This window comes from Kitasatospora sp. NPDC023120, from assembly GCF_055560835.1.
Genome location: NZ_JBVHHY010000031.1, coordinates 1 through 56,208, shown reverse-complemented (window position 1 = coordinate 56,208; position 56,208 = coordinate 1). Strand labels below are relative to the sequence as shown.

Below are 56,208 nucleotides of genomic sequence, written 5' to 3'. Positions count from 1 at the left end.
CGCCCTGGCCCTGGAAACCAGGGACGCCCGCGACCTGACCGCCGAAGGACTGCGGCCCGCCGAAGGACTGCGGACCGCCGGGCTGTCCCTGGCCGAAGCCGCCCGGGCCGCCGGCCGGCTGCGCGCCGAAAGACTGCGGGCCGGCCTGGCCGCCGATGAAGGTGTTCTGGCCGCCGAAGCTCTGGCCGCCGGTGGGCTGGTAGCCACCGCTGGCGGTCTGGGTGAAGGCCGGCACGCCGGGCTGCGGTCGCTGGTACGGCTGGGGGGCGCCGTAACCGGGGACCGACGGCTGCGGGGTGGCGGCGTACGCCGGCGCGGGCTGCGCGGGGATGTACGCCGTGGCGGGGCCGGCGGAGGGGCCGCTGCTCGGGCCGGGGCCCAGGGCGAGGCGGGCGGGCGGCAGCGCGGGGAGGTTGCTGCCGGCACTCTCGTACCCGTTGCCGTACCGGTTCTCGTAGGACTGGCCGAGGCCGGATCCGTAACCGGACGACAGTGCAGGCGGCAGGGCGGCCGGCACGTTGATGGGTGCGATCTGGGGGACGCCGCGCTCAGCCACGAGGCTGTCGTAAATCGGCGTGCCGGAGGAGAAGGACGGAGAGGGGTAGCCGACTCCGTCGTAGGAGCGGGGCGAGGTCATGGGGCATACGGTAAGCCCACAATGCGCCTGCTGAGGAGAGCGGGAGGGGGAGCAGTTCGAGTGTTTACACAGTCTTCGCTCGCACAAAGGTTTCGAAAGTGGGAAGAACGGACAAACCGGAGACTGGTTCCGGACAACCTTGGCGCCCCGTCAGTGATCGAACAGCGGCCGGACGGCGTGGTGGGACGGCCCTGCGGTGACCGGCCGGTGGGCGGTCCGGGGCCCCACGGAGAAACTTTTGCGGACAGGGCGTGCGCCAGCGCATTCAAGCCCCCGCCGAGGCTGCGGCGGGGGCTCGTGAATGTTTCGGGAATAAAGATCACGTCATCGCAATGATCGCCTGGTCCGGGGCCTGCCGGCGGGTGCCCGACCCGGTGGCAGGTGGCCGGCCGCCGCAGGGCACGGCTCCGCGGCTCGGCGGGGCGAGTTCGCGGCGTCAGTGCGACTGCAGCGCCTGGGTCTGCGCGGGCAGGCCCGGCTTGCCGATCTCCGAGGTGCAGAACGAACAGCGGCTCGCGGCGGCCGGGATCGAGCTCAGACACTCCGGGCAGTCCACCTTCGCGGCCGGCGCGGGCTTGGCCGATTCGAAGCGCGCCTGCAGCTTGCCGACCGGCACCACCACGGCGAAATAGATGACGGCGGCGGTCAGCACGAAGCCGATCACCGCGTTGACGAACAGGCCGTACGGGAACCGGGTTCCGGCCACTTCGAAGGTCTTCTGGGTGAAGTCGCCGACGGCGCCGGACGCGACGCCGACCAGCGGGGTGAGGAAGGCGCTGACGAACCCGGTGACGACGGCGGTGAAGGCCGCGCCGATCACGATGCCGACCGCGAGGTCCACCACGTTTCCGCGCAGCAGGAAGCTGCGGAATCCCTTGAACACCGGGTGACTCCAAATCCGTACGGGATGGGGGAGATGGGGCGGCACGGCGGCGCCCCGGCCGGACATCCTGCCGAGCGCCCGGGCCGAGGTCCAACCGCGTTCACCCGATCCGCGTAACCGCCGCGCGGCCGTGCGGCGACGGGCCGGGCGGCGCGGGGGCGCTCCGCGTACCGGCCTATCGGGGGTCGGCGGGGTGGATAACTCGACGGTGTGACAGGGAACTTGATGGGCAGCTTGACGCGGATCCGGTGCGTGGCCCCGACGTGGATCCCGGTGCGCACCCCGACGGGCAGCCTGACGGCGAGCCCGGCGTGGACCGGACGCCGGGGCGCGACGGGGCGACCGGAGCGCGACGGGGCGACCGGAGCGCGGCGGGGGGTGAGACGGGGCGCACGGTGGTCGCAACCGGCGCACGACGGCGGGTCGCTGGCGCACATCGGGTGTACAGGCGCGGGCGGATGGGCCACCATCAGGTTGCGCGAAGGGGCTGTCCCGGGCGGAGCGCTGTGCCAAGGTCGGTCTATGTCCGACCATATGTCGGCCGATCCGGCCGGAACCCGTCCGCGTGTCCTGCACCTGATCAGTGATTTGCGCCGCGGCGGCGCCCAGAACTTCGCCCGTGACCTCCACCGGGAACTGGGCCGCCGGGGCCAGTCCTCCGCACTGTGCGCCCTCGCCCCGCACCCGGCCGCCCACCCCGGTGGCGCGGAGGCCGATCCGGGCGACTGTCCCGACGCCTCCGGACTGCGCACCGCCGCGGTCCTCGGCCCCGGTCCGCTGCGCCCGAGCACCCTGCGGGCCCTGCGCTCCGCGGCCCGCGTCGCCGATGTCGTGCTCGCCCACGGCTCCGACACCCTGGCCGCCTGCGCCCTCGCCCTGGCCGGCACCCGCACCCCGTTCGTCTACGTGTCGGTCGGCCACCCGCGCTACTGGACCGCCAACCGGCTGCGCCGGACCCGCGGCGCCGCCCTGATGCACCGCGCCGCCGCCGTCACCACGCTCACCGACGAGGCCCGCGCCGTCCTCGAGGCGCAGTTCGCGCTGCCCGTCGGCAAGGTGCACGTGATCCCCAACTCCCGTGCGGCAGAAAGCTATCCGCCCGCCGACGGCCGGGACGACCGGCGCGCCGCCCGGCACGCTCTGGGCCTGCCGGCGGACGTCCTGCTGGTCGCCTGGATCGGCGCGATAGCGCCCGAGAAGCGGCTCGACCTCGCCCTCGACGTGCTCGACCGCCTGCCGGACGTCCGGCTCGCCGTCGCCGGGGACGGCCCGCTGCGCGAGGCGCTGGCCCGCCACCCGGCCGCGGCCCGCGCCCACTTCCTCGGCCCCCTGCCCGACCCGGCCCCGCTCTACCGCGCCGCCGACGCGCTGCTGCTCACCAGCGACAGCGAGGGCGTCCCCGGCGCGCTGATCGAAGCGGCCCTGGCTGGCGTGCCCGCTGTCGCCACCGACGTCGGCTGGGTGCGCGAGGTCGTCCGGGACGGCGCCACCGGCGCACTCGTCGCCCCCGGGGACCCGCTCGCCCTCGCCGAGGCGCTGGGCAAGGTCCTGGCGGTCAACCGCGCGGACCTTGGCGCCGCAGCCCGGGCGCACGCGCTGGAGCACTTCGAACTGGGCGCGGTGGTGGACGCCTGGCAGCAGCTGGTGGCCGAGGTGTGGACGGCGGGTGGAGCAGGCGCGGCGGGTGGGACAGCCGCGGTGGGTGGGGCGGGTACGGAGCCGACCGGCTGACGCGGGACGGTCCGGGACGTCGGTCCGGCTACGCCGTTCGGGCGAATCCCGGCAAGCCGCCGCGCACCGACTCGTCGGTAACAAGCCGCCACCAGCACACTGCCCGCTGTGAACTCCAAGTCGCTGCTGCGGTCCACCGCCCTACTCGCCGTCGCCGCCGGGATCGCCGCGTCCCCCGTCCACGCCGGTGCCGCGATCCACCAACCCCCCTCCGAGGGATCCAAGTTCGTCGAGCTCGACCACCCGCAACCGGTGCGCGAGAGTGCCCGGACGGAGGCGATCGAGTTCTTCTGGTACGACTGCGACCACTCCCAGTCGTTCGAACAGCCCCTGCAGGCCTGGGCCGAGAAGCACCGTGCGGACGTCGAGCTGCGCCGTGTCCCGGCGATCTGGCCGGGCAGCCCGGAGGAGAAAGTGCAGCGCGGCCACGCGCGCATGTACTACACGCTGGAGCGCCTCGGCCTGGTCGAGCGCCTGCAGACCAGCGTCTTCCGCGCAATCCACAACGAGGACGTCGACCTCACCACCGAGGCCGCCTCCACCGACTGGGCCGCCCGCCACGGCGTCGACGCCCAACTCTTCGGCCAGGCCTACCGTTCCGCCGAGGTTCGCCAGTCGGTCGACGATGCCGCCGCCGCGTTCGTCCGCTACGGCATCAACGAGCTGCCGACGGTCGTCGTCCAGGGCGAGTACCGGACCTCGCCGAGCAAGGCCGGCGGCGTCGAGGCGATGCCCGCGGTGCTCGACCGCCTGGTGCAGCAGGAGCAGCTGAAGAAGGACTGACCCCATCGCCGGATCGGTGGCGACGGATCGGCTCGCTCATGCGGAGCCCCGGACCATGAGTCCCGCTCATGCGCGTTCGCCCATGAGCGGGACTCATGTGCCTTCGCATGAGCCGGACTCATGACGCTCCTCGCCATGAGCCGGACTCATGTAGCCCTCGCCCATGAGTCGGGCTCATGCGTCTCCCGTCCATGAGTCTCACTCATAACCCCTTGCCTAACCGGTTAGATACTGTTTAATGGTTAGCATGAGCGAGCTGACGATCCCGCACATCCACCACCGCCACGTCGACGTCGACGGGCTGCGCGTCTTCTACCGCGAAACCGGCCCGGCCGACGCACCCGTCCTCCTGCTGCTGCACGGCTTCCCCTCCGCCTCGCACCAGTACGCCCGGCTGCTCGACGCGCTCGGTACCCGCTACCGCCTGATAGCCCCCGATTACCCTGGCTTCGGGCACAGCGACGGCCCCGCCCCCGACGCCTTCACCTACCGCTTCGACACCCTCGCCGACGTGGTCGAAGGCTTCTGCCTCGCCCTCGGCCTGGACCGCTTCGCGCTCTACGTCTTCGACTTCGGCGCCCCGGTCGGCCTGCGCCTCGCCACCCGACGTCCGGAGTGGATCACCGGCCTCGTGGTCCAGAACGGCAATGCCTACGAGGAGGGGCTCTCCGACCAGGCGAGGGAGTTCATCGCCAACCGGCGCGGTGTCCCGGGCGCCGCGGAGGCCGCCCGCTCGATCCTCACCCTGGAGGTCACCCGCAGCCAGTACGAGGGCGGCACCGGCGACCCGAGCCTGGTCGCCCCCGACGGCTGGACCCTCGACCAGCACTTCCTCGACCTGCCCGGCCGCAAGGACATCCAGGTCGAACTGGCCCTCGACTACTTCTCCAACGTCGAGCTCTACCCCGCCTGGCAGGCCTGGCTGCGCGCCGAGCAGCCGCCCGCGCTCATCCTCTGGGGACGCAACGACCCCTTCTTCACCGAGGCCGGTGCCCGCGCCTACCTGCGTGACCTGCCCGGGGCAGAGCTGCACGTGTTCGACACCGGGCACTTCGCACTGGAGGAGAAGCTGCCCGAAATCGCCCCGCTGATCGACGACTTCCTCGCGCGCACGCAGAAGTAACCGGTCGTCCACCGGTGTTCAAGCGGAGCCCTGTTCGGTGGCAGCCCTGTTCGGTCGCAGGGCTGTTCGGTCGCGGGGCTGTTCGGCGACGGCGGTGCTCAGTCGCGGCGCAGCAGGTACGTGACGAAGCCGAGCGTCCCCCGGTAGCCGTGCAGCCACTCCGCGCGGTGCCGGTCCGCGGCCTCCTGGGCGGCGAGCGCGTCCGGGTGGTCCGGGTGGTCCAGTGCCCACTCGGCCAGCGATCCCGTCCAGGTGAACTCGTAGTCGTCCCACTCGGGTTCCGTGCTGACGTACCCGGACACCGGCGTCCACCCGTCCGCGAGGACCCGGTCCGTGGTCGTCGCCAGATCCGCGTACGCGTCCCGCGTCGCGCCCAGCCCGTCCAGTGCGGCCCGGGAGGGCTCGCGCTGCCAGAACCCGTCGCCGACCAGCAACCGGCCGCCCGCGGCGAGGAGTTCGCGGGCCGCCGCGAGCGTCGGCAGCAGCCCGCCGAAGGCGTGGGTGGCGCCGACGCACAGCACCAGGTCGAAGGGTTCCTTCGCGGTGAACTCCCGTGCGTCCCGGTGGTGCAGGCCGATCCGGCGCACGACGCCGAGGGCGGTCGCGGTCTCCCTGGCGCGGGTCAGGGCCCCTGCGTCCAGGTCCACTCCCACCGCCTGCCAGCTCGGGCGTGCGGCCAGGACCCGGAGCAGCCAGGCGCCCTCGCCGCAGCCGAGGTCCAGCACCCGGCCTTCCTCCTGCCCGGCCGTCGCGCGGTCCAGCAGACGGGCCACCGACTCGTCCGCCAGCGGCGCCGCGATCGGGTGGTGGGCATGGGCAAGGCGGGAGATCTGCTGACGGTCCATCCGAGCAGTATGGAGCCGATCGGCCCGCGGCGCCGGTGGATTCCCCGGCGCCGCGCTCATGTGACGGGGAAGGGAAGACCAACTGCTCGCGGGCGTGGACGGGGGTCACGCCCGCGAGTAGGTCCGGCCCTTCCACGCCGCGCCCCGGCCACGCCAGTGCTGCACTGCCGAGTCGACCGTCATCAGCAGGTACATCCCCGCCGTGAACGGCAGCAGCAGCGCCGCCGGGGCCGGCTGGCCGTAGTACCGGATCATCGGCAGGTACGTGCCCGCCATCAGCGCCCACGCCGCCCCGCCGGTCGCCGCCACCGCCGGGGCCCCCGCGACCAGCCCCGCCACCGTCGCCACCGGCGGCACCAGGTACACCAGCGCCAGCCCCAGCACCGTCCCGAGGAGCAGCAGCGGCGAGTGCCCGAGCTGGGCGTACGCGCTGCGCGACACCATCCGCCACAGCTGCTCCAGCCGCGGGTACGGGCGGACGCTGTCCACCTCCCCGGCGAGGCCGAGCCAGGTACGGCCGCCGGTCGACTTCACCGCGCGGGCCAGCGACACGTCGTCGATCACCGCACCCCGGATCGCGGCCACCCCGCCGGCCCGCTCCAGCGCCTCGCGCCGCACCAGCGAGCAGCCGCCCGCCGCGGCCGCCGTCCGGGCCCCGGGGCGGTTGCTCCGGCGGAACGGGTACAGCTGGGCGAAGAAGTACACGAAGGCCGGCACGATCAGGCGCTCCCAGCCCGTCTCCACCCGCAGCCGGGCCATCTGCGACACCAGGTCCAGGCCGTTGCTCTCGGCCGCCGACACCAGCTCGGCGAGCGAGTCCGGGCCGTGCGCGATGTCCGCGTCCGTCAGCAGCAGGTACTCGACGTCCGGACCGGCCAGCTCCACCCCGTGCCACAGGGCCCACAGCTTGCCCGTCCAGCCGGGCGGCAGCGGGGGAGGGGTGGTGACGGTCAGCTCCAGTCCGTCGATGGTCCGCAGCTCCGCCGCCAGCACGCCGGTGCCGTCCGAGCTGTGGTCGTCCACCAGGATCACCCGCGCCCGCCCCGGGTACTTCTGCGCCAGCAGCGTCGGCAGGCTCACCGGCAGCACCGCCGCCTCGTCCCGGGCCGGCACCACGATCGCCGCCTGCGGCCAGCGGGCCGGTGGACGACGCGGCGGCAGCCGGACGTCGGTACGCCAGAACGAGCCGTGGCAGCACGCCAGCCAGAGCCAGACCAGCAGGGAGAACGCGGTGATCCACAGCAGGACGGTCACCCCGGCAGTCTGCCGCAGAACGGGGTCGACCGGGCGGATCGACTAAAGTCTTGACCCGTGAAGATCGCACTGATGGACTCCGGAATCGGCCTGCTGGCCGCCGCTGCCGCCGTTCGGAAGCTGCGCCCGGACGCGGACCTGGTGCTGTCCTCCAACCCGGCCTCGATGCCCTGGGGGCCGCGGACGCCGGAAGAGATCACCGAGCTGGCCCTCGGCTGCTGCCGGGCCGCCGCCGAGCTCGACCCCGACGCGCTGGTGATCGCCTGCAACACGGCCTCCGTCCACGCGCTCGCCGCCCTGCGTGCCGAGTTCGAGCCCGGGCTGCCGGTGATCGGCACCGTCCCGGCCATCAAGCCGGCCGCCGCGCTGGGCGGCCGGGTCGCCATCTGGGCCACCCCGGCCACCACCGGCAGCTCCTACCAGCGCGGGCTGATCCGCGAGTTCGGCGGGACGGCGGAGGTCACGGAGGTCGCCTGTCCGGGCCTGGCCGACGCCGTCGAGCACGGCGACGACGCCGCCATCACGGCCGCCATCGACGATGCCGCCGCCCGTACGCCCGCGGGCACCGACGTCCTCGTGCTCGGCTGCACCCACTACGAGCTCGTCGAGGACCGCATCCGCGCCGCCGTCGCCCCGACCGCCTCCCCGGCGCTCGTCCTGCACGGCTCCGCCGGCGCCGTCGCCGCCCAGGCCCTCCGCCGCGTCAGCGACCCCACCCGCACGGGCGGCGGCACCCTCACCGTCCTCCACGCCGGCGCCCCCGCTGTCCTCCCCCCGGCTGCCGCCCTCTACCCGCAGGGCAACGTCCTGGCCACCCTCATCGGCTGACCCGGCAGCACACCGCATCCATCTGGACCTCCCTCCGCAGTGGGGGAGGTCCAGTCGTATTCGGGGCGAAGAAGTCGGGTTCCACTGCCGCATTCGGCTATGCGATGTCGAAATCCGGGAAGTCCGACTTTCTCGCATCGACGACGGGGAAATTGCCGAGGGGTGCTGCGCGGGAAGTCGACCGGGTCGACTTCCTGTGCTTGGGCGGCGTGAGCGGCGATCGCCACGGCTTGCGGACCGAGCCATTCTACCCGCGTAGACATCTCCTGGCGTGGCCGGTTGTCCAGCACGCAAAGTCGGCCAGGTCGACTTCTCGCGCGGTGAAGCCCTGGCGGTGGCTTGGTGGGCGATGTGATCGCCGGGTGGCGCCATGTGGAAAGCCGGTTGATTTCGCCTCGCACCGACCAGCAAGGTTTCTACTCGCGTAGAGCGTCTCGCCGTGCACGAAAAGTCGGCTCGGTCGACTTCTCGCGCAGCGCTACTCGCATAGATTTTCCGCCAACGGGAGATTGCCGAGAAGGCGTTGTTGCTGCCTCCTGGGCAATGGGCGCGTGGGAAGTCGGGCAGGCCGACTTCCCACGCGCGGTGGGTCAGGCGACGGCTTGGCGGCGCCAGCGGCGGTAGGCGGGTTCCAGGCCGGAGAGGATCGTGTCGAAGCGGCGGGTGCTGGTGGTGGAGTCGACCTGGAGGCGGCTGATCTGGAGGGGGTGGGAGGGGAGGCGGGGGCCCAGGCGGTGGTCGGAGAGGAAGCCGAGGCGGTAGCCGAGTTCCTGCAGGACGGTTTCGGCACGGGGGTCGTGCCCGCCGTCCGGGTAGGCGAAGGCCGTCGGGGGCTCGCCGAGCCAGTGGGTGAGGGCCTCGTGGGCGCCGGTGATCTCGGCGCGGACGGTGTCGTCGTCGCAGCGCCCGAGGCACGGGTGCCCCTGGGTGTGGTTGCCGATGGCCACGCCCCCGTCCCGGAGGGCGAGCAGGTCGGCGGGGGAGAGCTGTTCCTGGCTGGGTGGTCGGCGGTCGGCGCTGACGCGCAGCTCGTGCAGGCTGCGCCGGCGGTCCGGGTCGGGCATGGCCTTGAGCCGGCGGAGCAGCTGGGACGGGTGGCGACAGTCGAGCGAGCGTGCCCGGCCCCCGTGTCGGGCCAGGAAGTCGGCCTCGTGCCACCAGAACGGCCGCTCGGTGCCGATGAGCTCCGAGATGACGAAGGCGGTGGCCGGAATGCCGCGGGCGTCGAGGGCGGGCAGGGCGTGGGTGAGGACGCTCCGGTCGGCGTCGTCGAAGGTGACCAGGACGCTCCGGGGCGGCAGTGGCCGCCGCTCGGTCACGGCCTGGAGGACGGCGGTGAGCGAGACGGGGGTGGCGAGCCGCTGGAGCCGGTCGAGCTGGGCGCCGAACGACCGGTGGTCGGTCACCCCGTGGTACGCGAGCACGGCGAGGCGCTGGGCGGCCCGGGCCCGGAACAGCGGCTGGACGGGGGCGAACCGCAGCCATTCGCCCCGCGCGTCCTGCTGTTCCGCCTCGACGGGGAGATGGCGACGGCCCCTGCCGTGCCGGCTCCCGTCGCGCCGGTCCACCGCGCACCCGGCGGGCGGCGGTAGCGCGCGCACGCCGAGCGCGGGCCTGGCGCGGGCCATGGAGATCGATGTTGTGGACTGGGACTGCGGCACGGTTCCCCCTCGTTCGCCGAGCGGCGTGGCGGTACCGCCGGAGGATGGAGCCCGGCCTCCGACTCCAGGGGTCGGCGGCTCCGCCCCTGGATTTTCCTGTTCTCGGTGGGGGGTTCTCACCCGTCCCCCGAACGGCTCCTGGATCACTCAATGCCATTGAGACCGTTGCACCACGGGGATGGTTGTACCGGGGGGACGAGGATTTTTCGTGGACTGATTGTGGAGCCGGAATGCGCATCCGGCACTCGCGGACGGCCCCTGGGCGAGGCCCCGGCACACCCCTCGGTGACCCCCATCTTCCGGTTGCGCAGCGTGTCCGATCCTTGACTCCCTGCGGGCTGCCCGCCGCCTCGGCCCGGGGTACCTTGGGCTCATGGCAGATGCGGACCGTGACCCCTTCCACTTGCACGGCGCCTCCCGGATGGCCCGCGCGTGCAGAGGCGGAGCCCTGGTGACCCACCGGATTCCGCTGGCCGTGGTGGGCCTGGCCTGCCTCGCGGCAGGCATCGTCGTTGCGGTGATCGTTCCGGACAGTGATGGCCCGGCCTGGGCGATGGCGGTGGCGGGCTGCCTGGCGGCCGGCGTCCTGCTGCTCGGCCGGATCGCCTTCGGCCGCTTCCGCGATCGGCGGCGCACCGCGCTCTGACGGCGGCCTGAAGTGGCAGCCGGAAGCGTGGCGGGAAGCCGCGGTCGGAAGTCGCGACAGGAAGTCATGAACGTGACAAAAATTGGCTCGGATCGGTTCGTGATGCGGCGGCTGCCCGTACGTCGATCACGTTCGGCATTCCAATACGGCAGATCGATCGAAATTGGTCAGATCGACCGAATGTCGTCCTGTTGGACAATCCCTGGTCTCCTTCTTTCACCATTCCCGAACAATCGCCTCGGCGCGCCCTTACTGTGAATGCGTTCTTCCGGCTCGAAACGCCGTGGAGGGGAGCGATGAGCGGCAGACCGGACAGTGCCATGTCCGCCTCATGAAGCGCGGTGGCGACCTCGCCGTCGCCGCTCTGGCGGCGATCGTGGCGCTACCGCTTGCCCTGCTGATCGCCGTCCTGCTGCGCTGCACCGCCGGCGGCCCGGTGCTCCAGCGGCAGACCCGGACCGGGCGGCGCGGTCGCGAGTTCCGGATCCTGCGCTTCCGGACCGGGGGGAACGGCCGGCTCGGCGCCCTGCTGCGCCGTACCGGGCTGGAGGAACTGCCGCGGCTCTGGAACGTCGTCCGCGGCGAGATGGGGGTGATCGGCCCCCGACCGGACCGGCCCGACCAGGTGGACCGGTACTCCTGTCGCGAGCGCGCCCGGCTCGCCGTGCGCCCGGGGCTGACCGGCTGGGCCCAGCTCCACGGCCACGGCACCGAACTCGACCTCTGGTACGTCGAGCACCGTTCGCTCCGGCTGGACCTGCACATCCTCGTCCGCACCGTCCTGGCCCTGCTGAGCCCCACCGCCGACCGGCTGCGCCCCACCGGGGACCAGCCGGTCTGAGCCGGGCGGGAGCCACCCGTGCCGTGCGGCCGAGCCAGGGCGATCGGGCCTGGTCGGTCGGTCGGTCGGGCGGGTCGGGCGGGTCGGCAGGCGGGTCGGCCGGGAAGTGCCCGGCTAGGCTGCGCCCCATGGCAATTCCCCCCTTCCTCGCCGAACTCCGCTCCTTCGTGGGCCACCGCCCGCTCTGGCTGAGCGCCGTCGTCGCCGTCGTGCTGGACGACGACGACCGGGTGCTGCTCGCCCGCCGGGCCGACGACGGCCGCTGGGCGCCGATAGGCGGCATCCTCGACCCCGGTGAGCAGCCCGCCGACGGTGTGGTGCGCGAGTGCCGGGAGGAGACCGGCGTGGTGGCCGTGCCCGAGCTGCTCGCCTCGGTCACCGTCTCGCCGCAGGTGACGTACCCGAACGGCGATGTGACGCAGTACCTGGTGCTGACCTTCCGCTGCCGGGCGGTCGGCGGGGAGGCGCGGGTGAACGACGACGAGTCGCTGGAGGTCGGCTGGTTCGCGCTGGACGAGCTGCCGCCGATGATCGAGTCCGAGCACGAGCGGCTGCGCCACGCGCTCGAGTGTGAGGGCCCGGCCGTCTTCACCTGGCAGGGCAAGGAACGCCCCTGACCGCACGGCCTGCGCGCCCCCGGCCCCCGGCCCCGTCACGGGATCAGCCCTTGTGCTGCCGGTAAGCCTCCTCCGCCGCGTCCAGCACCGCCGCCAGGTCGCCGCCCGCGGTGGCGGTCGCGGCGGCGGCCACCGCGCCCTCGACGAACGGGGCGTTGGCGAACCGGACGGGGAACGGCAGGCCGTGCTCGTCGGCCTCGGACAGCAGGGCGCGGACGGTGGTGACGGCGCCGCCCAGGTCGGCGAGCACCACGACGCCGTGGCCCTGGTCCACCCGGCGGGTCGCGGCGGCCACCAGGACGGCGCTGATGCCCGGTCCGTTCGACGGGTCACCGCCGGTCGCGGAGACGGGGGCGGGGGAGTCGGATCCGGTCAACGCGAGCGCGAGGTTGCGTACGGCGGTGGCCAGTTCCTGGCTGTGTGAGACCAGGACGATCCCGACCCGGCCGTGCGTGGGGGGCCGGCCGGGCGTCGGCCGGGGCAGCGACGTGGGCGAGGGCGGCGTACGGGGCGCCGGGGGATGGGCCGAGGGGGCGTCGGAGATGGGGATGACGTCGGCGCGGGTGCCGTCCCGGCGGCTCATCGGCTGCTCCCTTGGGCGGGTCGGTGGGTGGGCGGTTGGTGGGGCGGTGGGCGGGTGCGGGCGGGGTCGTCCGGAGGTGCGGTCCGGCCCATGGGGCCGCGGAGCGCCGCGTCGGCCCGGGAGGGGCGCCTCCCGGGCCCGGGAGGCGCCCTGGCAGCACTCTGGCAGCTGCCCGACGCCCCCGCCGGTCGGGACACGCCTCGACCTTCTCCAGGGCGCCTCGAGCGGTCCTCCGGCGGTGCCCGTCCCCGGGCGGGGGAGTCCTCGTCAACCCGCTGACCGGGCACGGGCGGTGTGGCTAGGCTGGGCCTGGAACGCCGTCGGGAGGAGATCGGTCAGTGGCAGTCAACAGCGGGACGGACACGCAGGCCGGCGCGCAGCCGGAGCTGGCGCCGAGCGGGAAGCCCAGGGTGGACTTCACCGGTGCGGAGTGGCTGTGCAGCAGCCAGGGGGTCGGGGACGTCCAGATCGCTTTCGTGGACGGGTACATCGGGATGCGGGACGGCCGCCAGGAGGACGGGCCGGTCCTGGTCTTCACGCCGGCGGAGTGGCGGGCCTTCGTGCTCGGCGCCCGGGACGGCGAGTTCGACCTCACCTGAGGATCGCGCCCGAGAAGTTCACCCAGCCACTGCGGAGCGGACTCCGGATCACCGACCGGGGCCCGCTCCGCAGGCGGTTTACCGGTCGGAACATCACAACTGATGATCTATTGAGCGTACCCCGTCAGAATTTCTGTTGACTGTTAGACAAACGCAGCTCAGAGTATGAGCACAGGCAGACGCCGTGCCCACCGCCCCCACGCGGCCAGACACGGCGCCTGCTGTGCGGCCCGGCAGTGCTGCCAGGCCATCCTCCCAGTCATCCCCTGCGCACCGGGGTGCGTCGGCCGGTCCCGGCCCACGAGGGGCCGGCAGTCGCCGGGAGGTTGGCGCCGAATCCGAGAGCGACTCGGAGGACGGCACCGATGCTCGGGACCCGCACGCCCCCACGCGGCGGCGTCCCGAGCAGATCCACGGGAGCGACGGGCCGGGGCCCCGCGGATCTGGCTCTTGATGCTTGGAACTGTTGGCTTGTGTGTTCGTGCTGTATGCGATGACGATTGACGAAGCTGGGTGCTCGGCAGTTCGGCACGACAAGTGCACAGTGAGGGATACGCGTGTAGGGCCGCGTTGCGACATGCCGTCCCCCCGGAGGGTGAAACCCAGAACGGCTGTCGTGCTGAACCGAACGTAGCCCGGACGGTTGCTCAGAGTCAACATTGGTCTCTGAGCGTCGATCTCCCGCCCGCCCCCCGTCGGTGTCCCACCCACCTCGCGAACGCGGTGTGCCGGACACGTACGATGTTCCCATGTCTTTTCTCCGCCGTCGCTCCGGACAGCCCGCCGGCCCGGACTTCGACGTGCTCGCGATGGACCCGGGCGACTGGCCCGGCGACTTCGGTGCGGCCATGATGACCGGCCCGGACGGCTCCTGCCAGGGGATTTTCCTGCGCTACGACCTGTTCGGCGGCAGAGGCCCGGCGATGTTCATCGGCAACCTCCCCGAGGGCTCGCCCGCCCGGGAGACCGGCGACAACGTGCCCTTCGAGGTGCGGCAGCTGCTCGCGGCGCTGGAGAACGACGAGCCGGTCGAGTTCGTCTCGGCCGAGGACTTCCCGGTCATGCTCGGGGACGACCTGCTGATCGTGAAGAAGGTCAAGGTCAGCGAGGAGCGCGTGTTCTGCTCCCAGTTCGGCCGCAGCGACGGCGTCCTGGTCACCATCGCGTCCTGGGACCGGCCGATTTCGGACGACCTGTATCAGCTGTTGAAGCCACTTCCGGCGGACATGTTCCAACAGGGCTGAACCCGGTCGGCCTGAATCCGTCAGGCCTGAATCCGTCAGGCCTGAATCCGACGGGCGCGGACCCGAGGGATCCGGTTCCGGACGTGTGGACCGGTTCCCGCCCGCGGGCCGGACGCTGCTTGACGGTATCGATCAACGGTTCGTACAGTCGCGAACATGCCGTGCCGTCTCCCGCTGTTGACCCGTCGCAGGCATCTGGACCTGCGGCGCACCGCCAGCGCGGCGTGTCCGGGTAGCTGAGGGGGATCCGTCCCCCGGCGGCGGGGGGTCGTCCGAGTCCGGTCGGCGCCGAATCCCGGGGGCGGGCCGTGAACCGATCTCCGGAGCCGCCAGTCGGTACCGCGCGCCCGTGCGGCGTGCCGCCCGCATCCGTCGAGCCCACGCTGCCGCCCGGAGGCACAGCATCATGACGACCCGCGCCGCCAACCGTTCGTCCGTCGACCGATCGTCCGAGGAACGATCGTCCGCCGGCCGGTCCCGGGCCGCCTCGCCGCCGCCGTCGACTTCCGGCCAGACCGGTTCCGGCCACCCGACGTCCGAGCGCGAGGCGGTCGAGGCCGCGCTGGCCGGGCTTCCCCGGGTGGTCGACCTGCTCGCCGCCCGTGCCGAGGAGCACGACCGCGACGCGACCTTCCCGTACCAGGGCATCGAGGCGGTCCACGAGGCCGGTCTGCTCACCCTCACCGTCTCCCGGAAGTACGGCGGACCGGGCGGAACGCTCGCCGACACCGTCCGGGTGCTGTCCCAACTCGGGCGCGGGGACGCCTCGGTGGCCGTGGTCGCCGCGTTCACCCTGCTCCGGCACGCCGAGCAGGCCCGCCGCGCGGACTGGCCGACGGCCGGATACCGGCGGCTGCTCACCGAGTCCCGGCGCGGTCCCGCGCTGGTCAACACGCTGCGGGCGGAGCCCGGCGCGCAGCCGGGCGGACTGCCGGAGACGGTCGCCCGGCGGGACGGCGACGGCTGGCTGCTGACCGGCCGGAAGACGTACTGCACCGGTGCCGAGGCACTGGCCTGGATGGCGGTGACCGCGCGGACCGACGAGGAGGACCCGAGGATCGGGACCTTCCTCGTCCGCGGCGACAGCGAGGGCCTCGAGATCGACCCGACCTGGGACCAGCTAGGCCTGCGGGCCAGCGCCAGCCACGACGTGGTGCTCGATCGGGTCCGGGTGCCGGCCGACCTCGCGCTCGGCCTCGGCACCCGCGAGCCGAAGCCGAAGACCGACGACGGCGAGGCCGAACTCTCCCGCGCCTGGCACGATCTGGCCCTCTCGGCGGTGGCGATCGGCGTCGCCCGGGCCGCCGAGTCCTGGCTGGTCCGCTTCCTCAACCAGCGCACTCCGGCCAACCTGACCGAGCCGCTCGGCACCCTGCCCCGGTACCGCTGCGCCCTCGGCGAGATCGAGGCCCAGCTGATCGGCGCCGAGGAACTGCTCGAGGGCCTGGCGCCCCGGGTGGACCGGGGCGAGCCGGACGCCGTCGCCCGGACCGGACCGGCCCACCTGCTGGCGACCCGGGCCGCGACGGCGGCGGTCCAGCAGGCCGTCGCGCTCACCGGCAACCCCGGCCTGAGCCGGCGTCACCCGCTGGAGCGCTACCTGCGGGACGTGCTCAGCAGCCGGGTGCACCTGGCGCCGGACGAGACCGTCCTGGAGGCCGCCGGCCGGGCCGCCCTGGAGCGTGGCGCCCGGCCGTGACAGCAGTCGGCCATGACGGCGCCCGGCCATGACAGCCGGGCGCCGTCACGGCCGAGCGGGTGGTCCGGGCCCGTGAACCGCCGGCCCGGACCGGGTGGTTCAGCGCGTCCCAACCGCGGCCCGGACCGCACGGCGGGCCAGTGCGGCGTCGTCGTAGAGCCGACGGATCATGATCCGCTGCTCCTCGCCGGCGCCCGGCACGTCGTACAGCCGGATCTCCCGCATCAGCACCAGCACCAGGTTCACCAGGAACGCGTCCCGGGCCAGTGTGCCGCCGCTCTGGGCGAGTTGGCTGATCTGCCGGCGCGCCGCGGTGTCCCCGGAGAGCACGCTCCACAGCACCGCCAGGTCGTAGCCGGGCAGGTACCAGCCGGCCTGCTCCCAGTCGACCAGCACCGGGCCGGACGGCGCCAGCAGCATGTTGCTGAGCAGGGCGTCGCCGTGACAGAGCTGCATCGGGGTGTTCCCGAGGCCGTGCAGCAGGCCGCGCAGGTCGCCGGCGTCCCGGTCGGTGAGCTGGCCCACCGAGTGGTAGCGGGCGATCTCCAACTGGTAGTCCAGGCGCGGCTGGAACACGTCGGTCGGCGGCCGCCACAGGTTCAGCGTCCGGACGGTGTTGAGCAGCGCCCGCACCTCGCCCGGGGTGGGCGCGTTGACCGGGTGGCGCTCCCGGGCCGCCGGGCGGCCGGGCACGCGCTCCATGACCAGCACGCAGCGGTCGTGGTCGGCCGCGACCAGCCGGGGCAGCCGCACCGGCGGGCGGTGCCGGACGAACGCCCGGTAGACCGCGACCTCGTGGTGGAAGTCGGCCACCAGCTGCTCGAAGTACTCACTCCGCACCGCCTGCGGCGCCAGGCACTTGGCGACCACCGGAGCCCGCCCGATGGTGCCCGCCACCAGGATGTGGCGGCTGCCCTCGCGCAGGACCTGGCGCGGGGTGAACGCGGGACATATCCGCGAGACGCTCGCCAGCGCGGCCCGGACCGACGGGGTCTGCAGCGCCGCCGGGTCGATCCGCTCCGGCCCGACGGGCTGGCCGGGCCGCCGGGCGCGGAGCACCTGGCCGTCGGCCTGCCGCGCGAGCGGGATCCGGCCGCCGACCGGCGGGGCGGTCTCGGGCCCGCGCAGCCCCAGCGCGGTACGGCCGGAGGGGACCGGCGCCGTACGGCCGGCCGGGACGACCCGGGTGTCCGTGGCCCGGCCCTCGACGCCGCGCGGAGCCGCCGGACGGCTCGCCGGGGGCACCTGCTTGGGGCCGGGCCGGCCGGCGGCTGCGGTGGGGGGGCGCAGCGCGGTGCGGGTCGTGGTGGGCGTGGGGGTCGTCGCTGAGGAGTACATGGGCTGAGGGTGGTCCCTTCCGGTCCGTCGGCGGGTGCGGCCCCGCGGGGGCGGGGGAGGGCCGGTGCCGTGTGCTTCCTGGCGTGACGGCGGCCCTGCGGGTGGTGCGGTGCGGTGCGGTGGTGCGGTGCTGCCTGCGCTTCCCGCGCCGCCGCGGTGCGGCGGGCGGTGCGGCGGGTGGTGCGCGGGCGCCGGGCACGGACGCGGGGTCGGGAACCCCTGTTCGGCGGTGCTCCGACCGTCCGCACCCTGGGGAATGCGGTCGGCCGGACTGCCGTGGCCGTGCCCGGCGCTCCCGCGCCACCCGGCCGCGCCACCCCCTCGGGTGAGGACCGGGAGCGTCCCGTGACACCGTCGGGGGACTGCCCCGACGCCGGTGGGACGCCGCCCGACCCGGGGGGCGAGGTGGCGCACCCCTACAACACACCCGTCGGGCACTGGCTTAGTAGTCTGGCGGGCCCTGGCGAACCGTGGCGAATGCTCGCCTGGCACTTGCCGGAGCCTCTAGCCTCGGAGGAGCCGAGGAACCTGGGGGCTTCATTGAGCAGGGGACCCAACACCCGACTCGCCGATCTGTTCGTCCTGACCGGATGGTCCAAGGGCGAGCTCGCGCGGCTGGTCAACCGTCGTGGTGCCGCGATGGGACAGATGCAACTGTCCACCGACACCTCGAGGGTACGGCGTTGGATCGAGCAGGGGGAGATCCCGCGCGATCCGGTGCCGAGGGTGCTGGCAGCCGTGTTCACGGAGCGGCTCGGCCGTGTCGTCACCACTGAGGACCTCGGTCTGGAACGACACCGGCCCACCAGGTCCGGAGCGGAGCCGTCCGCAGCAGTGCCATGGTCGCCGGATCGAACAGCCGCGGTCCTCACCGAGTTCACGGGAATGGACCTCATGCTGAACCGACGTGGATTGGTGGGCGCCGGAGCCGCGCTCACGGCCGGGGCGGTCATCGCCGACTCGCTGAAGGGCTGGCTGGGCGGGGACGCGGTCGCGTACGCGGCCGCCGTCCCCGGGCCGCGCCAGGTGGTCACCGGGAGCGGGGCGCGCCCGGTGGTGGACGTGTACGACGCGGGCCCGGTCGGGCTCGACGAGGTGGAGTCGCTGGAGCGCTCGGTGCAGGTGTTCCGGGCCTGGGACGCGGCCCGCGGTGGCGGGTTGCAGCGCAAGGCGGTGGTCGGTCAACTCAACGAGGTAGGCGGGCTGTTGACGCACCGCCACCCGCAGGTGGTGGAGCAGCGGTTGTGGTTGGTCGCGGCCAACCTCGCGGTGCTGGCGGGCTGGATGTCGCACGACGTGGGCCTGGAGCCCACCGCCCAGCGGTACTTCATGATCGCGGCGGAGGCGGCGAAGGAGGCCGGCGACCGGCCGCGGGCCGGCGAGGCGATCTCCCGAGCCGCGCGGCAGATGGTCCACCTGGGCCGGGCCGACGACGCGCTCGACCTGATGTCGGCGGCCAAGGCGGCCGGTGGACGGCCGGCGCCCAGAACGCGCGCCATGCTGAACACCGTCGAGGCCTGGGCGCACGCCTCGATCGGGCACTCCCAGGACACCTACCGGCTGCTCGGCGAGGCCGAAGACCTGTTCGCCGAGGAGTCGCCGGAGCCGCCGCCGTCCTGGATGCAGGTGTTCGACGAAGCCGAACTGCGTGGCATGCAGGCCCTGGTACTGCGCACGCTGGCCGAGCACGACCCGGCGGCGGCCCCCAAGGCCCGCAAGCGCGCCGAACAGGTGATCACCCTGCGGGAGGGCACCGGGCAGTTGCGCTCGGCGCTGTTCGACCGGATCACCCTGGCCTCGGTGCACCTGATCACGGGCGAGCCGGACGCGGCGGAGCTGCAGGCCAAGATGGTGATGAACCTGATCGGTCAGAACTCCTCGCACCGGACCTGGGACCGACTGCGCGAGATGTACCGGCTGACGGCGGCGTACCGGGGGCTGCCGGTGGTGGACGAGCTGCGGGCCGAGCTGGGGCGGGAGTTGCGGGCGGCGGACGCCAAGAACCGGCCGCGGCTGACCTGAAGGGGCTCGAAGGCGCCGCGGTGCGGTGATGCGCGGTCCGGCGGCGCCTTGGCTCAGCCGCGTGGTGGCTCGGCGCGGTCCGGCGGCGCCTTGGCTCAGCCGCGTGGTGGCTCGGCTCGGCCCCGGGGTGCCGTGGCTCAGTCCGTCGGTGCCGGACGGAGCAGCATGCGCAGCGCGGTGACGGTGCCGTCGATGCCGAGGACGGGTTCGCCCGCGCACTCGACTCCGGCGTGCCGTCCGCCGGGCCGGCGGATCCGCAGGGTGCCGACGGAGACGCGGCCGTGCACCAAGGCGTCGGTCATCATCCGGCGCAGCAGCGGCCGGTCCGCCTCGGGGAGGCGGTCGGGCAGCCGGTCGAGGCTGAGCGGGCCGTGGTCCGGGTCGCAGCCGAGGAGGAGGTAGGTCTCCGCGTTCCAGCGGACGCCGTCGGTCAGCAGGTCCCACTCGGCGGTGCCGAGGACGCCGTCGCCGTCCAGGACGTCATCGCCGTCCGGGACCCCGTCGCCGGCCAGGGCGGTGTCGCCGTCGAGGGCACCGTCGTCCTTGCCGCCGTCACCGCGGTAGGGGCCGGACGGCTCCCGCGCCGTGCCGTCCACTCTGCCGTCCGTTCCGCAGTCGGCGTCGCCGCCGGTGCCGCCGTCGTCCGTCCCGTTCGCGCCCGCCGGGGCGCCGTCCACCGTGGCGGTGCCCGGTGGGCGGGCGGCGCCTAAGGGCATGTTCATGACGGGTCCATTGCTCGGGTTCGGCCCGCTTTGTGCGGGTCGCTCGGGTAGTGAGAAGACTGTCGCACAGCGTCCTCACCCCCGTGGGCGATTTGGACAGATCGCAGGCAAAATTCCTCTGGCATATGCCACTGTGGCAGCGGGCTCCGTCGCCCTGTGTGCGGACGGGTGCGTGAGGCGGTAACCTTCGGTGATTCCGGCGCCCGGGCGCCCACCGCAGTACCGACCAGAGACCCCGGCGACGGAAATCCCGTTGCCACTACGACCGCCGCAACGGATGCTGACCTCATGTTCGAGCCAGTGATAGCACCCAGTGCCAGCCTCCTAGGCCTCCTGCAGCGAGGCCGTGGTGACGGGCAGCTCCATGCGCTGGCCGCCGACCGTGCCGAGGCCATCGCCGCGCTGGAGGAGTGCGTCACCAGGGATCCGCGAGCCGACTGGCAGGTCGAGAGCCGCTCCCTCTACTACGCCCGCCTCTACATGGAGCTCGAGGCGTCCCTCGACGGCATCGAGGACCACCTCCACTCCGCCGAGGACCTCGTCACCGACGACGAGAGCCGCACCGGCCTCGCCCTCTCCGTCCTGGGCCACCTCGCCGCGTACGGCCGGCGCGACGCGCTGCTGTTGCTGCGCGAGTACGCCGCCACCGGCGCCAACTGGGCCTGGGCCCTCGACGAGCTCGCCCTGCGCGACGACGACCGCGGCCTGCTGCTGCTCGGCACCGCCGTGCTGGACCACTTCGCGCCGGGCCCCGAGGGCGACGCTGAGCTGCGCGAGTTCATCCGCAACGCGTACGAGCCGCGGCCGTGGCGGCTGTGGGCGGCCTACCACCCGAGAGTGGCGGCCGCCGCCGAGCAGTCACCCTTCGACCTCTGGCAACGCCAGATCAACCGCAGCGGGGTCACCCCCGGCTGGTCCACCGCCGACGTGCTGGCCTGGGCCGACCAGGGCGACCTGGGCGGTGTCGGCGTCGGTGCCTTCCTCGGTCGGCCCGACGCCCGCCCGGAGCCCGCGCCCGACACCGGCTCGTCGGAAGGCCCCGACGCGGTGGACCGCCGCGCCGCCGCGGCCGCCCGCTGCCTGACCGCCGTCGTCCGGCCCGAGGACCGTCCGGTGCTGCTGGAAGCCGCCCGCAACGGCCTGCCCGGCGCCCGCCGCGCGGCCCTGCGCCACCTGGTCGACCAACGGGATCCGGCCGCCGTCGAGCTGATCGAGGCCGCCGCCGCCGACGTGGACGACCGGGTCGTCCGGGCCGCCCTGGAGCTGCTCGGCCGGATGCGTGGTCCCGAGGTGCTGGCGCAGGCCCGTCGCTGGGCCGACCCGGCCAGCGGGGGCGCGGACAGTGCGCTCGGCGAGGCCGCCGTCCGGCTCCTCGCCGACGCCGGCGAGCCGCAGGACGCGCCGCTGGTGGTCGCCGGACTGCGCCGCTGGGTCTCCGTGCGCGGGGTCGGCGGTACCGGGCTCGGGTCGCTGGTGGACGGTGCGGGGCGGCTGGCCGCCGCCGACGCCGTACCGGTCCTGCGCCACATCTACGGGGAGGCCGCCTCCTCCGAGCTGCGCGGTCGCGCCGCCCGGGCGCTCGCCGCCACCGACGTGCACTTTCCCGAGGGGCCGGCCGTCGAGTGCCTCTGGGACTGCGAGGAGTCCACGCGTGAGCTCGCCGCGCGCCATGTCGCCACCACGGGCGACGCGCGCGTGCTGGAACGGCTGCGCAGGCTCGCCGCCGACCCGGCCGAGGAGGCCGAGGTCCACGCCGCCGTACGCGGCCGATTGACCGCCGCCCGGGAGTTCGGGCGTTAGAGGGCTGGCTGCCCTCCGCGAAGCTGCGCGGGCCGGGACACCGTCGGGTGTCCCGGCCCACTGCTTTCCGGATCCGCGACCGGGTTCCGAGCACGCTCCTGGAGCGCGGTCCTCGAGAGCCCTCCTGGTCCGCGGTTCTGGAACGTGGTTCTACTTCACCGAGCCCGCGTCCGGGGTCAGGACGCCGCCGGCCACCAGTCCGATGATCAGGACGCCGAGCAGCACCCGGTAGACCACGAACGGCAGGAAGCTGTGGCTCGAGATGTACTTGAGGAACCAGGCGATCGCCGCGTAGCCGACCGCGAAGGCGATCAGGGTGGCCAGGATGGTCGGCCCCCAGGCCGGCGCCGGGCCCTCGCCGATCTTGAACAGCTCCAGCGTCCCTGACGCCAGCACGGCCGGGATCGCCAGCAGGAACGAGTAGCGGGCCGCCGCCTCCCGGCTGTAGCCGAGCAGCAGGCCCGCGCTGATCGTGCCGCCGGAGCGGGAGACGCCCGGGATCAGTGCCAGGGCCTGGGCGAAGCCGTAGATGCCCGCGTGCGGCAGCGTGAGGTCGCTGATCGGACGGGCGTGGCGGACGGCGCGGGTGCGGTCGGCGAAGGCCAGGATCAGGCCGAAGACGATCAGCGTGGTGCCGATGATGCGCAGGTCGCGCAGATGGGTCTCGATGGTGTCCTGGAACAGCTTGCCGAGGATCCCGATCGGCAGCGTGCCGATGATCACGAACCAGCCCATCCGGGCGTCCGGGTCCGAGCGTAGCGCCGGGCGGACCAGCGACCGGGCCCAGGTCGTCACGATCGAGGCGATGTCCCGGCGGAAGTAGATCAGCACCGCCGTCTCGGTGCCGAGCTGGGTCACGGCCGTGAAGGCCGCGCCCGGGTCGTCCCAGCCCAGCAGCGCGGAGAAGACCCGCAGATGGGCGCTGGAGGAGATCGGCAGGAACTCGGTGAGCCCCTGGATCAGGCCGAGGACGGCCCCGTGGAACCAGTTGATCACCGGGCACCCGCCGGGGGTATCCGTCGGGCGGTGGGCAGGGGCGGCATGGGCGGCATGGGCGGGTCCTCGCGGGTCGGAACGGGCGTGCGGACGACCGCGACCCGCCCGGCCCGCAGGCCGCGCACGGGCCCGGCGCGCGGCCGATGGTACGGGGTGAAAGTGACAGTTCTTTGTTCACCCTTTGTCCGGCCTTTGCGTGCGGGCCCGTTCGGGTCGCCCGCGGCGGGGGTCGGTCCCGGTCAGCGGGCCCTGTGCGGCCGGTCCGCGGGCCTGGCCCGGACCCAGGTGCGGTCCTCCGTCAGGTACCGCTCGACCGTCAGGCCGGCGTCGGCCAGGGCCTGCTCGAAGGCCTCGGTACCGAGCGGGCGGGACAGGAAGGTCTGCGTCCAGACGCCGTCCGGGAACTCGTACTCGCAGCGGACGGAGTTCACGCCGTCGCCGACCGGCGTGGCGGAGACCAGCCGGGACCACGCGCCGGGGCCGATCGCGGTCTCGCGCGGCACGTTCAGGTGCCAGTCCTCGCCCTCACGCTGCACCAGCACGCAGCCGTCCTCCGCGACGTGGCGGCGACAGGTCTCCAGCAATTTCTGACGGACCGTCACATCACCGGCGTGCACCAGGAAGGAGGCGAGCACGACGACGTCGAAGCGCTCGCCGAGGTCCAGCTCCTCGATCGGGCTGCGCACCGTGCGGACGTCCTCGCGGACCCGGGCCAGCATCTCGGCGGACTCGTCCACGGCCGTCACGGTGAAGCCGCGGTCGGTCAGCGGGTGCGTCATCCGGCCGACGCCGCAGCCCAGTTCGAGGATGCTCGCGCCGGGCGGCACCGCGGCCTCGATCACGTCCGGGGCGTCGCCCGCGGGGAGGCGGGTCCACACCTCGACGGCGCAGCCGTCCGGGGTGATCGCGCCCTCGCCGGTTCCGTCGTAGCCCTTGCGTCGGTCGTCAGCCATGTCCGCCATCCGAGCACGGATGGGCGCGGGGGGAAAGAGGGCGCCGGAAAAGGCTTGCCGGATACCCCATGGGGGTATAACTTCGACCATCGACGGAGCGAGGGAAGCGGCGCCGAACGGGCGCCGGGGCAAGCGGAGGACGACATGGCACACCCCGCACAGCACGAGCACCAGGACCACCACGGGCACCATGAACAGCAGGACCGCCGGGACCACCACGAGCAGTCCGGCGGGCGCGGTCACCACGAGGCCCATGGTCACCACGAGGCCCACGGCCACCACGGCGCCCACGGCGCCCACGGCGGCGGGGCGAGCTGGCGGATGGCCGCGCAGGCGACCCTGCACTGCCTCACCGGCTGCGCCATCGGCGAGATCCTCGGCATGGTGCTCGGCACCGCCTTCGGTCTGCACAACGGCGCGACCGTGGTGCTCTCGATCCTCCTGGCCTTCGTCTTCGGCTACGCGCTGACCATGCGCGGCGTGCTGAAGGCCGGTCTGGACGTGGGTGCCGCGGTGAAGGTCGCGCTGGCCGCCGACACCGTGTCGATCCTGGTGATGGAGCTGATCGACAACACCGTGATGGTCACCGTCCCCGGGGCGATGGACGCCGGCCTCGGCGACCTGCTGTTCTGGGTGTCGCTCGCGGCCTCGCTGGCCCTGGCCTTCACGCTGACCGTCCCGGTCAACAAGTGGATGATCGGCCGTGGGCGTGGCCACGCGGTGGTCCACGCCCACCACCAGCACTGATCCGAGGCGCCGGAACCTCTCGCCTGCGGCCCGTGCCGACCGTTCGACGGTCGGCACGGGCCGCGGCGCGTTCCGGGCGGGCCTGCTACTGCTCGGCGCCGCCCTCCAGCTCGGCCAAGGTCGTGTGCAGCCAGCCGAGTTCGGCCTCGGTGGTGGCGCGGGCGATCAGCAGCTGGCCGCGCCGGAAGGGGTCGGCGAACTCCTCGGCGCCCATCGGGCGTTCGCCGTCGTAGTAGAAGCTCGCGGGCTCGGAGAGGAATACCAGGCGGCGGCGGAGCACGGCGGCCTGGGCGGTGGGGTCCTCGAGGTGGCGGAGGAAGGCGAGCAGGGTGAACCAGCGGTTCTCGTCACTGATGTCCAGCGGCTCGGGCTCGCGCAGTCGGTCGAGCAGCGCGGTGCGGCCGGCCTCGGTGAGGTGCAGGGTGTGCCGGGGTGCGGCGGCGCTGCCGGGCTCGGTCTCGCGGACCAGCAGTCCGGCGGCCTCCAGGCGCTTGATCGCGGGGTAGAGCGTGCCGTCGCTGATCGGCTGGACGTGCCCGGAGAGCGCGGAGAGGTGGCGGCGCAGCTCGTAGCCGTGCAGCGGCCGGTCGTACAGGAACCCGAGGATCGCGAGCTTGAGCATGGGGACACCCTCTCACGGCCATCCCTCGATCCATTGGTATATCGGGTGCGAGATACCTCGGCATCGAGGTATGGTCTCCGGCGTCCCCGGGTATTCCCGGGCGTCCCCGGTGTTTCCCCTGGTAGAGGAGTCCTCGCGATGCGCTACGCCCCCGTCACCCCCGACGGCGACCGGATCCGCTGGGTCGAGCTGCCCGGCGCCGAGCCCGCCCGGCTCTACCTGCACGGGCTGGGTGCCACCTCGCCGGTCTACTTCGCGGCCGCCGCGGCCCACCCGCTGCTCGCCGGGCGCCGCTCGCTGCTGATGGACCTGCTCGGCTTCGGCATCAGCGACCGGCCGGTGGAGTTCGGGTACACGCTGGAGGATCACGCCGACGCGGTCGCGGCGGCGGTGCGGGCGGCCGGGTTGGACCGGGTAGAGGTGATCGGCCACAGCATGGGCGGCGCGATCGCGATCGTCCTCGCCCACCGGCACCCCGCTCTGGTCTCCCGGCTCGTCATGGTGGACGCCAACCTGGACCGGATCGAGCCCGACCGGCAGCGGCCCGGCAGCAGCGGCATCGCGGGCTACACCGAGGCGGAGTTCCTGGCCGGAGGCCGGGCGGAGGTCGCCGAGCGGGTCGGGCAGTTCTGGTGGTCCACCATGCGGCTGGCCGGCCCGGAAGCGCTGTACCGCAGCGCCGGCCACCTCGCCCGGGCGACGGTGCCGACCATGCGCGAGCTGCTGCTCGGCCTCGACCTCCCGCGCACCTACCTCCACCCGGCGGCGGACGGCGAGCCGGTCGCTGCGGACGGGCTGCGCGCGGCGGGCGTCCGGGTGGTCGCCGTCCCGGACTGCGGGCACAACATCATGCTCGACAACCCGGACGGCTTCGCGGTCGCCGCGGCAGAGGCACTCGGCCAGGGCTGACCGGGACCGGCGGCGGTGCGGCCCGGGCCGCACCGCCGCCGGTTCGCTCATCGGCGCGTCCCCGCGCCCACGGTCACGCCCGCTCTCCCTCCCGCCGCACCGTGAACCGGACCCGGACGCCCGGGGCCAGTAGGGCCGGGGGAGTCCGGTCGGCGTCCCAGAGGGGGAGCGCGGTACGGCCGATGAGCTGCCAGCCGCCGGGGGAGGGGTGCGGGTAGACCCCGGTGTACGGGCCGGCCAGGGCCACCGAGCCGACCGGGACGGAGCTGCGCGGGGTGGCCCGGCGCGGGACCTCGTACCGGGCGGACAGGCCGGTGAGGTAGCCGAACCCGGGGGCGAAGCCGCAGAAGGCGACCACGTACTCGGGCTCGGTGTGGATCCGGACGGCGGCCTCCTCGGAGACCCCCCACAGCGCGGCGACCTCGGCCAGGTCGGCGCCGTCGTACGCGGTCGGGACGTCCAGCAGCGGCCCGCGCGCCGTCTCCGCCGCCGTCGGACGGGCCGTGCGCAGCAGCCGCACCACCGCGTCGACGTCCGCGACGCCGTCCAGCAGCACCGTGCGGGCTGCCGGGACCAGCTCCTCGACCTCGCCGAGCGCCCCCGCCTCCCGCTGCTCGCGCAGCCATCCGTACAGCGCCGCGACCTCGGCCGTCCCGGGCACCTCGACCAGCAAGGCCCGCGCGCCGACCCGCCGGACCGGGCCGTCCCGCCGGACCGGGCCGTCCCGCCGGACCGAGCCGTCCGCCCCGACCGAGGCATCTGCCCGGACCGAGCCGTCCGGCGGCCCGGAGCCGTCCGGTGGACCGGTGCCGGACGTCACGTGAACGCCTCCACCCGGACCCCGGCCGAGGCCAGGGCGCCGCGCACCCGCCAGGCGAGCTGGGCGGCGCCGGGGGTGTCGCCGTGGACGCAGAGCGAGCGGGCCTCGACGGTGATCCGCTCGCCGCCGACGGACTCCACCGCGCCGTCCCGGGCGATGTCGACCGCGCGGGTGATCACCGACTCGGGGTCGTGCACCACGGCACCGGGTTCGCGGCGCGGGACGAGGGCGCCGGAGCGGGCGTACGCCCGGTCGGCGAAGGCCTCGGCGACCACCGGCAGCCCGACGCCCTCGGCGACCTCGAGCAGCCGGGAGCCGGGCAGGCCGAGGACGGGCAGCGGCCCGTCGCAGACCGCGCCCGCCCGCAGCACGCCGGCCACCACGGCCTCGGCCTGGTCGGAGTCGGCGACCACCCGGTTGTAGAGGGCGCCGTGCGGCTTGACGTAGGAGACCTTGGAGCCGGCGGCGCGGGCGAAGACCTGGAGGGCGCCGATCTGGTACGCGATCTCGTCGGCGAGCTCCTCCGGCGGGACGTCCATCGCGCGGCGGCCGAAGCCGGCCAGGTCGCGGTAGGAGACCTGGGCGCCGATCCGGACGCCGCGCTCGGCGGCCAGTGCGCAGACCCGGCGCATCGTCGAGGGGTCCCCGGCGTGGAAGCCGCAGGCGACGTTGGCGCTGGTCACCACGGACAGCAGCGCCTCGTCGTCGGTCAGCGTCCAGCGTCCGAACCCCTCGCCGAGGTCCGCATTGAGATCGATCACCGCATCGGCCACGCCCGTCCGCCTCCCAGCAGCTGTTGAGCCAGATGGTAGGGCCTGCGGATGAAGGCCGTTGTCCGTGACCCGGGCCCCGGCGGGCCCCACGGCGTACGGCCAGCGCCCACGCGCCCCGGGGCGGCGCCACAGGGGGCGTACGGGCCGCCTCGGCTCAGCGGGCGGGCGCCGGTTCCCGGAAGGAACGTTCCAGCGGACGCAGGGCCCGCAGCACGATCAGCAGCGGGATGACGCCGAAGACCCCGAACGACATGTCGATGAATCGCCACACCACCGGGATCCCGCGCAGCGGTCCGCAGATCAGAGCGAGCGGGATGACGGCCCCGCAGGCGAGCACGGCCCAGCGGATCACCCAGATGTTGCGGACCGGGTCCTTGAGCGGGCCCCAGAAGGCGGCGGCGATCACCAGGTGGGCGAAGGCCAGCCAGTCGGTGCCGTAGGCGAGGAAGGGGTAGCGGTCATTGGTCTCGGCGATGCCGGTGTGGACGCGTTCGAACCAGGCCGTCACCGCGGGGAAGTGGTCGGTCAGCGGGGCGGCCGGACCGGTCACGAAGTCGACCAGCAGGCGGGTCTCGGTCTCCAGGGGGAAGGCGGTCAGGCCGCTGAGCACCAGGCAGACCAGGAAGAACCACAGCCATCGCCGGACCTTGCGCAGGACGACCGCGGGGTCGCCGTCCATCTCGTACACCTCTGCACCTCCGAACTGCAGGCGGAGCCTTGTCCCGTCTGCGCGGAACCGACTCTAGACCCTCCTTTTGAACGTGTTCAACTTGCCTCGGGTCTGCGACTCGAGCCCGCAGAGGCGAAGGCCTCCGGGAACGCGAAGGCCCCGGAACCGGAAAGGCCCCGGAAACGGAAAGGCCCCGGAAACGCGACGGTGCCCGGGCGCCGAGGCACCCGGGCACCGCCGGTGGTCGCTACGCCGTGTACGTGTACGTCGCCGGCGCGCTGGTCCCGCCCGCCGTGGTGACGGTGACGTTCACCGGCCCGGCCGCGCTGCCCGCCGGAGCGGTGGCCGTGCAGAAGGACGGACCGCAGGAGACGTGCGCGGCCGGCACCCCGCCGAACGCGACCGTCCCGTACGCCAGGTTGCTGCCGATCACGTTCACCCGGGTCCCGCCGGCGAGCGGGCCGCTCGCCGGGCTCAGGCTGCTGACCGCCGGTGCGGGCGGGGCCGGGGGAGCGGCGCTGGTGTAGTCGAAGCGGGCCGCCGCGGTGGCGGTGCCGCCGGGCGTCACCACGCTGACCGGGGCGCTGCCCGAGCCGCCCGGGGTGGTCACGGTGCAGGCGGTGTCGGTGCAGCTGCCGGCCGCCGGGATGCCGCCGACCAGCACCATGCCGTGGGCGAGGTTGGTGCCGCTGACGGTCACCGCGGTGCCCCCGGTGCCCGGACCGGTGGTGGTGTCGAGGCCGGTGACGCCCGGCGCGGCCTGGACGGTCGCCGACAGGTAGCCGCCGGTGCCGAGGTCGTAGCGGGAGATGTGGCCGGTCGGGTCGGTGTCGTTCGGGTTGCCGGCCGTCACCGTGATCACGCCGGTGATCGGCACTCCGGGCGTGGTGCGCAGGTTGAGCTTCATGAACTCGCTCCTCCCGACCACCCGGGTGCCGGTGAGGACGGCCTCCAGGTGGCGGCCGTCCGGGGAGAGGGTCTCGGTGAAGGTGTAGTCGTACGGCGTGGAGTAGAACATGGCGCCGTCGGTGGTGACGCCGGGCGGGAGGTCGACGGTGAAGTGCGTCGAGCCGGTCAGGTCGGCGGTGCCGGCGGACACCCAGCTCACCGACATGTTGCCGGAGGTGAAGAAACCACCGGGGTAGTTCCCGCTCTGCGACACGGTCACGTGCTGCGCGGAGGTCGACACCGCGACGGCGGACGCCTTGGTCGCGGGCGCCTTGGCGGTCGATGCCGCGGCGGTGCCGGTGGCGAGGACGGAACCGGTGGTGAGGGTGGTCACGGACAGCGCGACGGCGAGGCCCGCCTTGGCCGGTCGGGTGAGCATGGGTCGATCATCACCGAACCATTGCGCCGCCCTCACCGATTTCTCGAATGCCGGTTCGAGAATGGCGGAATCCCGTCGAAACACCGTTCTGAAATCGCCCCTCGGACGGGCTCCCACCTGCCGCTCCGTCCGCCCGCAAGGTCCGTTTCGGTCGATGTCGGTGCGAACCTCTAATCTTGTCCCCCGTGACCGCCATCGCAGACCCGCCCACCGAGCCCGGCCTCCGACCGTCCGGCCCGGCCGTCGCGCGCCCCGCGCCCGGCCCCGCCGCCGACGAGGGCCTCGCCCGCCGGCTCAAGGCGCTGGCCTGCACCGCCCCGCTGCACGACCTGGACAACCGCAAGGTCAACCTGGCCGGCGAGTACGGCGGCTACGCGATGGCCGAGGTCGGCCTCGCCGCGATCGACCTGGTCACCCTGAACATGGACTTCGACACCGGGGCCGACCGCGAGCTGGTCCTCGCCCGCCTGCTGCCCCGGGTCGCCGCCCAGGCCGCCGGGCGCCCCACCGCCGAGCACGAGCGGGTGGCCCGCTGGGTGCTGGAGTCGCTGATCAACGTCGGCAGCGTGGACCGCGGCTTCCGCGCCGTCTACGGCACCTTCGGCGCGGACGGCGAGTACGTGCGCCGCGACTACGACTTCAAGCTGATCGAAGAGGTGCCCGGCCCCGACGGCGGCGTCTACCTGCGCACCACCGACGAGGCAGTCAACGTCCTGGTCGGCGCGCTCGACACCGACGTCACCTCGGCCCAGATCGCCGCCGAGGTCAAGCTGGAGGTGCTGATCCGCCGCGGCCGCCTGGCCGACGCCCAGCTCGCCGCCGAGCAGGCCCGCTACCGCACCGTCCAGTACGCCGAGACGCTGCGCCGCGCCCTCGACGCGACCCGCCGCAACGTCCGGGCCGTCGACTGGATGCGCGCGATCCCGGACCTCATCGAGGAGGCGCTGGACCACATCGCCGACCGCTACCGGCACGAGAACGCGATTCTCACCAACATCCGCAAGGCCCGCGACGAGGCCGAGGACCCGGAGCACAAGCGCCGCGCCGCCGAGCTGGTCGACATCGTCAAGGACTGCATCCGCCGCCACACCCAGCTGCAGACCCGCCTGCTGGAAGCCGGCCCGCTGTTCCGTGCCGAGCAGGACCGGCAGGCCTTCGCCACCCCCGGCGCCCGCAGCGGCATCGACCTGTACGGGCAGCTGCTCGCCCCCGTGCTGCGGCTGCCGATAGAGCAGGCCGTCCGCCCCACCGGCGCCTTCTTCGCCCGCGGCGCCGGCCTGCGGACCCCGGTGTCCGTCCGGGTCGCCGACCTGGTCGACCTGCTGCTCACCCCGCCGGTCGAGCGCGAGCACCTGGGCGCCGAGCTGCCCGACCCGGACCTGGTCGCCACCCCGGACGACAGCCGGTTCTCCGAGGCCCAGCTGGAGGCCGCGCTGGTCCTGCTCGACCTGCCCCCGGACGCCCCCCGCCGGCTCTCCGGCCTGCTCGCCGACGCCCGCAAGCAGGACCCGGACCTCCCGTACCTCGTCGCCCTGCTCTCCGTGCACGCTGCCAGCCCACCGGTCGGCACCGCCTACCGCCAGGGCGAGGAGCGGCTGCTGTTCGCCGTGGACGACGGCACCCCGCTGCGCGACCCGGAGTTCGGCGGCGCCGACCTGATCGTCGGCAGCGCCCTGCTCGACGCGGTCGGCATGGCCGCCGACCGCAAGGACGCCGGCTGACCCGCCCGGAACCCCCGTTGACGAACCCAGACCACCGCGCCACCCCCGAGGAGCACCGCCCGTGACGACCCACCACGACACGTCCTGGGCGACCGAGACCGAGCCGGCCGCCCCCGCGCCGATCACCCCGGCCGACGTCGCCGACGCCGCCCGCCTGGTCTCCTTCGGCCTCCAGGCCAAGCTGCTGCCGGCCCGTGACGTCGAGTACGCCGAACTCGTGCGCCGCCACCGTGAGGACCCGCCGTTCGCCCGGCTCGCCGACGCCATCGCCACCGGCATGGGCCTGGTCGTCCTCGAGGTCTCGCCGCGCGCCGGCATGGCCGTGGCCGCCGCGGAGGACTCGCTGTTCGCCGTCCGGATGGGCGACTACTCGCGCCGCGCCGCCTCCGAGTCCACCGACCGCTTCCTGCACGGCCTGGCCCACCTGGCCGTCGCCGCGATGGCCTTCCCCCGCCCCGAGGACCTCGCCGACGACGCCTACCTCGGCCGGATCACCGTCAACGGCGTCGACTCCTTCGTCCGCCAGGCCTGCCGCCGGCTGGAGGAGCAGGCCGACGCCGAGGGCGCCAACACCGACCCGCAGTCCGACGCCCCCGGCCTGGAGGCCGCCTGGCGGGTCTGGGCCCGGCGCACCGCCACCGGCGCCACCAAGGACGCCCGCCGGCTCTCCGGCTCCACCATCGGCATCGTCGCCAAGGCCGTGATGTTCCTGGTCGACTCCGGCTTCCTGCAGAAGGTCTCCGACGACTCCGGCGGCACCTACCGCACCACCGCCCGCTACCAGCTCCAGGTCCGCGACCTGGCCGGCAGCGCCGCCATGGCCGAACTGCTCGACCTGGGCGTCGTCCCGGTCTCCGACGGCACCGCCAGCCTGCTGCCGCCGGACACCTCCGACGAACTGGTCGCCGACGCCGGCCTGCCGTTCCACTCGCTCTGAACCAACCCCCCCGTCACGGAAGCCACGGAGAACCGCCGCACATGTACGAGCTCAACCGGGTCCGCCTCTACTCGATCGGACCGGCCGGCGCCCGCTACGCCGACACGGTGCTCGACCTGCGCGGCGTCGGCGAGCCCGTCGCCGACCCGGCCCCGCAGCAGATCGGCCTGTTCGGCGAGGACGCCGACGGCCCGGTCCGCCGCCCCGCCCCGGCCGGCGTGCTCTTCCTGGAGAACGGCGGCGGCAAGTCCGTCCTGCTCAAGCTGATCTTCTCGGTCATGCTCCCCGGCCACCGCAACACCCTCGGCGGCGCCAGCTCCGGCGTGCTGCGCAAGTTCCTGCTCGCCGACGACTGCGGGCACGTCGCCCTGGAGTGGCAGCACACCGTCACCGGCGAACTGATCGTGGTCGGCAAGGTCAGCGAGTGGCGCGGCCGCCAGGTCTCCTCCGACCCGCGCAAGTTCGCCGAGACCTGGTACTCCTTCCGCCCCGGCCCCGGCCTCACCCTCGACTCCCTGCCGGTCGCCGAGCGGGTCAGCCTGGCCGGCGACCAGAGGGCCCGCGGCCGCCGCCGCACCATGAAGGGCTTCCGCGACGCCCTCACCGAGGCCGGCAAGGCCCACCCCCACCTCGACCTGGTCTTCGAGGACGGCCACGACCGCTGGACCGAACACCTCGGCGAGCTCGGCCTCGATCCCGAACTCTTCCGCTACCAGCGCGAGATGAACGCCGACGAGGGCGAGGCGGCCGGCCTCTTCGCGGTCAAGCACGACAGCGACTTCACCGACCTCCTGCTGCGCGCCGTCACCGACACCCGGGACACCGACGGCCTCGCCGACCTCGTCCACGGCTTCGCCGCCAAGCTCGGCCGCCGCGCCGAACTCACCGCCGAACGCGACTTCACCGCCGGCTCGCTGGACCTGCTGGAGCGCATCGCCGAAGCCACCACCGCCCGCGAGACCGTCCGCGAGGCCCACCGCACCGCCGAGCGCCGCACCCGCCGTCTCGCCCACGCCCTCGCCTCCCGGGCCGGCGCCGAACGCGACCGCGCCCAGGACCTCGCCATCGAGGTCGCCGCCGCCGCGAGCGCCGTCACCGCCGCCGAGGCCGACCGCACCCGGCACACCCTCATCACCGACGAACTCACCTACCGGCACGCCACGCTGAGCCTCGCCGCGGCCACCGCCGAAGCCGCCGCGCTGCGCCGCGAGCTGATCGACGCCCGCACCCTGCACTCCGCCTGGCAGGCCGCCGAGGCCGTGCTGCGCCAGCGCGCCGCCGCCGACCGGGTCACCCGGGTCGCCGCCGCCATCCGCGAGGCCGAGCTGGACGCCGCCCCCGCGCTCGCCGCCCGCGCCCGCGCCGCGACCGCCCTCGCCCGCGCCCTGGAAGCCGCCGCCGCGGCCGCCGAGTCCCGCGCCGACACCGAGGAGCAGCGCGCCGGCGAGCTCCAGGAGGACGGCGCCAAGGCGCAGTCCGGCGCCACCGAGGCCGCCACCGCCGCCCAGAAGGCCCGCAGCGAGGCCGAGCACCTGCGCCAGCGCCTCGCCGAGGTCGAGCAGGAGACCGAAGCCGCCGTGCAGGCCGGCTTCATCGACGCCGACGGCGACGTGGACCCGGCCCGCGCCGCGCTGCACGCCGCCGACGTCGAGAAGGCCGCCGGTGTCGCCCTCACCCAGGCCCGGACGGCCGCCGAGGCCTGCGCCGCCCGGCTGCGCGAGGCCGCCGCCGCCACCTCGCGCGCCGAACTCGCCGCCGAGCGCGCCGGCGACGCCCGCAAGGCCGCCGCCCGCTCCCTGGCCGGCGAACAGCGCACCGCCGCCCTGCTCGCCACCGAGCAGCGCCTCGCCGACCTGCTCTCCCTCACCCCCTACCAAGAGGGCGCCGAGGAGGACGCCGGCTTCCTCACCCCCGCCGTCCTCGACCGCAACGCCGAGTACCTGCGCGAACTCCTCGACGAGGCCATCGCCACCGCCGAGCGCAACCTGTTCGACCTCCGCACCGCCGCCGCCGACGACTCCCGCATCCTCGCCGCCCTCGGCGACGGCGGCCTGCTGCCGCCCGGACCGGACGTCCTCGCCACCGTCGAGTACCTCGCCGAGCACGGCATCCCCGCCCTGCCCGGCTGGCGCTACCTCGCCCAGTCCGTCGACCCGGCCGACCACGACGCGATCCTCGCCGCCCGCCCCGAACTCGTCGACGGCGTGGTCGTCACCGACCCGTCCTCGCTGGAGCGCGCCCGCGAGACCCTGCAGTCCGCCGCCCTGCTGCCGCGCTCCACCGTGGCCGTCGGCGCCGCCGCCTCGCTGATCGCCCCGATCACCGACGAGCCCGCGTTCTTTCTCGTGCCGCCGAACCCGGCCATGCACGACGAGTCCGCCGCCGACGGCGAGCGCCGGGACCTGCGCGCCCGGGCGAGCGCCCGCGAGGAGCACATCCGCGAACTCGCCGGCCGCCTCGGCGCCGACCGCGCCCTCGCCGCCCGCCTCGCCTCCTGGCACGCCAGCTGCCCGCCCGGCACCCTCGCCGAACTCGCCGCCGCCGCCGAGGCCGCCCGCGAGCACGCCGAGCAGGCCGCCGCCGCCCTGGCCACCCTGCGCGCCGACCACGACGAGGCCGAGACCGACCACGCCGCCGCCGCCTCCGCCCACGAGGAGCACCGTGAGGCCGCCCAGCGCGCCCGCCGACGCGCCGACGCCCTCTCCGGCCTCGCCTTCCGCCTGCGCGAGCGCGCCAACTGGGCCCGCCGCCAGCGCGAACTTGCCGAGGACGCCGCCGAGTGCGACCGCCGCCAGGCCCTGTGCGCCGAACGCGCCCGCACCTGCGACGAGGACCGCCGCGCCGCCCAGCGCGCCGCCGACGACGCCCGCCGTACGGCCCGGGCGCTGCGCGCCGAACGCGCCGAGATCCCCGCCGCCGAGCAGACCGACGAGCCCGCCGACACCGCCCCCGCCGCACTGCCCGCCCTGCGCGAGGCCTACCGCGCCGCCTCCCAGCTGTACGAGAAGGTCGGCGTCGGCGCCGACCTGCGCGCCGAACAGGCCCGCGCCGAGGGCGACGAGGCCGCCGCCGCGGCCGAACTCGACCGCCTCACCAACAAGGTGCGCACCCGCGCCGAGGAACTCCTCGGCAGCCCCGACGGCGCCGACGGCCCGGCCCGCCAGGCGGCCGCCGTCCGGGCCGAGGAACTCGTCGCCACCATCGAGGCCCGCTCCGCCGCCGCCAGCGAGCAGCTCGGCCGCCTGCGCGGCGACGCCGAGCGCTCCGCCCCGACCGACGGCGAGGCGCACACCGAACTGCCCGAGGACCTCGTCCCCACCGACCCGGAGCACGCCCAGGCCCTGCTGCGCACCGCCACCAGCCGCCTCGCCGAACGCCGCGAGGCCCTGGACGCCGCCCGCACCGCGCACGCCGACCTCCAGCGCACCTTCGACACCGCCCAGTCCGCGGCCGCCGACTTCGACGAGCTGGCCGGCCAGCTGCGCGACGGCCTGCGCGACCACCAGGAGGACCCGGACGACCCGGTCGAGCCGTACCTCGGCTCGCTCGCCGAGGCCCGCACCGGCGCCACCGAGGCCCGCCGCAGCCTGCGCACCGCCGCCGGCGAGCTGTCCAGCGCCGAACTCGCCGTCCGGGACGCCGCCGACGCCCTCGTCCGGCACGCCAACGCCGCCCGCTACGAGGCCGTCCGCACCCCCGCCCGCCAGCAGATCCGCGAACTGCCCGCCTCGGCGCTGCCCGAGCACGCCGCCGCCTGGGCCGCCGCCTTCGCACCCCGGCTGCGGGTGCTCACCGACGAGCTCGCCCAGCTGGAGAAGAACCGCGGCTCGATCGTGGACCGGCTGCGCGGACTGGTCGAGTCCTCGCTCACCACCCTGCGCGCCGCCCAGCGCCTCTCCCGGCTGCCCGAGGGCCTGGGGGAGTGGTCCGGCCAGGAGTTCCTCCGGATCCGCTTCGAGGACCCGGACCACGCCACCCTGGTCGAGCGCCTCGGCGAGGTCATCGACGAGGCCACCCGCGCCGCCGTCAAGAAGAACAGCGACCTGCGCCGCGACGGCATGTCCCTGCTGCTGCGCGGGGTCGCCGCAGCGATCGGCCCCAAGGGCGTCAGCGTCGAGATCCTCAAGCCGGACGCGGTGCTGCGCGCCGAGCGGGTCGGCGTGGGCCAGATGTCCGACGTCTTCTCCGGCGGCCAGCTGCTCACCGCCGCCATCGCGCTGTACTGCACGATGGCCGCGCTGCGCGCCAACGACCGCGGGCAGTCCCAACTGCGGCACGCCGGCACGCTGTTCCTGGACAATCCGATCGGCCGCGCCAACGCCACCTACCTGCTGGAGCTCCAGCGCGCCGTCGCCGACGCGCTCGGCGTCCAGCTCATCTACACCACCGGCCTGTTCGACACCACCGCGCTCGCCGAGTTCCCGCTGGTGATCCGCCTGCGCAACGACGCCGACCTGCGGGCGGGCCTCAAGTACATCTCGGTCGAGGAGCACCTGCGCCCAGGCCTGCCCGCCACGCAGGACCCGGACGGTCCGACCATCCACGGCGAGATCACCGCCACCCGGATGTTCAAGCGCCCCGCGGAGGTTCCCGCGCAGTCCTGAAGTGGACAGCGTGATCGACATGTTGACGATCGCGCACCTCAGTGACACCCACCTCGGGCAGGTCCGCCGCCGGGACGGCGGCAAGCGTGCCCGGCGGCGGGCCGAGCAGGTGATGGCGTACCTCGACGCCCTGTCCGGCCCGCTGGACGGCGTACTGGTCACCGGCGACCTCGCCGACCACGGCCGGTCCGCGGAGTACCGGCAGGTGGCCGAGGTGCTGACCTCCCGGCACCAGGTGCTCACCTGCCCCGGCAACCACGACTCCCGGGCGCCGTACCGCGAGGTGCTGCTCGGCGAGGCGCCGGGGGAGGGGCCGATCAACCGGCTGCACCGGCTCCCCCGGCGCCGACGTGCTGATGCTCGACTCGTCCATACCCGGGCAGCACAGCGGCCTGCTGGACGAGGAGACGCTGGACTGGCTGGACGAGCAACTCACCGCCGGACGCACCGGATTGCCCGCCCTGGTCGCCTTCCACCACCCGCCGGTCGAGCTGCACCTGCCGATGGTCGACGGGATCCGCCAGTTCGGCGAGGCGGGCCTCGCCCGCGTGCTGCGCCGCCACCCCCGGGTGGCCGCCCTGTTCTGCGGCCACTCGCACACCGCCGCCGCGACCACCTTCGCCGGCCTGGCGCTGCTGGTCGCGCCCGGCGTGGTCTCCACCGTCACCCTGCCCTGTGAGGGCGGACGCGGCATCACCTTCGACCAGCCGCCGATGCTCGCCTTCCACGTCCTGGACGGGGACGGCCGGATCACCACCCACTACCGGGCCGTCCCGGTCGACTAGCCCGCCGGCCGGCCCGGTCGACTAGCCCGCCGGCCGGCCCGTGTCACTGCCGCGGGGCCGACACCCGCGGCTGGTACGGAGGCTGCTGCGGCCGCTGACCGGGCTGGTGCTGCGGCGGCTGGTGCGGGTGTCGGTACGGCTGGTGGTACACCGACTGGCCCGGCTGCTGGTAGGGCTGCTGGTGGACCGACTGGCCCGGGCGCGGGAACGGCCGGGCCGCCAGCGGCTCTGAGGGCGCCCGGCTGCCCGCCATCGGGTGCGCGGAGCCCGGCGTCCGCATCCGCTGGGCGGCGACCTGGCGGGAGATCAGGATCTCCAGCAGGCACCACATGGTGCCGAACACCCCGAGCCCCATGGCCATCAGCGCGGGCGTCAGCATCCAACTGCCCGCGTACGAGGCCAGCGTCGCGACGACCACACCCACCAGGGTGAAGGCGAGGGAGAGCACGGCCCGGACTGCGGCGGCACGCACCTCGTCGGGAAGGCGGCGACGGCGGCGTGGCACGGACATCGAGCGACCCCCAGGCGCGGATTCGGTGCTGGACACGGAACGGGCGCACACGAAACGCGCCCCCTCGGCTCACTCTGCCCCGTCGAACCAGGACTATGCGTCCGAATCAGCCGAACTGCCGTCAAAACGTGTCATCCGGGCAGCATCCGGGCCGGAGGCTCAGCCCAACTGCTGGTTGAGCTCCTCCAGGGCGCCCGTGACGATCGTCCGCATCGCCTGCTCGGCCTCGTCGGCGTGCCCCGAGCAGATCGCGTCGGCGACCTCGCGGTGCAGCCGGATCGCGTACGGCTCCGGCTGATGGGGCATCAGATGGTACTCGGTCCGCCCGGTCAGCACCGCCCCCACGGTGTCCCCGAGGTGGGCGAACATCTCGTTGCCGGAGGCCCGCAGCACCAGGGCGTGGAAGGCGATGTCGTGCCGGAGGAAGGTGGCCAGGTCGGCCTCGCGTGCGGAAACCGTCAACTCCACGGCCAGCGAGCTGAGTTCGCGCCGATCGTCGTCGGTGGCGTGGACCGCGGCGAGCGCCGCGGCGGCCGGCTCGACGGCCATCCGCAGCGAACCGAGCGAGCGCAGCTGGGCGGGCCGGTCCGCCCCGGCCAGGCGCCAGCGGATCACCATCGGGTCGAAGACGTCCCAGAGCGACTTCGGCAGCACCGTGATCCCTACCCGCCGCCGGGACGCCACCATGCGCATCCCCTCCAGGACCCGCACCGCCTCCCGGACCACCGTCCGGGACACCCCGAACCGCTCCTCCAGCTCCTCCCCGCGCAGTACCGCACCCTCGGGAAGCTCCCCGGACGCGATCGCCGGCCCGAGCTCGTCAAGCAGCCGCCCGGGCAGCCCCTGGATCTCCATCCGCCCAGCCTAGACGTCCCCCCGCCCCACCCTGCGCCACCCTCCGCCCGGCGCCCGCCGTCCGCCGTCCGCCGTCCACGCCACGCCGTGCCGCCGGAAGTAAAAGTATGACGATTTGGTTTCCTCCCCTTGAATACGTCATACCTTTGAAGCGATAGTGGCGGCCAGGCAACGAAGGAGCACCACCCATGGGTCTCAGCGTCGAGAACCACGACCTCCCGCAGACCTCCCTCACCGTCGTGGTGATGGGCGTCTCGGGCGTCGGCAAGACCACCCTGGCCCGCCTGCTGGCGGACCGCCTCGGCCTCCCCTTCGCCGAGGCGGACGAGTTCCACCCGGCGGCCAACATCGCCAAGATGTCGGCCGGCATCCCGCTGGACGACGAGGACCGCGCCCCCTGGCTGCGCGCCATCGGCGCCTGGCTCAAGGAGCGGACCGAGGACGGCAGCGGCGGCGTGGTCACCTGCTCGGCGCTGAAGCGCGGCTACCGCGACCTCCTGCGCGCGGACGCCCCGGACGCCTTCTTCCTGCACCTCAGCGGTGGTCACGAGCTGGTCGAGGACCGGCTCAGCCACCGCACCGGTCACTTCATGCCGACGTCGCTGCTCGACTCGCAGTACGCCACCCTCCAGCCCCTGGAAGCGGACGAGCGCGGCGCCGTCCTGGACGTGGGCCCGTCCCCCGAAGAACTCGTCGAGATGGCCGTGGCGCTGCTGCGGCCCGTCAATGGAGACCTCGCGTGAGCATCACCCCCACATTGCTGGCGGCCGCCCCACCGGCCCTGCCGCACACCGGCAGCAACTCCCAGCTGCTGATCGCGGTGCTGCTGAGCATCGGTGCGATCGTCGTACTGATCACCAAGCTGAAGCTGCACCCGTTCCTCGCCCTCACGCTCGGCTCCGGCCTGCTGGCCGCCGTCGCGGGTGCTCCCTTCGACAAGTTGCTCAGCAGCTTCTCCACAGGCTTCGGCGCCACCGTGGCCGGTGTCGGCCTGCTGATCGGCCTCGGCGCGATGCTCGGCAAGCTGCTCGCCGACTCCGGCGGGGCGAACATCATTGCGGACACCGTGCTGTCCCGTACGGGCAACAAGGCGCTGCCCTGGGCGATGGCGCTGATCGCGGCGGTGCTCGGACTCCCGCTGTTCTTCGAGGTCGGCGTCGTCCTGCTGATCCCGATCGTGCTGCTGGTGTCCCGCCGCGGCAACGTGCCGCTGATGCGGGTCGGCATCCCGGCGCTGGCCGGCCTGTCGGTGCTGCACGGCCTGGTGCCTCCACACCCGGGCCCGCTGGTCGCCGTGGACGCCCTGAAGGCCGACCTCGGCATCACCCTGGCGCTCGGCCTGCTGATCGCCGTCCCGACCTTGATCATCGCCGGTCCGCTGTTCGCGCGGCTCGCCGAGCGCTGGGTCGGCCCGCTGGAGATCCCGGCCACCGCCGCCCCCGAGGAGACGGCCAGGCGCGACCGCGCCCCGTCCTTCGGCGCGGTGCTGGCGACCATCCTGCTGCCGGTCGTGCTGATGCTCGGCAAGGCGCTGGCGGACGTGGTGATCGACGACCCGAAGGCGATCGGCCAGCGGGTGTTCGACTTCATCGGCTCCCCGCTGATCGCCCTGCTCGCCGCGACCCTGCTCGGCATGGTCACCCTCGGCAGGGCGGCCGGCTTCGACAAGGCCCGCATCTCCGACACCGTCGGCAAGTCGCTCGGCCCGATCGCGGGCATCGTGTTCATCGTCGGCGCGGGCGGCGGCTTCAAGCAGACCCTGATCGACGTGGGCGTCGGCAACGCGGTGAGCGAGTGGTCCGGCAAGTGGCACATCTCCGCGCTGCTGCTGGGCTGGCTGATCGCCGTGCTGATCCGCCTGGCCACCGGCTCGGCGACGGTCGCCACGATCACCGCGGCGGGCATCGTCTCCCCGCTCGCGACGAACATGTCCTCGACCCACGCGGCCCTGCTGGTGCTGGCGATCGGCGCCGGCTCGCTGTTCTTCTCGCACGTCAACGACGCCGGCTTCTGGCTGGTGAAGGAGTACTTCGGGATGAGCGTCGGGCAGACGCTGAAGTCCTGGTCGGTGATGGAGACGGTGATCTCGGTCGTCGCCATCGCCCTGATCCTGCCGCTGAGCCTGGTCGTCTAGCTGCCGCTGAGCCTGGTCGTCCAGCTGCCGCCGAGCCTGGTCATCCAGCGACCTCCGGCTCGACCGCAGCACCGCCGAGGGGCGGCACCCGTGACCGTACGGGTGCCGCCCCTCGGCGTCTGCCGGGGCCTCAGCCCCCGTGCCCCAGCAGCCCCGACAGCACCGCCGCCGTCGCGGCCAGCAGTTCCTCCGCGGTGGTACCGCCCGCCGCCGTGCGGGCCAGCAGCCCCTCCCGCGCCGCGAGGATCACCACCGCGGCCTGCCCGGCACTCGCGCCCGGGGGCACCAGCTCCGGCAGCGCCCGCTCCAGCACGTCGGCGAGTGCCCGGGCGACCGTCCGGTCGTGTTCGGCGACCTGTTCGGTCAGCGCCTCCGTCCGCGCGGCGACCAGGCGGAACTCCAGGAACAGCAGGATCCACCCGGTCTCCGCGGGCTCGACCCGCAGCAGCGCCTCGACCAGCAGCCGGGCCCGCTCTTGCGGCGCCAGCGCCTCGCAGGCGTCGGCCAGCTCTTCCAGCTCGGCCATCCGCTGCGCCGCCTGGTCGTCGAAGAGCGCCAGCAGCAGGTCCTCCTTGCTGCCGAAGTTCGAGTAGAAGGCGCCGCGGGTGTAGCCGGCGGCGGTGCAGACGTCCTCGATGCTCGTCCGCGCGAATCCGACGGTGAGGAACAGCTCGCTCGCCGCTGCCAGCAGTCGGGCCCGGGTGTGGACGCGGCGGCGGGGCGGTCGTGGGGCGGCGGCATCGGCCGGGGCTGGGTTCACAGGAGAACGGTACATGGTGTATTCAGTACGAGTCGTATTCAATACGAGCCGTACTGAACCGCCGGTGCGAGCCGCACCGGATCCGAGGGGGAGCACCGCCATGAGCCGACTGCTGATCACCAACGCCCACCTGCTCCACCCCGAGGACGGCACCCGCACCGACCTCGGCTGGCTGGAGGCCGCCGACGGCCGGATCGCCGCCACCGGCACCGGCCGCCCGCCCGCCGCCACCGACGAGGTCCGGGTGGTCGACGCCGGCGGCGGAACCGTCCTGCCCGGCCTGATCGACGCCCACGTCCACCTGTTGGTCACCACGCTCGACCTGCACGACGTCGCCAACTGGACCCCCGGCTACGCGACCGTCCGCGCCCTCGCCGAGGCCGAGCGCATGCTGCGCCGCGGCTTCACCACCGTCCGCGACGTCGGCGGCGCCGACCACGGCATGGCCCGCGCCCTCGCCGAGGGACTGGCGCTCGGCCCCCGGCTGCTGCACGGCGGCAAGGCGCTGTCCCAGACCGGCGGCCACGGCGACCTGCGCCCGCTCGACGATGACGCCCTGCCCTGCTGCGAATCCCGCCCGAACTTCGGCCGGATCGCCGACGGCGTGGACGCCGTACGGGCCGCCGCCCGGGACGAGTTCCGCAAGGGCGCCCGCCACCTCAAGGTGCTGCTCTCCGGCGGGGTCGCCTCCCCGCACGACGAGATCGCCGCCGTCCAGTACAGCGAGGAGGAGATCCGCGCGGCGGTCGAGGAGGCGGAGAACCACAACCGCTACGTCACCGTGCACGCCTACCACCCGCGCGCGATCGACCGCGCCCTGCGGGCCGGGGTGCGCTGCGTCGAACACGGCAACCTGCTGGACGACGGCACGGTCGAGCTGCTGCTGGAGAAGGACGCCTACCTGGTCCCCACCCTGGTCGCCTACGAGCAGACCGCCAAGCTCGGCGCCGCCTCCGGCCTGCCGCCCGCCTCCGTCGGCAAGCTCGCCGAGGTCCGCGACCAGGGCCTCGACGCCCTGGAACGCGCCCACCGAGCGGGCGTCAACCTGGTCTACGGCAGCGACCTGCTCGGCCCGCTGCACCCGGCCCAGCTGGAGGAGTTCACCCTCCGCGCCCAGGTCCAGCCGGTCGCCGACGTGCTCCGCTCGGCGACCACCACGGCGGCCAGGCTGCTCGGCATGGCGGGCGAGATCGGCACCCTCGCCCCGGGCGCCCACGCCGACCTGCTCGTCGTCGACGGCGACCCGCTGGCCGACCTCACCGTCCTCACCCGCCCGGAGCGCCACCTCAGGCACGTGGTCAAGGCTGGGCAGCCGATCTGACGCCGCGAATGCACAACGACGGGCGGGCGCCCGGGGAAACCCCGAACGCCCGCCCGCCGTACCGCAGTTCTTACTTGCTCCCGCGCTCCGCGAGGAAGGCCTCGACCTCGGCCCGGATCTCCGGCGTGTCCAGCCCGCGGACCGTCATCGTGGTGCGGCGGCGCAGCACGTCGTCCGCGGTGTACGCCCACTCGTTGTCCGCCGCGTACGCGACCTGCGCCCAGACGTCCGGCCCGTCCGCGTGGATCGGCCGGCCGAGTTCAGGGTTCTCGTCGATCAGACGGGCGATCTCGAAGGAGAGCGTGCCGTAGTGGCTGGCGAGGTGCTTGGCGACCAGCGGCTCCATCCGGGAGCCCGGCTCACGGTCGATCAGCAGGCGGTGCGCCACCGCGTTCGGCGCGCCGACGCCCGGCAGCGGGACGGTCGGGGCGATCGGGGACATGTCCTCGCCGAGGCTGGTGCCGGGCACGTGGGCCAGCTTCTCCAGCACGGTGCGGCCGATGTGGCGGTAGGTGGTCCACTTGCCGCCGGAGACCGACAGCATGCCGCCCTTGCCCTCGGTGACGACCGTCTCGCGCTTGGCGGCGGCGGTGTCGCCCGGGCCGCCCGGCAGCACGCGCAGGCCGGCGAAGGAGTAGGTGATCAGGTCGCGGTCGAGGTGCTCGTCGCGGATCGCGTGCGCGGCCTCGCCCATGATCTGGTCGATGTCCGCGTCGGTGGCCCGGACGTCCTTCGGGTCGCCGGTGTACTCCTCGTCGGTGGTGCCGAGCAGGACGTGGTCCTCCCACGGGATGGCGAAGGAGACGCGGTACTTGTCGATCGGGATGGTCAGCGCGGCGCGCCACGGCGAGCGGCGCTTGACGACGACGTGGGCGCCCTTGGAGAGGCGGATCGACGGCGCGGCGCCGGCGTCCTCCATCTTGCGCAGGTGGTCGACCCACGGGCCGGTGGCGTTGAGCACCAGGCGGGCGTCGATGCCGAACTCGGCGCCGTCCAGGCGGTCGCGGAGCTCGGCGCCGGTGACCCGGCCGCCGGTGAAGCGCAGCCCGGTGACCTCGGCGTGGTTGAGCACCACGGCACCGGCGTCGACGGCGGCGCGCACGGTCATCACGGCGACGCGCGAGTCGTTCATCTGGTGGTCGCCGTAAACGGCCACCGAGCGCAGGCCCTCGGTCCGCAGCGCGGGCACCTGCTGGGCGGCGTGCGCGGCGGTGGAGACCCGGCCCATGCCGTCGCGGAAGGCGGACAGCGCCGAGTACAGGAACACGCCGGCGCCGAGCTTGGCGGCGCCGTGCGGGCCGCCCTTGTAGACGGGGACGAAGAAGGTCAGCGGGTTGACCAGGTGCGGGGCCACGTCGGTGGAGAGCGCGCGGCGCTCCTTGTGGTTCTCCGCGACCAGCTTGACCGCGCCGGTCTGCAGGTAGCGCAGTCCGCCGTGGACGAGCTTGGAGGAGGCGCTGGAGGTGGCGCCGGCGAAGTCGCCGGCGTCGACCATGGCGACCTTCAGGCCGGCCTGGGACGCGGTCCAGGCGACGGCCGTGCCGAGGATGCCGCCCCCGATCACCAGCAGGTCGTAGGTGGCCTTGCCGAGCAGCTCGCGGGTCTCGGCGCGGGAGGCGGTGCGGCCGGCGGTGCGCTCGGCGCCCAGGGTCGGGATGGTTGCCATGGTGGTTGTGTACGGCGCGCGGGTCGGGCGACGCCGTTACTCCTCTCGTGTGCGGTGCGGCCCCTCGGGAGAGGCCGGTCGGCCCGGTGCGGCGGGCCGGTGAAAACCGGTGACACCCGCTGCCGGAAACAGCGGGCGGCCGGCCGGGGCACGGGGCCCCGACCGGCTTGTCGGTCAGTTGTCCTCTTCCTCCTCCACCCAGCCCATGGTGCGCTCCACGGCCTTGAGCCACTTCTTGTACTCGCGCTCCCGGGTGGCCTCGTCCATGCGCGGGGTCCACTCGGCGGCGCGGTGCCAGTTGGCCCGCAGGGTGTCGAGGTCGTTCCAGAAGCCGACGGCGAGACCGGCCGCGTAGGCGGCGCCGAGGGCGGTGGTCTCGGCCACGTACGGGCGCTCGACCGGGGCGTCCAGGACGTCGGCGATGTTCTGCATGAGCAGGTTGTTGCTGGTCATGCCGCCGTCGACCTTGAGGGCGGTGAGCTCGACCCCGGAGTCCTTCTGCATGGCGTCGACGACCTCGCGGGTCTGCCAGGCGGTGGCCTCCAGGACGGCCCGGGCCAGGTGGCCCTTGGTGACGTACCGGGTCAGACCGGCGATCACACCGCGGGCGTCGGAGCGCCAGTACGGGGCGAACAGGCCGGAGAAGGCCGGGACGAAGTAGGCGCCGCCGTTGTCCTCGACCGTGTTGGCGAGGGTCTCGATCTCGGCGGCGGTGGAGATGATGCCGAGCTGGTCGCGCAGCCACTGCACGAGCGAGCCGGTGACGGCGATGGAGCCTTCCAGGGCGTACACCGGGGCCTGGTCGCCGATCCGGTAGCCGACGGTGGTCAGCAGGCCGTGGTACGAGTTGACGATCTTCTCGCCGGTGTTGAGCAGCAGGAAGGTGCCGGTGCCGTAGGTGGACTTGGCCTCGCCCTCGTCGAAGCAGGTCTGGCCGAACAGCGCGGCCTGCTGGTCGCCGAGCGCGGAGGCGACCGGGACGCCGGCCAGGTCGCCGACGGCCTCGCCGTAGACCTCGGCGGAGGAGCGGATCTCCGGCAGGACGGCCATCGGCACGCCCATCGACTCGGCGATGCTCTCGTCCCAGGCGAGGGTCTTGAGGTTCATCAGCATGGTGCGGCTGGCGTTGGTCACGTCGGTGACGTGCTTGCCGCCGTTGACACCGCCGGTGAGGTTCCAGATCACCCAGGTGTCCATGGTGCCGAACAGGATGTCGCCGGCCTCGGCGCGCTCGCGCAGGCCCTCGACGTTGTCCAGCAGCCAGCGGATCTTCGGGCCGGCGAAGTAGCTGGCCAGCGGGAGGCCGGTCTCGCGGCGGAAGCGGTCCTGGCCGACGTTGCGGCCGAGCTCGCGGCAGAGCGCCTCGGTGCGGGTGTCCTGCCAGACCAGCGCGTTGTGCACCGGCTCACCGGTGTTCTTGTCCCACAGGACGGTGGTCTCGCGCTGGTTGGTGATGCCGATGGCGCGGATGTCGTCCTTGGTCAGGCCGGCCTTCTCCAGCGAACCGCGGACGACCGACTGCACCCGGGTCCAGATCTCGGCGGCGTCGTGCTCGACGTAGCCGGGCTGCGGGAAGATCTGCCGGTGCTCCTGCTGGTCGACGGCGACGATCCGGCCGTCGGCGCCGAAGATGATGCAGCGGCTGGAGGTGGTGCCCTGGTCGATCGCGGCGATGTAGTTACCGGTGGAGGTCATGGGGAGGGTCCTCGGCTCGGGTTCGTGGGATACGGGGTGGGTGGGTCTGACGCGCTTCTCGGTCAGTCCCCGTGCTCGGCGGGGTACAACCCGGCCTTTAGAAGAGGGCGTTGTACACGCCGCCGGCCGCGAGGCCGCCGAGGATCGGGCCGACGACCGGGACCCAGGCGTACGACCAGTCGGAGCCGCCCTTGTTCGGGATCGGCAGCAGCGAGTGCGCGATGCGCGGGCCGAGGTCACGGGCCGGGTTGATCGCGTAGCCGGTCGGGCCGCCCAGCGAGAGGCCGATGCCGACGACGGTGAAGGCGACGATCAGGGTGCCCATGGCCTTGAGGTCGGGGTTGAGGGTGAGGATCGCCATGCAGAGCACGAAGGTGCCGATGACCTCGGTGAGCACGTTCTGGATCGGGTTCCGGATCTCGGGCCCGGTCGAGAAGATGCCGAGGGTGGGCTCCTTGTTGGCCTGGAACTGGCCGAGGTAGGTGGCCCAGACCAGCACGGCGCCGATGATCGCGCCGAGCATCTGGGAGCCGATGTAGAGCGGCACCTGGCTCCAGTCGCCGCTCTTGACCGCGAGCGCGATGGTGACGGCCGGGTTGAGGTGGGCGCCGGACTTCGAAGCCGACATGTAGGCGGCGATGAGGACCGCGAATCCCCAGCCGAAGGTGATCGCCAGCCAGCCGGCGTTGATCGCCTTCGACTTCTTGAGGGTCACGGCGGCGCAGACGCCACCGCCGAGGAGTATCAGGGCGGCAGTGCCGAGGGTTTCGCCGACGAAGACGTCGCCGTTGGAGAACGCGGACACAAAGACTCCCTTGTCCATATGGCCCGGAGGTGCGGGTGGGGGCAGGTGGCCGGACCGATCACCGTGCGGGTGAGCGCATCAGTGGGAGTGGTCGATCCGGCCATCGTTCGACAATGTCGACCGTCATGCGGAAGCTTCCTCCGCAGGTCGCCCCCACGTCAAGGCAGGGTTACGCAGCTGTGACCCTTGCCTCGACCGGTCCCTTGAAGTTACCGAGCGGAGCGCCCCGAAACGGGACAAAACGCCAAGGCGCGGACAGGCCAACCGCCCGTCCGCGCCTCAGCGTGACGAAATGAATGCTCCGCTCAGAACCGGCCGGCGCCCAGATCGCGGGAGATCGCGCGGGCCGCGCTGCGCACCGAGGCCACCAGCGAGGGCTTCACGAAGCCGTCCTCGCAGACCCGCTCCACCGCCCCGCTGATGCACACCGCGCCCACCGGGTTGCGCCGCCGGTCCTGGATCAGCGCGCCGATCGAGGCCACGCCCTCCCAGGTCTCCTCGATCGAGTCCGCCCAGCCGCGCTCGCGGATCAGCGCGCACTCGGCGTCCACGTCCGCGGCCCGGGTGAGCGTGCGCACGGTGTACGACTCGTACGGTCCGTCGCCCAACTCCCCGCGCGCGACCGGGTCGTACGCCACCAGCACCTTGCCCAGCGCGGTGCTGTGCAGCGGCTGCATCGAGCCGACCTCCAGCACTTGCCGGGTGTCGTCCGGTCGGAACACGTGGTGCACGATCAGCACGCCCTGCTGGTGCAGCACCCCCAGGTAGACCGTCTCCCCGGCCGCCCTGGCCAGGTCGTCCGCCCACACCAGGGCCCGCGCCCGCAGCTCGTGCACGTCCAGGTAGCTCTGCCCCAGCCGCAGCAGCTCCGCGCCCAGCTGGTACTTGCCGCTCTCCGGGTCCTGCTCGACGAACCCTTCCTGCTGCAGGGTGCGCAGGATGCCGTGCGCGGTGCCCTTGGCGAGGTCCAGCGCCGTGGCGACCTCGGACAGGCCCAGGCGGCGCTCGCCGCCGGCCAGCAGGCGCATGATCGCGGCGGCCCGGGAGAGCGACTGGATCGGGCCGGGCATGAGTACCTCCGCGCTGACAGGCGGTCGACAATGTCGACCGCAGTGGTGACGGGACGAGTCTGCCAGGCCCTGCTCTCTTCGTGCACCTTCCCCCTCGGTAACCCCTCCGCGGCCGACTAGCCTTCCGCGTCGTTCGAGCGGCCCCGGCGCACCGCCACCTCCGCCGCGAGAGCCGCGATCCCGTCCGGGCCGACCCGGCAGCAGCCGCCCACCAGCCGGGCCCCGTCCGCGAGCCAGCCGCCCACCCGGGCCGAGCGGAACGTCGGCTCCCCGCGCCAGCCCCGGCGCTCCGCGTCCCACCGCTCCCCGCTGTTGGGGTAGACCACCACCGGCTTCCCGGTCACCTCGGCGGCCAGCGCGACCGCCCGGTCGGCGTCCTGCGGGGTGCAGCAGTTGACGCCCACCGCCACCACCTCGTCCACCTCCGCCGCGAGCGCGAACGCCTCCGCCAGCGGCTGCCCGGCCCGGGTCCGGTCGCCCTCGATGCTGTACGACAGCCAGGCCGGCACCCCCAGGCCGCGGACCAGCTCCAGCAGCGCCCGCGCCTCGTCCGCGTCCGGCACCGTCTCCAGCGCCAGCACGTCAGGCCGGGCCGCCGCCAGCACTTCCAGCCGCGGCCGGTGGAAGGCCGCCAGCTCGCCGATGCCCAGCCCGTACCGCCCCCGGTACTCCGAACCGTCCGCCAGCACCGCCCCGTACGGACCCACCGACGCCGCCACGAAGCGCCGCCGCCCGCCCGGCTCCGCCCGCACCGCCTCCCGGGCCAGCTCGACGCTGCTCGCCAGCAGCCGCGCGGCCTCCGCCCGGCCGATCCCGCGACGGGCGAAGCCCTCGAAGCTCGCCTGGTAGCTCGCCGTGATGGCGACGTCCGCGCCGGCCTCGAAGTACGCCCGGTGCGCCGCCACCACCGCCCCCGGGTCGTCCGCCAGCAGCCGCGCCGACCACAGCCCGTCCGAGAGGTCGTGCCCCGCCGCCGCCAGCTGGTTCGACATCCCGCCGTCCAGCACCAGCGGACCGGCGGCCAGCGCCGCGGCGAAGTCCGGCGGGGGAGCAGTGGGCATGTCGGCCTCCTCTGGCATGGTCGTTGCTGGTCACAGCCTAGAAGGCGGACGCCCCCGCGGGCCGGGAAAAGCATTTGCCGCCGAGGAACGCGATCGCCTACGTTGTGCTCAGGCCGAGAACGACAGCACCTGACCACACCGAACAACAAGACCGAACAGCAAGATCGAGTACGGAGAGGACCGGGCGATGGCGGCGGAGGACCAGAGCACCGGTCCCGCGGCCGAGCAGGAGTGGCTCGCCGCGTACGACCCGCGCGCCTACGCCCCGATCGCCGTCACGGTCGACGTGGTCGCTCTGACCTTGCGCCACGGCAACCTGCACGTCCTGCTCGTCGAGCGCGGCGCCCCGCCCTACCAGGGCTGCTGGGCACTGCCCGGCGGCTTCCTGCGGGCCGGCGAGGAGAGCCTGGACGAAGCGGCCGCCCGCGAACTCGCCGAGGAGACGGGCCTGCAGGGTGCCGCCGAGGCCGAGGCCAGGCCCTGCCGCTTCCACCTGGAGCAGCTCGGCACCTACGGCAACCCGGACCGGGACCCGCGGATGCACGTCGTCTCCGTCGCCTACCTCGCCTTCGCACCGGACCTCCCCGACCCCCAGGCCGGGACGGACGCCGCGGCCGCCGCCTGGCACCCCGTCCGAGACCTGGACCTCCGGCCCCGCGGCCGGTCCGTAGCCGCCGGTGCGCCCGACGACACCCACGGGGGTGGTGTCGACGGGCGCACCGGTCCCACGCCGCTCACCCTGGCCTTCGACCACGCCCGGATCCTCGCCGACGGCCTCGACCGGGTGCGCGCCAAGCTCGAGTACAGCCCGCTGGCCACCGCCTTCCTGCCCGACGACTTCACCATCCCCGACCTGCGCGCCGTCTACGAGGCGGTCTGGGACGAGAAGCTCCACCCCGGCAACTTCCACCGCAAGGTCCTCTCCGTCCCCGGCTTCGTCGAGAGCACCGGCACCACCACCCAGCGCGGCGGCACCCGCGGTGGCCCCCGCGCCCGCACCTACCACGCCGGCGGCGCCCGCCTGCTGCACCCCGCCCTGCTCCGCCCCACCCGCGACGCCCCGCCCGGCGAGGGACTGTCGGGCGAGGGCCTGCCGGGCGACGGCCGCTGAGCACCGAAGACCCGGTCCCACCGCCGACCCACCGGGCTACCATCCGGCCATGACCACTGACGAAGCGACCCAGACCGTCCACCGGCCGTTCTCCCACTGCCACTTCTGCGGCACGCCCTACCCGCCCGGCACCCTCGCCTGGCCCCGTACCTGCCCCGGCTGCGCCGAGATCAGCTATCGCAACCCGTTGCCCGTCGCGGTCACCGTCCTGCCCGTCACCCGGCCCGACGCCGACCCCGCCCTGGTCGTCATCCGCCGCACCATCGAGCCCGGCTACGGTGAACTCGCCTTCCCCGGCGGCTACATGGACTACGGCGAGAGCTGGCAGCAGGCCTGTGTCCGCGAACTGCGCGAGGAGACCGGCATCGCGGCCGACCCCGCCGAGGTCACCCTGATCCACACCGCCTCCGATCCCAACGGCCGCTTCGTGATGCTCTGCGGACTGCTCCCCGCCCGCCCGCTCGCCGAGCTCCCGCCCTCGCTCCCCACCGACGAGACCGACGGCTGGTTCCTCGCCACCGCCGACACCGCGCTCGTCTGGGACTTCCACAACAGCGTCCTGAGCCGCTGGTTCAGCGGAGAGTTCACCCCCCGCTGACCAGCGGGCCAGTCACCGGGCGACCCTGGCGCGACGGGCGCACACATGGCATGGTCTGCACCGACAGCCCAACCGGACGGGTCTGCCACAAGCACTCCCGTCCCCACCACCGGCCGGGAGACCACCACCGTGAGCACCCCACCCCAGGACCAGCCGCTCTGGCGCCCCAACCCCGCTCGCGCCGCCGCCACCAGCCTGGTGGCCTTCCAGGCCTGGGCCGCCGAACACCACGGCGCCCCGGCCGCACCGCTCGCCCCGGCCGCCGACGACCAGCAGGCCGCAGAGCGCTACGCCGACCTGCACACCTGGTCCACCGAGGACCTCGACCGGTTCTGGACCGCGGTCACCCAGTGGTTCGACGTCCGCTTCACCCAGACGCCCGACGCCGTCCTCGCCGAGGCGGCCATGCCCGGCGCCCGCTGGTTCCCCGGCGCCCGCCTCAACTACGCCGAGCACGCCCTGCGCGCCGCCGAGCCCAGGCCCAACGGAGAGAAGGGCGCCAACGCCGACCGCCCGGCGATCCTCCACCTCGACGAGACCACCGAGGAGCCCGTCGTCCTCACCTGGTCCGAACTGCGCCGCCAGGTCGGGTCCCTCGCCGCCGCCCTGCGCGCCCGGGGCATCGGCCCCGGCGACCGCGTCAGCGCCTACCTGCCCAACATCCCGCAGGCCGCCGTCGCCCTCCTCGCCACCGCCGCCGTCGGCGCGGTCTGGACCAGCTGCGCCCCCGACTTCGGCGCCCGCAGCGTCCTCGACCGCCTCCAGCAGATCGAACCCGCCGTCCTCTTCGCCATCGACGGCTACCACTACGGCGGCAAGGACCACGACCGCGCCGACGTCGTCGCCGAGCTGCGCCGCGAGCTGCCCAGCCTGCGCACCGTCATCCACGTCCCGCTGCTCGGCGGCCCCGCCCCCGAGGGCGCCCTGCACTGGGACGACCTGGTCGCCGACGAGGTCGAGCCGGTCTTCGAGCCGGTCCCCTTCGACCACCCGCTCTGGGTCCTCTACTCCTCCGGCACCACCGGCCTGCCCAAGGCCATCGTCCAGAGCCAGGGCGGCATCCTGCTCGAGCACCTCAAGCAGGCCGGCCTCCACCTCGACCTCGGCCCCCAGGACCGCTTCCTCTGGTACACCTCCACCGGCTGGATGATGTGGAACTTCCTGCTGGCCGGCCTCCTCGTCGGGTCCACGATCGTCACCTACGACGGCAGCCCCGGCCACCCCGACACCGGCGCCTTCTGGTCGGTCGCCGCCCGCACCGGCGCCACCGTCCTCGGCACCTCCGCCGCCTACGTGATCGCCAGCCGCAAGGCCGAGCTCCACCCCGGCCGCGACCTCGATCTCTCCGCCGTGCGCTGCATCGGCACCACCGGCTCCCCGCTGCCGCCCGACGGCTTCCGCTGGATCTACGACGAGGTCAAGGAGGACGTCTGGCTCGCCTCCGTCAGCGGCGGCACCGACGTCTGCTCCTGCTTCGTCGGCGGCGTCCCCACCCTCCCGGTGTACCTGGGCGAGATCCAGGCCCCCTGCCTGGGCGCAGCCGTCGAGTCCTGGGACGTCCAGGGCAAGCCGCTCACCGACGCCGTCGGCGAACTCGTCGTCACCAAGCCCATCCCGTCCATGCCCACCGGCTTCTGGAACGACCCCGAGGGCACCCGCTACCACGACAGCTACTTCGACATGTACCCCGGCATCTGGCGCCACGGCGACTGGATCACCGTCACCTCCCGGGGCACCGTCGTCATCCACGGCCGCTCCGACTCCACCCTCAACCGCCAGGGCGTCCGGATGGGCTCCTCGGACATCTACGAGGTGGTCGAGCGCCTGCCCGAGATCGCCGAGTCCCTGGTCATCGGCCTGGAGGAGCCCGACGGCGGCTACTGGATGCCGCTGTTCGTCGTCCTCGCGCCCGGCGCCGAACTGGACGACGACCTCGTCGGCCGCATCCGCACCTCGCTGCGCAGCGAACTCTCCCCGCGCCACGTCCCCGACGAGGTCGTCGTCGTCCGCGGCCTCCCGCACACCCTCACCGGCAAGCGGATCGAGGTCCCGGTAAAGCGCATCCTCTCCGGCACCCCGCTGGAGCAGGCCGTCAACCCCGGCTCCGTCGACAACATCGAGCACCTGCGCTTCTTCGAGCAGCTGCGCGTCGAGCGCCAGGCCTGACCGGCCCTCGCCGCACACGAAAGGGGCGCCCCCGCCGCGATGGCGGGGACGCCCCCTTCCCGTCTCTACGTCCGGCCCACTACTCGCCGGACAGCACCTGCTGCGCCGCGGCCCGCGCCTCCTCGGCGCTGTCCGCCGCCCGGGCCGCCTCGGCCGCCCGGCGACACTGCGCCAGCGTGTACTTGGCCAGCGCGGTCCGCACGTACGGGATCGACGCGGAGCCCATCGAGAGGCTGGTGACGCCCAGACCGGTCAGCACCACGGCCAGCAGCGGGTCGGAGGCCGCCTCGCCGCAGACGCCGCAGGTCTTGCCGGACACCCGCGCGGCGTCGGCCGCAGCGGCGATCAAGTCCAGCAGCGCCGGCTGCCACGGGTCCTGCAGCCGCGCCAGCGCACCGACCTGGCGGTCCGCCGCGAAGGTGTACTGCGCGAGGTCGTTGGTCCCCAGCGACAGGAACTCGACCTCCTGCAGGATCGACCGGGCCCGCAGCGCGGCCGACGGGATCTCCACCATCGCACCGAACTTGGCGTCCAGCCCGGCCTCCCGGCACGCGGCCGCGAAGTCCTTGGCGTCCTTGCGGTCGGCCACCATCGGGGCCATCACCTCGAGGTGCACCGGCAGGCCCTCGGCCGCCGTGGCCAGCGCCCGCAGCTGGGTGCGCAGCACCTCCGGGTGCTCCAGCAGGGTGCGCAGACCGCGCACGCCGAGCGCCGGGTTCGGCTCGTCGGCCGGGGTGAGGAAGTCCAGCGGCTTGTCCGCGCCCGCGTCGAGCAGCCGGACCACGACCCGGCCCTCCGGGAACGCCTCCAGCACCTTGCGGTACGCCTCGACCTGCTTCTCCTCGCCGGGAGCCTTCGCCGAGTCGTCCAGGAACAGGAACTCGGTGCGGAACAGGCCGACGCCCTCGGCGCCGTTCTCCAGCGCGGCCGGCACGTCCGCCGGGCCACCCACGTTGGCCAGCAGCGGGACGCGGTGCCCGTCCGAGGTCTGCCCCGGGCCGGAGGATGCGGCCAGCGCGGCCTTGCGCTCGGCGGCGATCGCCCGCAGCTCGTCCTGCTTCTCCGGCGACGGCTCCAGCAGCACGTCGCCCGAGCTGCCGTCCACCGCGACGACGGTGCCCTCGGCGACGTCGGTCGCCCCGGGCAGCGCCACGACGGCCGGCACGCCCATCGCCCGCGCCAGGATGGCGCTGTGGCTGGTCGGCCCGCCCTCCTCGGTCACGAAGCCGAGCACCAGCGTCGGGTCCAGCAGCGCGGTGTCGGCCGGCGCCAGGTCCCGTGCGAACAGCACGTACGGCTCGTCACTGTCCGGCACACCCGGCATCGGCACCCCGAGCAGCCGGGCCACGATGCGGTTGCGGACGTCGTCCAGGTCGGCGACCCGCCCGGCCAGGTACTCGCCGGCGGAGGCCAGCAGCGCACGGTAGGCAGCGAAGGCGTCGTACACACCGCGCTCGGCACTGCTGCCGACGGCGATCCGGCGGGACACGTCGGCCATCAGCTCCGGGTCCTGCGCCATCAGCGCCTGGGCCTCGAGGACGGCCTGCGCCTCGCCGCCCGCGAGGTTGCCGCGCGCGATCAGGTCGGCGGCGACCGCCTCCACGGCGGCCTGGGCACGCGCCTGCTCCCGCGGGGCGTCCTCGGTGGGGATCTGGGTGGCCGGGGGCTCCAGCACCGCCGTCCCCATGTGCCGCACCTGGCCGATCGCGACCCCGTGGCTGACACCCACGCCGCGCAGTGTCTTCTCCATGTACCTGTTCTCCGCTGAGTCTGTGTGGGGGATATAGAGAGGGGTCAGCTCCAGCTGAACAGGGCGTCGCCGACCATGGCCTCGCCGTCCTCCCGCAGGTCGCCGAGCGAACCCGCGGTGGCCTCCAGCGCGACGATCGGCGAGATCGGCGACTTGCCGGCGGCCTCGACGGCGGCCGGGTCCCACTTGATGACGGCCTGGCCGCGGGTCACCGTGTCGCCCTTGTTGACGAGCAGCTCGAAGCCCTCGCCGTTGAGCTGCACGGTGTCGATCCCGAGGTGGGTCAGCACACCGTGACCCTCGGCGTCCACGACGACGAAGGCGTGCGGGTGCATGGAGACCACGACGCCGTCCACCGGAGCGACCGCCTCGGTGGGCCGACGAACCGGGTCGATCGCGGTGCCGGGGCCGACCATCGCGCCCGAGAACACCGGGTCCGGCACGCCGGCGAGCCCGACGACCTTGCCGGTCAGCGGCGACGTCACAGTGGTCATGGTTGTGCCTCCCAAGTGCCAGTACAGCGAGCGGCCGCGAGAAGCGGCACGACGATCAGCTGAAGCCTAAATCATGTCAACTACGGACATCTGTCGACATTGCCGGGCGAACCCCCCGCCCTCGCCCGCCTACCGGCCGGCGTCTCACCAGCCCACGAGTGGTCTAGTCCTCTCGGCCGATGCGCCGCACTCTACAGGCATCTTGGCGAATCGGGACCATTGCTGTATATGCTCGCGAGAGCAACAAATCATGCCGCCAACCGGGCGACACCGGGCGCGCCCCGATTCGCACTCGGGCCACCGACCCGCTATGGTTGGTCGAGTCGCCGCAACTCGGCGGTTAACACCAGATTTCAGATGCGAAAAGCTCCGGTAAACGGGGCGAAAAACGTCTGGTAAGCTGGAAACACGAAAGAACGAAGCCCGGAGGGTCCGCTGGAAGGCGGTCCGAAGGAAGCGTCCGTTCCTTGAGAACTCAACAGCGTGCCAAA

Annotated in this window: 49 protein-coding genes and 1 pseudogene (1 of these 50 only partly in view); 25 read left to right on the top strand and 25 right to left on the bottom strand. The window is 73.7% G+C overall.

Features of this window, described 5'->3' with window-relative positions; genetic code table 11:
• Positions 1-637 carry the 5' portion of a DUF6643 family protein gene (locus ACZ3TI_RS34145; RefSeq protein ID WP_465733213.1) on the bottom strand. It extends 161 nt beyond the left edge of the window, so only the first 637 of its 798 coding nucleotides appear in the window; it begins with the start codon at positions 635-637; its stop codon lies off the left edge, out of view.
• 436 nt (positions 638-1,073) lie between these two features.
• A complete protein-coding gene (gene mscL, locus ACZ3TI_RS34140; protein ID WP_465733211.1) occupies positions 1,074-1,520 on the bottom strand; it encodes a large conductance mechanosensitive channel protein MscL in 447 nt (148 codons plus the stop codon).
• Between the two features lie 522 nt (positions 1,521-2,042).
• Between mscL and ACZ3TI_RS34135 the strand changes: the two genes are divergently transcribed.
• The 3 genes from ACZ3TI_RS34135 (at position 2,043) to ACZ3TI_RS34125 (ending at position 5,157) form a co-directional block, all read left to right on the top strand.
• Positions 2,043-3,251: a glycosyltransferase family 4 protein gene (locus tag ACZ3TI_RS34135; protein ID WP_465733209.1), complete on the top strand. Its 1,209-nt coding sequence runs from the start codon at positions 2,043-2,045 to the stop codon at positions 3,249-3,251.
• Positions 3,252-3,359: 108 nt separating this feature from the next.
• Positions 3,360-4,034: a thiol:disulfide interchange protein DsbA/DsbL gene (locus ACZ3TI_RS34130; protein WP_465733207.1), complete on the top strand. Its 675-nt coding sequence runs from the start codon at positions 3,360-3,362 to the stop codon at positions 4,032-4,034.
• 247 nt (positions 4,035-4,281) lie between these two features.
• Positions 4,282-5,157: an alpha/beta fold hydrolase gene (locus tag ACZ3TI_RS34125; protein ID WP_465733205.1), complete on the top strand. Its 876-nt coding sequence runs from the start codon at positions 4,282-4,284 to the stop codon at positions 5,155-5,157.
• 98 nt (positions 5,158-5,255) lie between these two features.
• On the opposite strand, the gene ACZ3TI_RS34120 is transcribed toward ACZ3TI_RS34125, so the two are convergent.
• On the bottom strand, positions 5,256-6,002 hold the full coding sequence (locus ACZ3TI_RS34120; protein ID WP_465733203.1) for an SAM-dependent methyltransferase: 747 nt from the start codon (positions 6,000-6,002) through the stop codon (positions 5,256-5,258).
• 105 nt (positions 6,003-6,107) lie between these two features.
• The gene (locus ACZ3TI_RS34115) at positions 6,108-7,256 is read right to left on the bottom strand and encodes a glycosyltransferase (protein ID WP_465733201.1); all 1,149 of its coding nucleotides are present in this window, start codon (positions 7,254-7,256) and stop codon (positions 6,108-6,110) included.
• Positions 7,257-7,313: 57 nt separating this feature from the next.
• Here ACZ3TI_RS34115 and ACZ3TI_RS34110 point away from each other — a divergent pair, with 57 nt between their 5' ends.
• Positions 7,314-8,084 carry a glutamate racemase gene (locus tag ACZ3TI_RS34110; RefSeq protein WP_465733199.1) on the top strand — a complete coding sequence of 257 codons (771 nt, stop codon included), beginning with the start codon at positions 7,314-7,316 and terminating at the stop codon, positions 8,082-8,084.
• Between the two features lie 590 nt (positions 8,085-8,674).
• Here ACZ3TI_RS34110 and ACZ3TI_RS34105 read toward each other — a convergent pair.
• Entirely contained in the window at positions 8,675-9,712 is a 1,038-nt protein-coding gene (locus tag ACZ3TI_RS34105) for a polysaccharide deacetylase family protein (RefSeq protein WP_465733197.1), read from the bottom strand.
• Positions 9,713-10,118: 406 nt separating this feature from the next.
• Here ACZ3TI_RS34105 and ACZ3TI_RS34100 point away from each other — a divergent pair, with 406 nt between their 5' ends.
• The 3 genes from ACZ3TI_RS34100 to ACZ3TI_RS34090 all read left to right on the top strand — a co-directional run bounded on the left by ACZ3TI_RS34100 (position 10,119) and on the right by ACZ3TI_RS34090 (position 11,849).
• Entirely contained in the window at positions 10,119-10,391 is a 273-nt protein-coding gene (locus ACZ3TI_RS34100) for a hypothetical protein (protein ID WP_465733195.1), read from the top strand.
• Positions 10,392-10,722: 331 nt separating this feature from the next.
• Positions 10,723-11,232, top strand: a complete 510-nt coding sequence (locus tag ACZ3TI_RS34095; RefSeq protein WP_465733193.1) for a sugar transferase — start codon at positions 10,723-10,725, stop codon at positions 11,230-11,232.
• 128 nt (positions 11,233-11,360) lie between these two features.
• Entirely contained in the window at positions 11,361-11,849 is a 489-nt protein-coding gene (locus tag ACZ3TI_RS34090; RefSeq protein WP_465733191.1) for an NUDIX hydrolase, read from the top strand.
• A 43-nt stretch (positions 11,850-11,892) separates the two neighbouring features.
• On the opposite strand, the gene ACZ3TI_RS34085 is transcribed toward ACZ3TI_RS34090, so the two are convergent.
• Positions 11,893-12,432, bottom strand: coding sequence for a PTS-dependent dihydroxyacetone kinase phosphotransferase subunit DhaM (locus ACZ3TI_RS34085; RefSeq protein WP_465733189.1), 540 nt, complete (start codon positions 12,430-12,432; stop codon positions 11,893-11,895).
• 386 nt (positions 12,433-12,818) lie between these two features.
• Here ACZ3TI_RS34085 and ACZ3TI_RS34080 point away from each other — a divergent pair, with 386 nt between their 5' ends.
• From ACZ3TI_RS34080 to ACZ3TI_RS34065, 4 genes are all read left to right on the top strand, one after another.
• Positions 12,819-13,031 (top strand): DUF397 domain-containing protein, encoded by a 213-nt coding sequence (locus ACZ3TI_RS34080; RefSeq protein ID WP_097239819.1) that lies wholly within the window; start codon positions 12,819-12,821, stop codon positions 13,029-13,031.
• Positions 13,032-13,780: 749 nt separating this feature from the next.
• Entirely contained in the window at positions 13,781-14,275 is a 495-nt protein-coding gene (locus tag ACZ3TI_RS34075) for a hypothetical protein (RefSeq protein WP_465733187.1), read from the top strand.
• Between the two features lie 156 nt (positions 14,276-14,431).
• Complete coding sequence (locus ACZ3TI_RS34070) at positions 14,432-14,515, top strand: putative leader peptide (protein WP_465733265.1); 84 nt, start codon at positions 14,432-14,434, stop codon at positions 14,513-14,515.
• Positions 14,516-14,681: 166 nt separating this feature from the next.
• Positions 14,682-15,974 carry an acyl-CoA dehydrogenase family protein gene (locus tag ACZ3TI_RS34065; RefSeq protein WP_465733185.1) on the top strand — a complete coding sequence of 431 codons (1,293 nt, stop codon included), beginning with the start codon at positions 14,682-14,684 and terminating at the stop codon, positions 15,972-15,974.
• Between the two features lie 99 nt (positions 15,975-16,073).
• Here the strand turns inward: ACZ3TI_RS34065 and ACZ3TI_RS34060 are convergent, their stop codons facing one another.
• Complete coding sequence (locus tag ACZ3TI_RS34060; protein WP_465733183.1) at positions 16,074-17,312, bottom strand: aminoglycoside phosphotransferase family protein; 1,239 nt, start codon at positions 17,310-17,312, stop codon at positions 16,074-16,076.
• A 540-nt stretch (positions 17,313-17,852) separates the two neighbouring features.
• Between ACZ3TI_RS34060 and ACZ3TI_RS34055 the strand changes: the two genes are divergently transcribed.
• The gene (locus ACZ3TI_RS34055; RefSeq protein ID WP_465733181.1) at positions 17,853-19,334 is read left to right on the top strand and encodes a DNA-binding protein NsdB; all 1,482 of its coding nucleotides are present in this window, start codon (positions 17,853-17,855) and stop codon (positions 19,332-19,334) included.
• Positions 19,335-19,471: 137 nt separating this feature from the next.
• Here the strand turns inward: ACZ3TI_RS34055 and ACZ3TI_RS34050 are convergent, their stop codons facing one another.
• Positions 19,472-20,056, bottom strand: coding sequence for a hypothetical protein (locus ACZ3TI_RS34050; RefSeq protein ID WP_465733179.1), 585 nt, complete (start codon positions 20,054-20,056; stop codon positions 19,472-19,474).
• 288 nt (positions 20,057-20,344) lie between these two features.
• On the opposite strand from ACZ3TI_RS34050, the gene ACZ3TI_RS34045 reads away from it, so the two are divergent.
• A complete protein-coding gene (locus ACZ3TI_RS34045; RefSeq protein WP_465733177.1) occupies positions 20,345-21,856 on the top strand; it encodes a HEAT repeat domain-containing protein in 1,512 nt (503 codons plus the stop codon).
• Between the two features lie 150 nt (positions 21,857-22,006).
• Here the strand turns inward: ACZ3TI_RS34045 and ACZ3TI_RS34040 are convergent, their stop codons facing one another.
• Together ACZ3TI_RS34040 and ACZ3TI_RS34035 are read right to left on the bottom strand one after the other, a co-directional pair.
• Positions 22,007-22,849 carry an undecaprenyl-diphosphate phosphatase gene (locus ACZ3TI_RS34040; RefSeq protein ID WP_465733263.1) on the bottom strand — a complete coding sequence of 281 codons (843 nt, stop codon included), beginning with the start codon at positions 22,847-22,849 and terminating at the stop codon, positions 22,007-22,009.
• Between the two features lie 242 nt (positions 22,850-23,091).
• The gene (locus ACZ3TI_RS34035; RefSeq protein WP_465733175.1) at positions 23,092-23,805 is read right to left on the bottom strand and encodes a class I SAM-dependent methyltransferase; all 714 of its coding nucleotides are present in this window, start codon (positions 23,803-23,805) and stop codon (positions 23,092-23,094) included.
• A gap of 144 nt (positions 23,806-23,949) precedes the next feature.
• On the opposite strand from ACZ3TI_RS34035, the gene ACZ3TI_RS34030 reads away from it, so the two are divergent.
• A complete protein-coding gene (locus tag ACZ3TI_RS34030) occupies positions 23,950-24,552 on the top strand; it encodes a DUF4396 domain-containing protein (protein ID WP_465733173.1) in 603 nt (200 codons plus the stop codon).
• 85 nt (positions 24,553-24,637) lie between these two features.
• On the opposite strand, the gene ACZ3TI_RS34025 is transcribed toward ACZ3TI_RS34030, so the two are convergent.
• Positions 24,638-25,174, bottom strand: coding sequence for a PadR family transcriptional regulator (locus ACZ3TI_RS34025; RefSeq protein WP_465733171.1), 537 nt, complete (start codon positions 25,172-25,174; stop codon positions 24,638-24,640).
• Between the two features lie 138 nt (positions 25,175-25,312).
• Between ACZ3TI_RS34025 and ACZ3TI_RS34020 the strand changes: the two genes are divergently transcribed.
• A complete protein-coding gene (locus tag ACZ3TI_RS34020) occupies positions 25,313-26,083 on the top strand; it encodes an alpha/beta fold hydrolase (protein WP_465733169.1) in 771 nt (256 codons plus the stop codon).
• 73 nt (positions 26,084-26,156) lie between these two features.
• Here the strand turns inward: ACZ3TI_RS34020 and pxpB are convergent, their stop codons facing one another.
• From pxpB to ACZ3TI_RS34000, 4 genes are all read right to left on the bottom strand, one after another.
• Positions 26,157-26,756 (bottom strand): 5-oxoprolinase subunit PxpB, encoded by a 600-nt coding sequence (gene pxpB / locus ACZ3TI_RS34015; protein WP_465733261.1) that lies wholly within the window; start codon positions 26,754-26,756, stop codon positions 26,157-26,159.
• Between the two features lie 143 nt (positions 26,757-26,899).
• Positions 26,900-27,676: a LamB/YcsF family protein gene (locus ACZ3TI_RS34010; protein ID WP_465733167.1), complete on the bottom strand. Its 777-nt coding sequence runs from the start codon at positions 27,674-27,676 to the stop codon at positions 26,900-26,902.
• 154 nt (positions 27,677-27,830) lie between these two features.
• Positions 27,831-28,355: a hypothetical protein gene (locus ACZ3TI_RS34005; protein ID WP_465733165.1), complete on the bottom strand. Its 525-nt coding sequence runs from the start codon at positions 28,353-28,355 to the stop codon at positions 27,831-27,833.
• Positions 28,356-28,593: 238 nt separating this feature from the next.
• Positions 28,594-29,673: an IPT/TIG domain-containing protein gene (locus tag ACZ3TI_RS34000; RefSeq protein ID WP_465733163.1), complete on the bottom strand. Its 1,080-nt coding sequence runs from the start codon at positions 29,671-29,673 to the stop codon at positions 28,594-28,596.
• Between the two features lie 185 nt (positions 29,674-29,858).
• Here ACZ3TI_RS34000 and ACZ3TI_RS33995 point away from each other — a divergent pair, with 185 nt between their 5' ends.
• From ACZ3TI_RS33995 to ACZ3TI_RS33980, 4 genes and pseudogenes are all read left to right on the top strand, one after another.
• Complete coding sequence (locus ACZ3TI_RS33995; protein ID WP_465733161.1) at positions 29,859-31,394, top strand: hypothetical protein; 1,536 nt, start codon at positions 29,859-29,861, stop codon at positions 31,392-31,394.
• A gap of 61 nt (positions 31,395-31,455) precedes the next feature.
• Positions 31,456-32,331 carry a hypothetical protein gene (locus ACZ3TI_RS33990; protein WP_465733159.1) on the top strand — a complete coding sequence of 292 codons (876 nt, stop codon included), beginning with the start codon at positions 31,456-31,458 and terminating at the stop codon, positions 32,329-32,331.
• Positions 32,332-32,372: 41 nt separating this feature from the next.
• The gene (locus ACZ3TI_RS33985; RefSeq protein ID WP_465733157.1) at positions 32,373-36,935 is read left to right on the top strand and encodes a hypothetical protein; all 4,563 of its coding nucleotides are present in this window, start codon (positions 32,373-32,375) and stop codon (positions 36,933-36,935) included.
• Between the two features lie 19 nt (positions 36,936-36,954).
• Positions 36,955-37,720, top strand: a pseudogene (locus tag ACZ3TI_RS33980) (metallophosphoesterase).
• Between the two features lie 43 nt (positions 37,721-37,763).
• On the opposite strand, the gene ACZ3TI_RS33975 reads toward ACZ3TI_RS33980, so the two are convergent.
• Both ACZ3TI_RS33975 and ACZ3TI_RS33970 read right to left on the bottom strand, forming a co-directional pair.
• Positions 37,764-38,231, bottom strand: coding sequence for a hypothetical protein (locus tag ACZ3TI_RS33975; RefSeq protein ID WP_465733155.1), 468 nt, complete (start codon positions 38,229-38,231; stop codon positions 37,764-37,766).
• Positions 38,232-38,390: 159 nt separating this feature from the next.
• Entirely contained in the window at positions 38,391-39,086 is a 696-nt protein-coding gene (locus ACZ3TI_RS33970; protein WP_465733153.1) for a FadR/GntR family transcriptional regulator, read from the bottom strand.
• Between the two features lie 188 nt (positions 39,087-39,274).
• On the opposite strand from ACZ3TI_RS33970, the gene ACZ3TI_RS33965 reads away from it, so the two are divergent.
• Both ACZ3TI_RS33965 and ACZ3TI_RS33960 read left to right on the top strand, forming a co-directional pair.
• Positions 39,275-39,829: a gluconokinase gene (locus tag ACZ3TI_RS33965; protein ID WP_465733151.1), complete on the top strand. Its 555-nt coding sequence runs from the start codon at positions 39,275-39,277 to the stop codon at positions 39,827-39,829.
• Between the two features lie 2 nt (positions 39,830-39,831).
• Positions 39,832-41,220, top strand: a complete 1,389-nt coding sequence (locus tag ACZ3TI_RS33960; RefSeq protein ID WP_465733259.1) for a GntT/GntP/DsdX family permease — start codon at positions 39,832-39,834, stop codon at positions 41,218-41,220.
• A 130-nt stretch (positions 41,221-41,350) separates the two neighbouring features.
• Here the strand turns inward: ACZ3TI_RS33960 and ACZ3TI_RS33955 are convergent, their stop codons facing one another.
• Positions 41,351-41,980: a TetR/AcrR family transcriptional regulator gene (locus ACZ3TI_RS33955; protein ID WP_465733149.1), complete on the bottom strand. Its 630-nt coding sequence runs from the start codon at positions 41,978-41,980 to the stop codon at positions 41,351-41,353.
• A 100-nt stretch (positions 41,981-42,080) separates the two neighbouring features.
• Here ACZ3TI_RS33955 and ACZ3TI_RS33950 point away from each other — a divergent pair, with 100 nt between their 5' ends.
• Entirely contained in the window at positions 42,081-43,301 is a 1,221-nt protein-coding gene (locus ACZ3TI_RS33950; protein WP_465733147.1) for a metal-dependent hydrolase family protein, read from the top strand.
• Positions 43,302-43,371: 70 nt separating this feature from the next.
• On the opposite strand, the gene ACZ3TI_RS33945 is transcribed toward ACZ3TI_RS33950, so the two are convergent.
• The 5 genes from ACZ3TI_RS33945 to mmuM all read right to left on the bottom strand — a co-directional run bounded on the left by ACZ3TI_RS33945 (position 43,372) and on the right by mmuM (position 49,598).
• On the bottom strand, positions 43,372-44,967 hold the full coding sequence (locus ACZ3TI_RS33945; RefSeq protein WP_465733145.1) for a glycerol-3-phosphate dehydrogenase/oxidase: 1,596 nt from the start codon (positions 44,965-44,967) through the stop codon (positions 43,372-43,374).
• Positions 44,968-45,141: 174 nt separating this feature from the next.
• Complete coding sequence (glpK, locus tag ACZ3TI_RS33940; RefSeq protein ID WP_465733143.1) at positions 45,142-46,662, bottom strand: glycerol kinase GlpK; 1,521 nt, start codon at positions 46,660-46,662, stop codon at positions 45,142-45,144.
• Positions 46,663-46,759: 97 nt separating this feature from the next.
• On the bottom strand, positions 46,760-47,467 hold the full coding sequence (locus ACZ3TI_RS33935; RefSeq protein WP_465733141.1) for an MIP/aquaporin family protein: 708 nt from the start codon (positions 47,465-47,467) through the stop codon (positions 46,760-46,762).
• A 305-nt stretch (positions 47,468-47,772) separates the two neighbouring features.
• On the bottom strand, positions 47,773-48,537 hold the full coding sequence (locus ACZ3TI_RS33930) for an IclR family transcriptional regulator (RefSeq protein ID WP_465733139.1): 765 nt from the start codon (positions 48,535-48,537) through the stop codon (positions 47,773-47,775).
• A gap of 116 nt (positions 48,538-48,653) precedes the next feature.
• The gene (gene mmuM / locus ACZ3TI_RS33925; protein WP_465733137.1) at positions 48,654-49,598 is read right to left on the bottom strand and encodes a homocysteine S-methyltransferase; all 945 of its coding nucleotides are present in this window, start codon (positions 49,596-49,598) and stop codon (positions 48,654-48,656) included.
• Between the two features lie 187 nt (positions 49,599-49,785).
• On the opposite strand from mmuM, the gene ACZ3TI_RS33920 reads away from it, so the two are divergent.
• The 3 genes from ACZ3TI_RS33920 to ACZ3TI_RS33910 are packed head-to-tail and all read left to right on the top strand — an operon-like array spanning position 49,786 to position 53,473.
• Positions 49,786-50,709 (top strand): NUDIX hydrolase, encoded by a 924-nt coding sequence (locus ACZ3TI_RS33920; protein ID WP_465733135.1) that lies wholly within the window; start codon positions 49,786-49,788, stop codon positions 50,707-50,709.
• A 49-nt stretch (positions 50,710-50,758) separates the two neighbouring features.
• Positions 50,759-51,307, top strand: coding sequence for an NUDIX domain-containing protein (locus tag ACZ3TI_RS33915; RefSeq protein ID WP_465733133.1), 549 nt, complete (start codon positions 50,759-50,761; stop codon positions 51,305-51,307).
• A 45-nt stretch (positions 51,308-51,352) separates the two neighbouring features.
• Positions 51,353-53,473, top strand: a complete 2,121-nt coding sequence (locus tag ACZ3TI_RS33910; protein ID WP_465733131.1) for an acetoacetate--CoA ligase — start codon at positions 51,353-51,355, stop codon at positions 53,471-53,473.
• Positions 53,474-53,552: 79 nt separating this feature from the next.
• Here ACZ3TI_RS33910 and ptsP read toward each other — a convergent pair whose 3' ends face one another.
• Both ptsP and ACZ3TI_RS33900 read right to left on the bottom strand, forming a co-directional pair.
• Positions 53,553-55,223: a phosphoenolpyruvate--protein phosphotransferase gene (gene ptsP, locus ACZ3TI_RS33905; protein WP_465733129.1), complete on the bottom strand. Its 1,671-nt coding sequence runs from the start codon at positions 55,221-55,223 to the stop codon at positions 53,553-53,555.
• 44 nt (positions 55,224-55,267) lie between these two features.
• A complete protein-coding gene (locus ACZ3TI_RS33900; RefSeq protein WP_465733127.1) occupies positions 55,268-55,717 on the bottom strand; it encodes a PTS sugar transporter subunit IIA in 450 nt (149 codons plus the stop codon).
• Between the last annotated feature and the right edge of the window lie 491 nt (positions 55,718-56,208).

What these genes read in the sequence shown, in the direction of transcription:
- ACZ3TI_RS34135 (WP_465733209.1), top strand. Translation starts at nt 2,043, where the DNA reads ATGTCCGACCATATGTCGGCCGATCCGGCCGGAACCCGTCCGCGTGTC.
- ACZ3TI_RS34125 (WP_465733205.1), top strand. Translation starts at nt 4,282, where the DNA reads ATGAGCGAGCTGACGATCCCGCACATCCACCACCGCCACGTCGACGTC.
- ACZ3TI_RS34120 (WP_465733203.1), bottom strand. Translation starts at nt 6,002, where the DNA reads ATGGACCGTCAGCAGATCTCCCGCCTTGCCCATGCCCACCACCCGATC.
- ACZ3TI_RS34105 (WP_465733197.1), bottom strand. Translation starts at nt 9,712, where the DNA reads ATGGCCCGCGCCAGGCCCGCGCTCGGCGTGCGCGCGCTACCGCCGCCC.
- ACZ3TI_RS34100 (WP_465733195.1), top strand. Translation starts at nt 10,119, where the DNA reads ATGGCAGATGCGGACCGTGACCCCTTCCACTTGCACGGCGCCTCCCGG.
- ACZ3TI_RS34095 (WP_465733193.1), top strand. Translation starts at nt 10,723, where the DNA reads ATGAAGCGCGGTGGCGACCTCGCCGTCGCCGCTCTGGCGGCGATCGTG.
- ACZ3TI_RS34090 (WP_465733191.1), top strand. Translation starts at nt 11,361, where the DNA reads ATGGCAATTCCCCCCTTCCTCGCCGAACTCCGCTCCTTCGTGGGCCAC.
- ACZ3TI_RS34085 (WP_465733189.1), bottom strand. Translation starts at nt 12,432, where the DNA reads ATGAGCCGCCGGGACGGCACCCGCGCCGACGTCATCCCCATCTCCGAC.
- ACZ3TI_RS34075 (WP_465733187.1), top strand. Translation starts at nt 13,781, where the DNA reads ATGTCTTTTCTCCGCCGTCGCTCCGGACAGCCCGCCGGCCCGGACTTC.
- ACZ3TI_RS34070 (WP_465733265.1), top strand. Translation starts at nt 14,432, where the DNA reads ATGCCGTGCCGTCTCCCGCTGTTGACCCGTCGCAGGCATCTGGACCTG.
- ACZ3TI_RS34065 (WP_465733185.1), top strand. Translation starts at nt 14,682, where the DNA reads ATGACGACCCGCGCCGCCAACCGTTCGTCCGTCGACCGATCGTCCGAG.
- ACZ3TI_RS34060 (WP_465733183.1), bottom strand. Translation starts at nt 17,312, where the DNA reads ATGTACTCCTCAGCGACGACCCCCACGCCCACCACGACCCGCACCGCG.
- ACZ3TI_RS34050 (WP_465733179.1), bottom strand. Translation starts at nt 20,056, where the DNA reads ATGAACATGCCCTTAGGCGCCGCCCGCCCACCGGGCACCGCCACGGTG.
- ACZ3TI_RS34045 (WP_465733177.1), top strand. Translation starts at nt 20,345, where the DNA reads ATGTTCGAGCCAGTGATAGCACCCAGTGCCAGCCTCCTAGGCCTCCTG.
- ACZ3TI_RS34035 (WP_465733175.1), bottom strand. Translation starts at nt 23,805, where the DNA reads ATGGCTGACGACCGACGCAAGGGCTACGACGGAACCGGCGAGGGCGCG.
- ACZ3TI_RS34030 (WP_465733173.1), top strand. Translation starts at nt 23,950, where the DNA reads ATGGCACACCCCGCACAGCACGAGCACCAGGACCACCACGGGCACCAT.
- ACZ3TI_RS34025 (WP_465733171.1), bottom strand. Translation starts at nt 25,174, where the DNA reads ATGCTCAAGCTCGCGATCCTCGGGTTCCTGTACGACCGGCCGCTGCAC.
- ACZ3TI_RS34020 (WP_465733169.1), top strand. Translation starts at nt 25,313, where the DNA reads ATGCGCTACGCCCCCGTCACCCCCGACGGCGACCGGATCCGCTGGGTC.
- ACZ3TI_RS34005 (WP_465733165.1), bottom strand. Translation starts at nt 28,355, where the DNA reads ATGGACGGCGACCCCGCGGTCGTCCTGCGCAAGGTCCGGCGATGGCTG.
- ACZ3TI_RS34000 (WP_465733163.1), bottom strand. Translation starts at nt 29,673, where the DNA reads ATGCTCACCCGACCGGCCAAGGCGGGCCTCGCCGTCGCGCTGTCCGTG.
- ACZ3TI_RS33985 (WP_465733157.1), top strand. Translation starts at nt 32,373, where the DNA reads ATGTACGAGCTCAACCGGGTCCGCCTCTACTCGATCGGACCGGCCGGC.
- ACZ3TI_RS33975 (WP_465733155.1), bottom strand. Translation starts at nt 38,231, where the DNA reads ATGTCCGTGCCACGCCGCCGTCGCCGCCTTCCCGACGAGGTGCGTGCC.
- ACZ3TI_RS33970 (WP_465733153.1), bottom strand. Translation starts at nt 39,086, where the DNA reads ATGGAGATCCAGGGGCTGCCCGGGCGGCTGCTTGACGAGCTCGGGCCG.
- ACZ3TI_RS33965 (WP_465733151.1), top strand. Translation starts at nt 39,275, where the DNA reads ATGGGTCTCAGCGTCGAGAACCACGACCTCCCGCAGACCTCCCTCACC.
- ACZ3TI_RS33950 (WP_465733147.1), top strand. Translation starts at nt 42,081, where the DNA reads ATGAGCCGACTGCTGATCACCAACGCCCACCTGCTCCACCCCGAGGAC.
- ACZ3TI_RS33945 (WP_465733145.1), bottom strand. Translation starts at nt 44,967, where the DNA reads ATGGCAACCATCCCGACCCTGGGCGCCGAGCGCACCGCCGGCCGCACC.
- glpK (WP_465733143.1), bottom strand. Translation starts at nt 46,662, where the DNA reads ATGACCTCCACCGGTAACTACATCGCCGCGATCGACCAGGGCACCACC.
- ACZ3TI_RS33930 (WP_465733139.1), bottom strand. Translation starts at nt 48,537, where the DNA reads ATGCCCGGCCCGATCCAGTCGCTCTCCCGGGCCGCCGCGATCATGCGC.
- mmuM (WP_465733137.1), bottom strand. Translation starts at nt 49,598, where the DNA reads ATGCCCACTGCTCCCCCGCCGGACTTCGCCGCGGCGCTGGCCGCCGGT.
- ACZ3TI_RS33920 (WP_465733135.1), top strand. Translation starts at nt 49,786, where the DNA reads ATGGCGGCGGAGGACCAGAGCACCGGTCCCGCGGCCGAGCAGGAGTGG.
- ACZ3TI_RS33915 (WP_465733133.1), top strand. Translation starts at nt 50,759, where the DNA reads ATGACCACTGACGAAGCGACCCAGACCGTCCACCGGCCGTTCTCCCAC.
- ACZ3TI_RS33910 (WP_465733131.1), top strand. Translation starts at nt 51,353, where the DNA reads ATGGCATGGTCTGCACCGACAGCCCAACCGGACGGGTCTGCCACAAGC.
- ptsP (WP_465733129.1), bottom strand. Translation starts at nt 55,223, where the DNA reads ATGGAGAAGACACTGCGCGGCGTGGGTGTCAGCCACGGGGTCGCGATC.
- ACZ3TI_RS33900 (WP_465733127.1), bottom strand. Translation starts at nt 55,717, where the DNA reads ATGACCACTGTGACGTCGCCGCTGACCGGCAAGGTCGTCGGGCTCGCC.